The sequence below is a fragment of the Paenibacillus terrae genome (genome assembly GCF_000943545.1).
Classification (GTDB): domain Bacteria; phylum Bacillota; class Bacilli; order Paenibacillales; family Paenibacillaceae; genus Paenibacillus; species Paenibacillus terrae_A.
Map to the genome: position 1 here is coordinate 57,672 of NZ_JTHP01000014.1, position 40,809 is coordinate 98,480.

The 40,809-nt window shown below is 41.7% G+C and carries 31 protein-coding genes and 1 pseudogene (1 of these 32 cut by a window edge); 10 read left to right on the forward strand and 22 right to left on the reverse strand.

Annotated elements, in window-relative coordinates:
- From QD47_RS09495 to QD47_RS09505, 3 genes are all read right to left on the reverse strand, one after another.
- Positions 1-514: the 5' portion of a GNAT family N-acetyltransferase gene (locus QD47_RS09495; RefSeq protein WP_044645898.1), read on the reverse strand. Its footprint begins 35 nt before the window's first position; only the first 514 of its 549 coding nucleotides appear in the window; it begins with the start codon at positions 512-514; the stop codon falls past the left edge of the window.
- Positions 515-977: 463 nt separating this feature from the next.
- The gene (locus QD47_RS09500; protein ID WP_044645899.1) at positions 978-1,481 is read right to left on the reverse strand and encodes a ferritin; all 504 of its coding nucleotides are present in this window, start codon (positions 1,479-1,481) and stop codon (positions 978-980) included.
- A gap of 135 nt (positions 1,482-1,616) precedes the next feature.
- The gene (locus tag QD47_RS09505) at positions 1,617-4,565 is read right to left on the reverse strand and encodes a glycoside hydrolase family 48 protein (RefSeq protein WP_200893408.1); all 2,949 of its coding nucleotides are present in this window, start codon (positions 4,563-4,565) and stop codon (positions 1,617-1,619) included.
- 317 nt (positions 4,566-4,882) lie between these two features.
- Between QD47_RS09505 and QD47_RS09510 the strand changes: the two genes are divergently transcribed.
- A complete protein-coding gene (locus QD47_RS09510; protein ID WP_044645900.1) occupies positions 4,883-5,251 on the forward strand; it encodes a DUF423 domain-containing protein in 369 nt (122 codons plus the stop codon).
- Between the two features lie 79 nt (positions 5,252-5,330).
- On the opposite strand, the gene QD47_RS09515 is transcribed toward QD47_RS09510, so the two are convergent.
- Together QD47_RS09515 and QD47_RS09520 are read right to left on the reverse strand one after the other, a co-directional pair.
- Entirely contained in the window at positions 5,331-6,185 is an 855-nt protein-coding gene (locus QD47_RS09515) for a sugar phosphate isomerase/epimerase family protein (protein WP_044645901.1), read from the reverse strand.
- Between the two features lie 18 nt (positions 6,186-6,203).
- Positions 6,204-6,938 (reverse strand): thioesterase II family protein, encoded by a 735-nt coding sequence (locus QD47_RS09520; protein ID WP_044645902.1) that lies wholly within the window; start codon positions 6,936-6,938, stop codon positions 6,204-6,206.
- A 223-nt stretch (positions 6,939-7,161) separates the two neighbouring features.
- Here QD47_RS09520 and QD47_RS09525 point away from each other — a divergent pair, with 223 nt between their 5' ends.
- From QD47_RS09525 to QD47_RS09535, 3 genes are all read left to right on the forward strand, one after another.
- A complete protein-coding gene (locus QD47_RS09525) occupies positions 7,162-9,597 on the forward strand; it encodes a GH36-type glycosyl hydrolase domain-containing protein (protein ID WP_044645903.1) in 2,436 nt (811 codons plus the stop codon).
- 107 nt (positions 9,598-9,704) lie between these two features.
- Positions 9,705-10,823: a GGDEF domain-containing protein gene (locus QD47_RS09530; RefSeq protein WP_044645904.1), complete on the forward strand. Its 1,119-nt coding sequence runs from the start codon at positions 9,705-9,707 to the stop codon at positions 10,821-10,823.
- 287 nt (positions 10,824-11,110) lie between these two features.
- Entirely contained in the window at positions 11,111-11,629 is a 519-nt protein-coding gene (locus QD47_RS09535; RefSeq protein WP_044645905.1) for an NAD(P)H-dependent oxidoreductase, read from the forward strand.
- A 152-nt stretch (positions 11,630-11,781) separates the two neighbouring features.
- Here the strand turns inward: QD47_RS09535 and QD47_RS09540 are convergent, their stop codons facing one another.
- Positions 11,782-12,759: a helix-turn-helix transcriptional regulator gene (locus tag QD47_RS09540; RefSeq protein ID WP_044645906.1), complete on the reverse strand. Its 978-nt coding sequence runs from the start codon at positions 12,757-12,759 to the stop codon at positions 11,782-11,784.
- Positions 12,760-12,893: 134 nt separating this feature from the next.
- Positions 12,894-14,156 carry a diaminobutyrate--2-oxoglutarate transaminase gene (ectB, locus tag QD47_RS09545; RefSeq protein WP_044645907.1) on the reverse strand — a complete coding sequence of 421 codons (1,263 nt, stop codon included), beginning with the start codon at positions 14,154-14,156 and terminating at the stop codon, positions 12,894-12,896.
- Between the two features lie 596 nt (positions 14,157-14,752).
- Here ectB and QD47_RS09555 point away from each other — a divergent pair.
- Entirely contained in the window at positions 14,753-15,445 is a 693-nt protein-coding gene (locus tag QD47_RS09555) for a response regulator transcription factor (RefSeq protein WP_044645909.1), read from the forward strand.
- Between the two features lie 5 nt (positions 15,446-15,450).
- Here the strand turns inward: QD47_RS09555 and QD47_RS09560 are convergent, their stop codons facing one another.
- From QD47_RS09560 to QD47_RS09600, 8 genes and pseudogenes are all read right to left on the reverse strand, one after another.
- On the reverse strand, positions 15,451-18,048 hold the full coding sequence (locus QD47_RS09560; RefSeq protein ID WP_044645910.1) for a response regulator: 2,598 nt from the start codon (positions 18,046-18,048) through the stop codon (positions 15,451-15,453).
- 139 nt (positions 18,049-18,187) lie between these two features.
- Positions 18,188-20,188 carry a methyl-accepting chemotaxis protein gene (locus tag QD47_RS09565; protein ID WP_044645911.1) on the reverse strand — a complete coding sequence of 667 codons (2,001 nt, stop codon included), beginning with the start codon at positions 20,186-20,188 and terminating at the stop codon, positions 18,188-18,190.
- 407 nt (positions 20,189-20,595) lie between these two features.
- Positions 20,596-22,707 (reverse strand): annotated as a pseudogene (locus QD47_RS09570) (thioredoxin domain-containing protein).
- 1,265 nt (positions 22,708-23,972) lie between these two features.
- On the reverse strand, positions 23,973-25,058 hold the full coding sequence (locus QD47_RS09580; protein WP_044645914.1) for a hypothetical protein: 1,086 nt from the start codon (positions 25,056-25,058) through the stop codon (positions 23,973-23,975).
- A complete protein-coding gene (locus QD47_RS09585; RefSeq protein WP_044645915.1) occupies positions 25,034-25,489 on the reverse strand; it encodes a DEAD/DEAH box helicase family protein in 456 nt (151 codons plus the stop codon). Before QD47_RS09585 ends, QD47_RS09580 begins: the two co-directional genes overlap by 25 nt.
- 811 nt (positions 25,490-26,300) lie before the next feature.
- Entirely contained in the window at positions 26,301-26,651 is a 351-nt protein-coding gene (locus tag QD47_RS09590; RefSeq protein ID WP_052646743.1) for a hypothetical protein, read from the reverse strand.
- Positions 26,651-27,844, reverse strand: coding sequence for a WXG100 family type VII secretion target (locus QD47_RS09595; RefSeq protein WP_044645916.1), 1,194 nt, complete (start codon positions 27,842-27,844; stop codon positions 26,651-26,653). Before QD47_RS09595 ends, QD47_RS09590 begins: the two co-directional genes overlap by 1 nt.
- Before the next feature lie 484 nt (positions 27,845-28,328).
- Positions 28,329-29,702 carry a helix-turn-helix transcriptional regulator gene (locus tag QD47_RS09600; protein WP_082067147.1) on the reverse strand — a complete coding sequence of 458 codons (1,374 nt, stop codon included), beginning with the start codon at positions 29,700-29,702 and terminating at the stop codon, positions 28,329-28,331.
- 483 nt (positions 29,703-30,185) lie between these two features.
- Here QD47_RS09600 and QD47_RS09605 point away from each other — a divergent pair, with 483 nt between their 5' ends.
- From QD47_RS09605 to QD47_RS09625, 5 genes are all read left to right on the forward strand, one after another.
- Positions 30,186-30,659 carry a hypothetical protein gene (locus QD47_RS09605; protein ID WP_235332228.1) on the forward strand — a complete coding sequence of 158 codons (474 nt, stop codon included), beginning with the start codon at positions 30,186-30,188 and terminating at the stop codon, positions 30,657-30,659.
- Positions 30,660-31,533: 874 nt separating this feature from the next.
- A complete protein-coding gene (locus QD47_RS32490) occupies positions 31,534-32,238 on the forward strand; it encodes a hypothetical protein (protein WP_200893407.1) in 705 nt (234 codons plus the stop codon).
- Positions 32,239-32,247: 9 nt separating this feature from the next.
- Entirely contained in the window at positions 32,248-32,448 is a 201-nt protein-coding gene (locus QD47_RS09615; protein ID WP_044645917.1) for a hypothetical protein, read from the forward strand.
- A 904-nt stretch (positions 32,449-33,352) separates the two neighbouring features.
- On the forward strand, positions 33,353-33,883 hold the full coding sequence (locus tag QD47_RS09620; RefSeq protein WP_044645918.1) for a matrixin family metalloprotease: 531 nt from the start codon (positions 33,353-33,355) through the stop codon (positions 33,881-33,883).
- A gap of 18 nt (positions 33,884-33,901) precedes the next feature.
- Positions 33,902-34,579, forward strand: coding sequence for a hypothetical protein (locus tag QD47_RS09625; RefSeq protein WP_052646744.1), 678 nt, complete (start codon positions 33,902-33,904; stop codon positions 34,577-34,579).
- A 294-nt stretch (positions 34,580-34,873) separates the two neighbouring features.
- Here the strand turns inward: QD47_RS09625 and QD47_RS09630 are convergent, their stop codons facing one another.
- The 7 genes from QD47_RS09630 to QD47_RS09665 all read right to left on the reverse strand — a co-directional run.
- Positions 34,874-35,287: a hypothetical protein gene (locus QD47_RS09630; protein ID WP_044645919.1), complete on the reverse strand. Its 414-nt coding sequence runs from the start codon at positions 35,285-35,287 to the stop codon at positions 34,874-34,876.
- A 65-nt stretch (positions 35,288-35,352) separates the two neighbouring features.
- Complete coding sequence (locus QD47_RS09635; RefSeq protein WP_044645920.1) at positions 35,353-36,102, reverse strand: hypothetical protein; 750 nt, start codon at positions 36,100-36,102, stop codon at positions 35,353-35,355.
- Positions 36,103-36,538: 436 nt separating this feature from the next.
- A complete protein-coding gene (locus tag QD47_RS09640) occupies positions 36,539-37,393 on the reverse strand; it encodes a tyrosine-type recombinase/integrase (RefSeq protein WP_044645921.1) in 855 nt (284 codons plus the stop codon).
- Positions 37,394-38,283: 890 nt separating this feature from the next.
- On the reverse strand, positions 38,284-38,514 hold the full coding sequence (locus QD47_RS33065) for a hypothetical protein (RefSeq protein WP_235332229.1): 231 nt from the start codon (positions 38,512-38,514) through the stop codon (positions 38,284-38,286).
- 773 nt (positions 38,515-39,287) lie between these two features.
- The gene (locus tag QD47_RS09655) at positions 39,288-39,761 is read right to left on the reverse strand and encodes a restriction endonuclease subunit S domain-containing protein (RefSeq protein WP_044645924.1); all 474 of its coding nucleotides are present in this window, start codon (positions 39,759-39,761) and stop codon (positions 39,288-39,290) included.
- Between the two features lie 22 nt (positions 39,762-39,783).
- The gene (locus tag QD47_RS09660; RefSeq protein WP_044645925.1) at positions 39,784-40,302 is read right to left on the reverse strand and encodes a hypothetical protein; all 519 of its coding nucleotides are present in this window, start codon (positions 40,300-40,302) and stop codon (positions 39,784-39,786) included.
- 61 nt (positions 40,303-40,363) lie between these two features.
- On the reverse strand, positions 40,364-40,809 hold a 446-nt coding region (locus QD47_RS09665), incomplete at its 5' end, for a hypothetical protein (RefSeq protein WP_235332230.1).

Below are 40,809 nucleotides of genomic sequence, written 5' to 3' on the forward strand. Positions count from 1 at the left end.
CACGAATATACGTTTCAAATAATTCCAGATTCACAACTTTACGCAGCAAATGCATCGTTCCGTCTCCTGTACCATGGTCAAACGCATGAATACGCTCATATCCCCAACGCTCATACATAGACAGCAGATAGGGATGCTTTTCGGCTGTTGCCAGCGTAACGGCAGGAGCTCCCACCTGATCACGGATTATAGTCTGCTCTACCCAGTTCAGCAGCTTGCGACCGTAACCTTTGCCCTGAGCAGCCGGATTGACGGCAAACCACATGACAAAGGGTAGATCCGTTATAAAATTAAGAGCTCTATTTTTGAGATGACTAACTGTAGCCTGAATTACACCATCGACTTCCAGCACGTAGCAGTCATTATTTTTAATGTTTTCCTGAATGAGAGGAATATCTGCCTGAGCGGCAGGCCATTTAAGCTCCAACTGCCGAATCGTTTCGTACGCCTCATAAGTCACGTACTGCAATCTCTCCGCATCTTCCTGTTGTGCCAGACGATAGATTTCGCTCATGTTAACCCGCCTCTCCTATATAAAATTATTAATCCTATCTGCTTAATCAGGAATAAAAGATAAAACAACTGTAGCATGCTCACAATCCAGCGACAAATTAATTTTTTCTATAGGCATATTTAAAATAACGATAACCTAGCGAAAGTGATCACAAATTTATATAAACCGAACTCGAAAAATGTACATGAAAACGGAGCAGGTGGAATGGTGCTGTACCAGCGCTGCATTCAATCCGGCGGGTCTTCCGCCAATAATAGCACAATCGTAAATCAGATGCTTATCTCCTTTAAATAGATATTAAAGACTTGTTATATCTATAACATCCTCGAATTCGATAATGTGTCAAGCTGCGCCTGATCATAAAAAAACGCAAAAAAAGCCCGAAAACCGGGCTTTTCTAATTCCTCGTCTCATAACATGCCAAGCCATATCCTTAGCATTCAGACGAAATGTGCATGTTGCTTTATTCCGCAGGAGCTGTAAAACTACGTTTGGCAAACTCACTGTCCAGCATGTAAAAAGCGTTACTATCCCTTTCAATCCGTTTGAGCTTCTGAATTACATTGTCGAACAGAGCTTCCTCTTCGACTTGCTCATCAATAAACCATTTCAGGAAATGGATCGTCGCATGCTCACGTCCGTCCAGAGCCAAGTCAGCCAAATGATAAAATTTCTGCGTATTTTGCTGCTCATGCTTGTAGCCGTGCTCAAATACGTCCAACATGGAATCGTAGCTATTTTTAGGCTCCGGTAATGCTGCCAAAGTAGCTCGCCCTCTGCGGTCATTAATATATCTGTATAGCTTCATCGCATGAAAACGTTCCTCTTCAGCTTGTACCAGGAAAAAGTTTGCGAACCCATCCAGACTTTCGCCAGAGCAATAAGCAGCCATCGCCAGATATACGTGAGCGGAGTAAAACTCAAAATTCATTTGCTCATTTAGAGCCTGTGCCAAATTGTCTTTCATGTATCAGGTCACCTCGGTCATGTATATAATGATGTAGCGATCTTAGTGTACCACGAAACCAATCACAAAAACGAGCGCAATGTGAGTTTTAAACACCCTCGCATTGCGCCCGCATCATCCAAGATTATTTTACATTCAAGGCTCCAGCCCCCATACACGCTGGTCGTTCACATACAGAGGCGTTTTGCCCCAATCTGTATAAGACGTTTTGGTCGCATCATAGGAAAAATCATCACTTTCGTTATAATTGCTCCAATCTGTCTTGTTCAAGCGAACCTGAATATCCCCCGTGTTGGCTCCTGCTGCCAGACTTCCCGCACCAGCTCCAAAGGAGATTTCCAGATAGTAATCTGCGCCCGTAACCGCCTTATCCAGTTTCACAAAGCGTCCCTGAACGTTGCCGCTGCCGAGCTGTGCATAGTCACAATGGAATTCCTGCGGTTTATCGCCATCCACTGTAAAGTAATACCGCAGCTTGACAGTCTTCAGATCAACAGCCTCTTTCCCCTTGTTTACAACACGGAAAAGCGGACGAATCTGATTATCTCCCGGGTTCGTGTCGCCCACGCGGTATTGGGCAATTACATCTCCCGTTGCCGGAATCGGCGTTCCTGTCGGCTTGGCGCTGACCTCGGCAGAATCCGGGCTGGTTCCTAAAGAATTAGTTGCACTTGCTACATAATAATAAGTGGTTTCATTCACCACTCCTGTATCCTTGTAAGTGCTATCCGTTACCGTTGCTACCGTGGTATAAGGTCCTCCACTGGTTGTGGAGCGCTTGACGGTATAGCTGTCGGCCCCCGTCGCTTTGCTCCAGCTCAGTGTAACCTGAGCATCCCCGGCACTTGCTTTCACATTTGCCGGAGCTTTGGGAGCTGTCGGCTCGGTTGTTCCACTATTGTTGATGAGACGGTCATATTCGGCATAAGCTGTCGCCATATCGACTTGGGACCAAAAACGGTGATACGTAAATTCCGGAGCGCCTTTATCCCATTTTTTCGTTTGATTATTCCATGAAGTTGTATATTTGTCCTTGAGATAAGACCACTGAGGATCTTTGGTGATGTTAGGCCGGATATCGGTGTAGCTGGAATACGTACCATTACCACCCTTGGACGGATCAGATGCGGTAGCGGCTGCGCCAGGAATGGTGTTGCCTTGCCCCGTTTTACCACTCCATCCGTTCGGGATATACACTTCTTTCGTAAAATAACGATAATAATCCTCACGTGCTTCCTTCGTGGTAATGCCTACGCCGTCGTTGTAACCCCATGCAGCATCGAGCAAAGCTTTGGACAGATCCTTGGCTTCCTTGCCTAATGCGGTGTAATCTCCTTTTTCGGCCTTCGTTCCGGCAGCAAAAAAAGTAAGCGCTTTAACATAACTGCCCAGCACTCCCGCATCTTGCCCTGGATTCTTCGTTACTACATGCAGATTGGCATTTCCCTTATGATTGGCAAATCCGGTCCAGGTTTCTGGCTTCCCGCTCCATTCCAGATTGCCTGGCACCCAGAACTCGCCTTTAGCTGCTGTAGTGGCAACCTTCGGATTTTTACCACCCAGAATGCGCTTGCCTTGAGCGTCCAAATAGTACCCCTGCGCGTCTGTCACAGGACGTTCGTTGGCAAATGCATAGCTCTTGGACCATGCTACCCAGTTTTCCGTCACTTGCTTGGCCATTTTAAACTGCTCGGAAGAAGTATCACCCTTCTTGGCTAAAATGTAGTACAGCTCGGCAACCCGCTCGACAGGCCAAGCCTGCATTCCGAACCAATTGTTGGACGGTGGATCTTGGTATACAGGAGCACCTGTATAAGCCAATCCATAGAAGGTGCTTGTGCCAGACGGATACGCCTTGTAGGCACCATCCCAGCTATTCGTTGCTCCACCTGCAATGGCTCCCTCATCGGATTGCAGCCACGTATAAAATTCCAGTTGGCGCTTCAGCGAGGTAGCCCAATCCTGTCCCGCCGTTGGAGAATTTGGTATTAATCCGCCATCCTGATCGGATAACGCGTAAGCCGCAACGACATTTTGGTAGCCCTGATGCGCGTGGCTGGCGCCAATCCGCCAAGCCCAGTTGCCGCTTTGACCCAGTCCGCCACCCCATGACGTATACCATGCCATCAGATAATGGCTTGCATCCTTGCCGGTACCAGCTACCGGGGTTCCATTGGAAGCGCTTCCGGTTTTCTGGAAGTATTTATCGTACATGCCGTACCGCAAGAAGTCCCCCATCTTTTTTGCTTTATCCAAATAAACGGAGTTGTCATACCCCAGCTCTTTAGCCCAATACATGGCTTGAACCGCCCGTGCGTCCGCATCGGTAGCATTCGTGTAGCGCCATTGCTGTGCCGGAGCATTATTTTCCTTGGTGAACAGGCTCATAAAGCCCTCATTTGATTTGCCAAACTTTTGATTATCCTGCGATGGATGTGGTATGGCTTCCCAAACCGATTCCTGCTCCCCGCGTTGGAAGGTGTTCACGTAGGCTGCTGTATGCGCGGGATTCAGCAGATTGCCAAAACCGTACCAATTATCCACGTCCAGCAGCCAATGCATCAGATAGGTCTGATTATTGCCATAGGTTGCCTTCAACTCTGCATCCAGCGGGTCCTTGCCACCACTATACTGACCACTCAGACGGCTTGGATATTGATCTGGCTGCGGATACTCTGCTGCATAGGTGGCTGGGCTGTTGGGGTTGTAGTTACTCATTGTAGGCTGCTCTTCCTTGCCGTCACCCTCATTAACAGGAATGATGTATTTCTCCATGTTGTCCCAAGCGGATTCCAACTTTCCCCAATCCCCGGTATAATGGCCATACAGCACTTCCAGCCACATCCAGTAGCTATACGCTTCCGAGGTCGTTAAGTGTCCGTAGTCCGGAGCCTCGCTCATCAGGGTTTCAACCGAATGGTAAGGTATACCTTCCTTGGAAAAATATCCACTGGCCGGGTCCTTCAGTTGTTTGTACAATTGAAGAAAGCGTGTGGATTCCGGTGTTGCGGCTGAAGCACGGTCGGGTTCGGCTTGAAATATGCCCAAAGTTAGCGGAAGCACCAAAATGGCTGACATGACCATAGAGACAGATTTCCTGAACACGGATTTTCTGCTGATCACTTTTGCATCCATCCTCTCCAATATCAATTTTGGCTTTACACAAGATTTTATTTTGAAAAACAACAGCATAAAAAGACAGCACCATCACCTCACTTTCCCATAAAAAAGGTGGAGGACACGCTGTCCAATAGCTCCAAATGCTTCACATTGGCCCTGGAAAAAATATACCATACCCGCCGCGAAATGAGAGTCGAAAAAATCAATATGTTTAGGGTTTAATAATGAAAATTGACGAAATCGCATGAAATCGCTACGATTTCACAAGGAGGCGTTACAAAATGAAAATTTTACTGGTACTTGGTTGTACGATGATGTTTTTAGCCGTAGCCCTGGGAGCGTTCGGGGCACATGCTTTGAAAAAAAGACTTTCCGCAGACATGATGAGTATATTCCAGACGGGCATCCAATATCATATTGCCCACGGCTTGGGCTTGGTTCTGCTCGGAGCAGTTGCAGGAAATCTGGTCCATTCTTCTCTGGTCGTAACCGCAGGCTGGATTATGCTCATGGGTATTCTCCTGTTCTCCGGCAGTCTGTATGCTCTTAGCTTGTCCGGCGTGAAAAAGCTCGGAGCGATTACCCCGATTGGCGGGGTGGCTTTTTTGGTGAGCTGGGTGCTTGTGATTGTGGCGGTTGTACAAAATTAAACATAGCTAAAGAAAAGAGACTTGGAAAAGTAGACGCTTCCAAGTCTCCTGTGCAATTCCCGAATATGAAAGAATAATATTATTTCGTCTGTACTTCTTGCACCTTCTGAGCCGCTAACCGATGACCCTCGATGTAACGTTTGGATTCAGCCATCTGGTGTTCCTGCGCGGCTTCCATAATGATGTGAACCCCCGGCTTGTACTGTTCCAGCAGTTCCATGTATAGGCCGTAATTCATGTCACCAAAACCCGGCGGTACTGTCTCGATCTCACCTGTCGATGACAAACGCCGGTCTTTGGCATGCGCCGCGATAATTCGAGGTCCTAGTAATTGGAACGCTTCGCGGATAACCTCATCCTGCCGTTCCAGATTTTCCGTTTTCAGCAAATTGCCCGGATCAATCACTACACCGATCTGGGATGACGGTACTTCCTCCAGCAAGGTAGCCAGTTCTACTGCCGTTCCGACCAAATGATCGTTAGCGGCCTCCAATCCTACGAATACGCCCCATTTTCCCGCCTCATCGGCTAATTCACGCACGACTTCCTTTACAACCTTCCAGTCTCGTTCCGTATATGCGCTGCCATCTTCATTACGTCCGACTTCGGCAGCCACCATCGGTGCCCCTAACAGGCTCGCATATCGGATCAGCTCTTTAAAGCGTTCTACATTTTCACGCAGCAGCTCCTCATCCTGTTCAAAAAAATGCAAATAGCATCCAAGAACCGATATGGATACTCCGTGCTTGCGGAATTCCTCCGCGATAGACAGCGCCAATCCCGGGCTGAACTTGCCCGGTTTGTTAAAGTCCACATCACTGATCGCTCTCCACGGAGCCAGTTGAACATGAGTAAAGCCCGCTGCGCCTACCTTTGCAGCCAACTCGCGATAAGGCAACTTGCCAAACAAATGCGCCAATACACCTACTGTCACTGAAATCACCTCTTCTTTTTAATGTTGCGTCCTGCTTGCCACAGCACTGCTTTCCAAAGTCTCATTAATGATTTGCGTAATCCCTTCCACCTCATCATGAATAAAAAAGTGCCCCCCGTCAAAGGTGAAAATTTGAAAATTCTGATTCGTATGCTGCTCCCACGCTTCCGCATCCTGCAAGGTCATCGTGTTATCGGCCAGCCCTGTCAAGGCTGTGACCGAACAATTCAAAGGTACCGTTCGGGGCGTATACTTATACGTCTCAACGGCTTTGAAGTCCGCTCTTAGCACCGGGATAAAATAGTCGTACAATTCGCGATTGTCAAAAATGGCCTCCGAAAGCTGACCATATCGCTGCAAATGCGTTCTGAACCGCTCTGCGGGCAGATCATGGGCCCACGGGAAATCTCTCGGGACATGCGGTGCCCGTCCCCCAGATACGAACAGATGAGCTGGCTTGCCATAACCACCAGCCACCAGCTTGTAATACAGCTCGAATGCGATCATCGTTCCCATGCTGTGACCGTATATTGCATAAGGATCGCCGGGGGCTATCTCTTGACTGATCTTGAGCAGTAAATCCTCGCTCATTTCCTCGATGCTGTCTTTTAACGGCTCTCCGGAACGAATACCTCTGCCCGCCAGCTCCAGCGGGACAAGCTTAATCTGCGGAAGCAGCAGCTTTTTCCATTTGAAGCTGACCGATGCCGATCCACCTGCATATGGAATGAAAAACAATGTGATGGGTGCCATTCTTGCAACCTCCTGCCATGCTGAGTCCTAACTCTTTCATTTTAGCATAAGAAGGTATATTTACCCATTTCAAATATTTTGCAAATTCGAGAAACAAGGTCGGGGAAATCAAGCATCTTTTGCATCAGGCAGGAAACCGCTTCTTTTAGGAAGAACAGCTTTATGTTTGAATATAATAATGTGTTTGGTTTTATTTCTTTAAATTCGAGAGGAGTTCTGCGCCATGAAGTACGGTTTCTTCGATGATGCTAACCAAGAATATGTCATCCACACCCCTCAAACCCCATATCCCTGGATCAATTATTTAGGCAACGAACGATTTTTTGGACTGATCTCCAATACAGGCGGCGGCTATGCATTTTACCGGGATGCGCGCTTACGTCGCCTAACACGATACCGATACAACAATATTCCTGTCGATAATGGCGGCCGCTATTTTTATATCCATGATGACGGGGATTACTGGACACCGGGCTGGATGCCGGTCAAACGGGAGCTGGATCGGTATGAGTGCCGACATGGGCTTGGCTATACTTCAATTATGGGTGAACGTAACGGTATCCGGGCGACGCAGTTGGCTTTTGTACCGCTGTCCTTTGATGGCGAAGTACATCAGGTCAAGCTTCAGAATACTTCTGCTCAAACTAAAAAGATCAAGCTCTTTTCTTTCGTGGAATTTTGTCTGTGGAACGCCTATGACGATATGACCAATTTTCAACGCAACCTGAACACGGGCGAGGTCGAAATACAGGACTCTGTCATCTATCACAAAACGGAATATCGTGAGCGCCGCAACCACTATGCTTTCTTCTCTGTCAATCGCCCGCTGGCAGGATTCGATACAGACCGTGAAGCTTTTCTGGGACTATACAACGGGCTGGATCAGCCGCAAACCGTCACCGCCGGGCAAGCCTCGAACTCTGTGGCCAGCGGGTGGTCGCCTGTAGGGTCGCATTGCATTGAAGTAACCTTGGAGCCAGGTGAAGAAACGCGTCTTAACTTTGTACTCAGTTATGTGGAAAATCCGGAGGATGAAAAATGGGAATCTCCTGGTGTGATTAACAAAAAACAGGCTCATGCCATGATTGCTCAATTCGCGGATGAAGCCGATGTTGAACGAGCATTAAGTGAGCTGCGGGCCTATTGGAACAATCTGCTCTCCAAGTACACCATTCAGAGCCACGACGATAAGCTGAACCGGATGGTGAATATATGGAACCCGTATCAATGTATGGTTACGTTCAATATGTCGCGTTCCGCTTCGTATTTCGAATCTGGCATCGGGCGTGGAATGGGTTTCCGGGATTCGAATCAGGATCTGCTTGGTTTTGTCCACCAAATACCGGAGCGGGCGCGGGAACGGATTATCGACATCGCCTCCACTCAATTTGATAACGGTGGGGCTTATCATCAGTACCAGCCTTTAACCAAAAAAGGAAACCACGAGGTCGGTGGCGGTTTCAACGATGATCCGCTGTGGCTAATTGTCGGCACCGCTGCGTATATCAAAGAAACGGGAGACTTCGCCATATTGGACGAACAGGTGCCTTTCGACGGAAATGCAGAGCACACCGCTACCCTTTTTGAGCATTTGAAGCGATCCCTTTATCATGTGGTTAACAATCTGGGCCCGCACGGTCTTCCACTGATTGGCCGGGCAGATTGGAACGACTGTTTGAATCTGAACTGTTTTTCCGCCACACCAGATGAGTCCTATCAGACCACACAAAATTTGGAGGGGCGCACAGCGGAATCGGTATTCATCGCCGGACTCTTCGTATATACAGGACCGGATTTTATCGAGCTGTGCAAGCGCAGAGGATTAGATGAGGAAGCAGCTACGGCCCAAGCCCATGTGGATCGGATGCGGACAGCCACGCTAGAGCATGGCTTTGATGGTGAATGGTTTCTGCGTGCCTACGACCACTATGGGAATAAAGTCGGTAGCAAGGATTGTGAGGAAGGCCAAATTTTCATTGAACCGCAGGGTTTTTGCGTGATGGCCAGGATCGGAGTTGAGGAAGGTCAGGCTCAAAAAGCTCTCGACTCTACACGGGATCGGTTGGAGACCCCCTATGGCATTGTGCTACAAAATCCACCTTATTCCCGCTATTACATCAATCTGGGTGAAATATCCTCTTATCCTCCAGGGTACAAGGAAAATGCGGGCATCTTCTGTCACAATAACCCGTGGATTATGATGGCAGAGGCCGTAATTGGCCGTGGAGATCGTGCATTTGAACTGTATAGCAAAATTGCTCCAGCCTATCTGGAGGACATCAGCGACATCCACCGCACCGAGCCTTATGTATATGCGCAAATGATTGCGGGTAAGGATGCCGTTCGTGAAGGCGAAGCCAAAAATTCTTGGTTGACCGGCACAGCGGCGTGGAACTTTGTAGCCATTACCCAGTCTATTCTTGGTATTCAGCCGGAATGGGATGGTCTACGCATTGATCCGTGTATCCCTGCCGCTTGGGACGAATTTACAATCACTCGCGTCTTCCGTGGCGATACCTACGTAATCCAAATCACGAATCCACAACATATATCCAAGGGTGTAGCAACAGTCACACTAGATGGTACTATCCTCACGGACAATGTTCTGCCAGTTGCAGGAGATGGTGCTATCCATCAGGTTAAAGTGTTACTGGGCTGACAAGTACATTGGCACCTATATCGACCCCTAAAAAATTAGCTTCAACTTCGTCACATAGTATCTTATAATACGAGAATGGCTAAAGATACATTAAGTGTGGTGACATCATGAATAAGACAACACGACTTACTCAAACAACCGATTATAAATTAAAGGAAGCTCGCTGGATACGGAGGATGTTTTTATTATACTGGATGATTATAGCCGTACATTTTATTGCGCAGCTTGGTTGTTATTTATTTCTCGAATACCACGCTTCGTCTTATGAATTTTACGTTGGAGTTCTCATTGTTCCGACACTGATTATGTGTGGTTCCAATCTGCTTGCAGAGCTGGTTCATTATAAATACAACAGATATTCATTTGTGATCCTATTTATGGCAAGCACGGTCATTTGCTGGACCATCATTCGTTTAAACTACGATGTTCGGATTATCCCGGCGTTGTGCTTGTTGCCTATTTTCTCATCCATCCTGTTCTTCAATCGTCGCCTAATATGGTTTTCCTTTGTCTTGCAAGTTGGAGTCTTTTTACTTTTGCTGGCAGTGGATGGTTCGTTCCGTACCTACTTGTCGTTCTTTGATATTGTAGCGATTCTGATCTTTTTGATTATGTCCACTTTTATTGCCATTATTATTCAGGCAAGCGGCCGTGACCTGCTGTTGGATTTGTATAAAACACAGCGTGCTCACCAGGAATTAATGATTAGTAATGCGATTATTAGCAAAATGTCGATGACCGACGGGTTAACCAAGCTCTATAATCATTTGTCCTTTCAGAACTTCTATGAAAAAGCACTCGAATATGCTGAACAAGGCGCCATTATCCATCTCGCATTACTTGATATTGATAATTTCAAGAAAATTAACGACAATTACGGGCACCAGTTCGGAGATAAAATTTTGGAGAGCATTTCGCTAATCATTACAGAACAGATTACAGCTAATGATATTGCGGCCCGCTATGGTGGTGAGGAATTCGCCATCCTAATGTTCGAGCATACTTTCGAAGAAGCTTATCAAATCGCCGAAAACATCCGGCATGCAGTGGAAAAGATGATCTTTCATGAAAAAAAGCAAAACATTTCCGTGACCGTAAGCATTGGACTGAAAAGCTATACAGAAGAAATGAACAAAGATTCGTTCTTTCAGGAAGCGGACGACTATCTATATCAAGCCAAGCGTTCTGGCAAGAATAAGATAGTTTCGCTCAATCATATCGCTTAATTCGACAGAGAATACTTCGCAGGATGAATTCTCCGGCACTCGCTTGCCGGGGATTTCTTTTTTAAGAGACAATCCATTTGACAAGAATATGAGTTGAAACTATAATAGTTACAAGTGATAACGTAATTTACTTACATGAGCATTTTGCAACAATCCCAAGAGCAATTTCAAATCAGCAATATATAGATCAAAACGGTCTAGTTTGTCTATATATTGTACTTTTAAGCGCTGGGAATCGAATGATGCAAAATGCTGACATAAAATAAGTTAAAGGAGATGTTTTTCATATGTCAACACTTGTTATTGTAACCCACCCTAATCTTGCGGAGTCCCGCATTAATAAAAGATGGGTGCAAGAGCTAAAGAAGCAACCCGGCGTGACTATTCACAACCTGTATGAAGTATACCCGGATGAGAAAATCAATGTAGCTCAAGAGCAGGAACTGCTGGAGAAGCATGACCGTATTGTACTACAATTTCCTTTTTACTGGTATAGCACCCCTTCCCTGCTGAAAAAATGGCAAGATGTGGTTCTGACTTACGGCTGGGCTTTTGGAAGCGAAGGTGGCAAATTGGAGGGCAAAGAGTTACTGATTGCTCTGTCTGCCGCTAGTGTAGAGGAAAACTATCAACATGACGGACGGAACAGATACACAATCGAAGAACTGTTGAGACCTCTCGAAGCTACAAGCCACTTGATTGGTGTCAAATTGCTCCCTTATTTCGTACAATATGGTGCTGGGGTTCTGACCGACGAGCAGCTTGAGCAATCCGCACAAAAATACGCGCAAGCCGTTACTTCTTAATTGAATTGCAAGAATCCCCTTGGTTGGAGCTGCCACCTGCTGTGAAGCAGAGCGTGGCAGTCTACCGACTAAGGGGATTTTTTGATTTTGATTTTTCAAATCAGGAATGATAAAGAACTGCGTTCTTTTGCTGGTTTGCAGGAATGGGTTAATTAGCTGAATAAACGATTTCGGACGAGTGTACCCGGATTGCAGCCGTATTTTTTACGGAACGCCTCTGCAAAGTAGCTTGGATTGGAATAGCCCACCGCAAAAGAAACTTCCGTAACACTATTTCCTCCGACTTGCAGCAAATGAAGTGCCTGCTCCAGCCGTTGTTCACGCAGATCTCCAAAGACGGTTGTTCCGTACATTTCCTTGTAGCCCATTTTTAATTTGTAGTCGTTCATGCCGATCATACGTGAAAGCTGCAAGAGAGACGGCGGCTCCGCCATGTGCTCCAGCATAATTTGACGCGCCCTCTTAATTTTGGCGATTTCATCCCGGTTCAAGGAGATGGATGGATCATGCCCATTCTCGAAAAAGGTGCGTAAAGCCAGCATCCACAAATCCAATACGGCACATTCCATTTCTATATTGCGCATCAAGCCGGATTGAATTCCCTGCATTAGCTGAGTCCATTTGGAGACGGCAACTGGACTCATACGAGCCTGAAAAGCGCGAAATGAATGGGGTCCGAGTAAATCCGCAAAATCAACACTCCTTCTTCCGTCCGCCTCTTCCATAAAATAATGAAATGTCGATACCGGAATCCCGATGCCCAGCATCGTAAATTGCTCATTCGCCGTAAATTCAAAGCGAGCTTCGCCCGGCTTCAGGAGCTGTAACGAAAAATGCCCCGGCACAATTTCATGCCGTACTCCCGACGCCTGAACCTCCCGTCCGCCGCGGAAACAGCAGGTAAGCTCCACCATAGGCACAGAAGCCACAAAATCAATCGTTCGGCTTTGATGAAAGGTATAATCGGAAACCACAAGCTCCATATCCAGACGCGGGGAGCGACGGCAAATAGTACCCTTCCCCACGGTTTGCATAAGTTCCAACGGAGCCTTATCGCCTGTAACGTCAAAGTTCAGCTCCAGTTTTTCAAGAAACAGATTAAAATTATGATGAAAAGTAGCTTCCTGCACAGCGTTTCACTCCAGTATTGTTCATTGATAATTATTCTCATCATACCGGATTAATGGTGATTTGACAAAGAACCTCCTGCCGCTAGAAAATAGCAGCGATGGAGGTTCCCGTCAATCTGTTAAAATATGAAGATTTACAAAGTAACCAGTGTGCTGGACACCTGAACCATGCTTTCTTTAATGATGTTGCAGCCCTCACGCAGGTTTTCCATGCTGATCGTTAGCGCAGGCATAATTTTAATCACCGTATCGTTACGTCCGGCCCGCTCAATAATGAGGCCCCTGCTAAAGCAAAGAGCAGCTACTTCTTTGGCAAAGGCTTCTCCCAGAGGAGACACATCAATTCCCCAGATCAGTCCCAAGCCGCGAATGTCAATGAGAGGGTCAATCGTTTGAATATGTTCATACAAAAATTGCTGAACAAAAGCTTCTTTCTCTTTTACCTGTGCTTCCAGCCCTACCGTATCCCTGAACTCCAGCGCAGCCTTGGCGGCTACAAAAGCAAGCTGGTTCCCCCGGAAGGTACCATTGTGCTCGCCAGGGCTCCAAATATCCAGCTCCGGCTTGAGCAGTAGCAGTGACATCGGCAAACCATAGCCACTGATCGACTTGGACAAAACGACCATATCAGGAACGATACCCGCGCGCTCAAACGAGAAGAACGAACCGACCCGGCCGCAGCCGACCTGAATATCGTCAACAATCAGCAAAATATCATGATCATCGCACAGTTGCCGTAAATCACGCAGCCATTCAGTATCGGCAATGTTAATACCACCTTCAGCCTGTACCGTTTCCAGAATGATAGCCGCTGGCTTTTCCACCCCGGAATGGGTATCTGTTAAAAGCTGCTCCATATACAAAATGGTATCCAAGCCGTTAAACGTACTGTTAAAGGGGATGAAGGTAACGTTATTCAGGGATACACCGGCACTCTCTCTCATGGAGTTGTTACTGGTAACGGACAAACTTCCTAGAGACATGCCGTGAAATGCGCCCATAAAAGCAAAAATCCCATTTCTTTTTTTGACTTTGCGTGCAAGCTTCAGCGCTGCCTCTACCGCATTGGTTCCCGTTGGTCCGCAAAATTGCAGCTTATAATTCAAGCCCTTGGGCTGGAGAATACGCTCGGAGAAAGACTCAATAAACTCCTGTTTCGCCGTTGTGTACATATCCAGACCGTGCATGATCCGATCAGAGGTTAAGTAATCCAAAATCCGATTTTTCATAAAATCGTTGTTATGCCCGTAGTTCAAGGCCCCTGCTCCGGCAAAAAAGTCGATATATCCCTCTCCTGCCTCCGTGTACAGCACATCGTTTTTCGCTTTGTTGAAAACAACCGGAAAGTTTCTGCAATAGGATCTTACATTGGACTCCAGTGCTTCGAATGTGTTCATTGATTTCTCGTCCTCCCGCTGACCTGATTTGGAAAAAATACAAGCATGGAAAGCAAAAAAAGTGTAAATATGTAAGCTAAAATGAGAAGACAACCCGAATCTCAATGGGGTAGCCACACCAAAAAATCATGAGTACGATCACGGGAACGATTAGAGTACGGAAAAATAAATGCAAAATATTCTGTGGAGCGTAAATTAAATTCCAGAAGATTAAATGGTGGGGTTTTCTAAGGGGCCTATCAGTGGATGTCACTCCTATGTAATAAAATACCATAATTTTTTTTAAAGTCAATGCATACTTCTGATAGGTTTTGTTAAATTTTTGTAATTGAGTGTCGGGGGCTTGGTGCATTTTGTTATTTCTCCACGAAAAATGTCGGAATAGAGCTAAAAATCTTATAAATAGAGCATTTCCATATCAAAAAAGTATAAATTCGTTCTGCTTGGCTATTGGTTTGCCCGATCTCCCTGATCTTTTGACAGACTGTCCAAAGGGGGTTACTCTATCAAAAGAACTTGCCAAAAACTTTTGGAATGCATTGAACCTATCCTAACCATTTGGCTCGAATTTGATAGAAAGATAAGGAAATATCATCATGTCTAATGTTTTGATTATTGAAGATGACAATATGCTGGGAGATACCCTTTCCTTGTATTTGACTGGAGAAGGCTACAACGTTACCCGAGTGGAACAGGCGGCTGAGGGAATTGCCCGGCTGGGTATGGTGCAGCCTGATATTATTTTGCTAGATCTGCTGCTTCCAGATTTGGATGGTGTCAATCCCTGCCCACTGGTACGCAAGCATACGGATGTGCCAATCATCGTGATTTCTTCAGAAAACAATATCTCAGAGCGCATCCGTACACTTACGCTGGGAGCAGACGATTATATTTGCAAGCCTTTCAGTATGCAGGAGCTAAAGGCACGAATCGAGGCTCTTTTCCGTCGTATTGAAATCACACGGTTACAGGCAAGAGGCCTTGCGCCTGAAGCCGAGCCTGAAACAGACATTGTTTTGGATCTGGCGCGAAGAATGATTACCGTTGATGGGCAGATTGTGGAGACGACATTTTCGGAATTTGAGCTTATGAAGCTTTTTTATTTGAACCGGGGAATTGTATTCAGCCGATATGCCTTGATTCAAGCTCTTCGTGGCACAGATTCCTTTATTAATGAGAGGGCTGTAGATGTACATATCAACCATTTGCGCAGGAAAATCGAAAAAGACCCTAAAAAGCCGAAATTAATCAGGACCATCTGGGGAATTGGTTATAAATTTATGCAATAGCACGATCAGCTCCAGGGAACCGATGACTTGATTTGGTTAATCTCCTTTTGAACCAAGCTCAATTGCTCTCGCCAGTCTGGATACAGCTCCCCCGGTGAGATTTCATGGCTACGCTTCAATCCCTTTTCTAGCTCTATGACCTTTGCCAACAGCCCGGACGCAAACAGGTTTCCTGCCCCTCCCTTAAGCGAGTGGATTAATCGGAGAGCGGCAGATGACTGTCCGTTGTCCATTTTTCTCGTCAATCTTTTATCGAGATACTGGTATTCCTGAATCCATTTGTAAAGGGCAAATTGGAAAATATATACCTTTCCATCCATCCCGGCTATCGCCTGTTCCGCGTGAACACCATGTAATTCTTGCAGCCATGCTAAATGAATCCAGCTGTTTAATACTCTTACAGCATTCAGTTCATGGACAGGCTTGAGCAGCACAGCATTAATGCCTGAACGAAGGCAAACCTCCTGTTCATGCTGCGTAGCATCGGCCGTAAAGGCGATAATTGGAAGTCTGTTAAAAGCTTTCTTTCTGCGAATATGTCTGGCCGTCTCAAAGCCATCCATCTCCGGCATATGCAGATCAAGCATTACCATATCCCAGGAACGCAGCTCCAGTGACTCTAACAGTTCTCTTCCGTTTGCAACCATGGTTACTTCAAAACCGCGCTCTGCCAGGAACTCGGTAATTACCACCTGGTTAATCTCATTGTCCTCCGCTATGAGAATTTGATATTTCTGTGTTGAAATCTCTCCTTCATAACGAGGGCTCATCATCGTATATGTATCCAGAGTATTAACATCTACAGACACTGTCTTTTCCTTTTCCAGCCTCCAGCGGATAACCTCCAATACAGCGTTTCGAGTCACGGGCTTAGACAAAAAGGTATCCACCCTGCTATCCTCGTCCCCAGCCGCTACCCCTTCCATCTGGAACACTGTTGTAAGTCCAATGACCTGAGTCATCTGTCTATTTAGCAATTGAAGCCATTGTCTCCGTGTATCCCGCTCTCTAAAGCCATTCATCCCCATGTCGACCATAACCAAATCAAAATATTCGCCATTTTGAAAAGCTTCCACACATTCCTGAAAGGATGAAATGGTGTATGTTTCTAATCCTGTGCTTTGTAGTAATTCGTTCAGACTAAATCTCAACAGCTCATGCCGCACAACAATTAAGGCTTTGCCGTTTATTTGTTTTTCTATCTGTGTGCCTTCCGGATGTAGATCCCCGATATCCAGCTCGACATTAAAGTAAAACCGACTGTATTCCCCCAATCGGCTTTCAACCTCTACATTCCCGCCCATGGCTTCAGCCAAATGCTTGCTAATGGCCAAACCCAGTCCAGAGCCCCCATATCGGCGGCTGGTTGATGTATTCACTTGGGTAAAAGGGACAAACAGCTTGTTCACACCCACCTCGGAAATACCTATGCCTGTATCCTCCACCATAAAGGACAACGCTACCCGTCCGTTCTGCTGGCTTAGCATGTTCACCTCTAACAATACATGTCCCTGATCCGTAAATTTGACGGCATTAGTCAGAAGGTTTAAAAGCACCTGTTCCATCCGTAATGGATCACCTTTAACACTTTTGGGTAATTTGGGGTCCGTTATAAAAATGATCTCTATTTCTTTGTGTTCCAGCAAAGTACCCACCGTATCTGCAAGATGCCGAAGCATTTTTTCCGGCTCAAACTCCAGCCTTTCCAGTTCCAAACTGCCTGCTTCCATTTTGGAAAAGTCCAATACGTTATTGAGCATGGATGAGAGGGTTCGTGAGGAGGCGAGCAGCTTGTCAAGGTAGTCTTTTTGGACAGCAGTCAGTTCTGTCTTGTTCAACAGCTTGGACAGACCGATAATACCATTCAGCGGCGTGCGAATTTCGTGGCTCATATGAGCCAAAAAAACGCTTTTGGCATGGTTAGCCTCGTCTACCTCCTTTCTTTTCTGCTCGGAAGCTTTATACTCCGTAATATCCATTACGTGACCGATGACATGCTTGGTGATCCCGTTCTCCCTGACCGGATGTAAGGTAATTAAAGACGAGTATTCCCAAAACTCCAGCTCAAATACCGTCCGGTCACCGAACCATGCCTGTTTGTAATATTCACAAAGCTGCTCCAGCGTTTCAGAGGATAGCTCAAAAATGTCCCCGAGTCGCTCCACATGCTCCCTTCGATTATAGCTGACTTGCATATTCAGACCCATGCGCTCCAGCAAGCCTCCTTCGAGCAGCCTATAATAAAATTCGTCGCCGCTTTTCTCCAGCCTGAAGGTAAAGCCAGGTTGAACCCGAAGCACATTTAGGAGATCACGGTTTTGGTCCAGTAAACGTTGTTCATATGTATGTTTAATGATCCAAACGCGTACAAACAAAGCGATGAACATCAGACCAATCACTAGCTCCAGAACACAAGTCATCAGAGCTCTATCACTTATGCCAAAATATAAAAACAGAATTCCGGTCACTCCAAAAAAAACACGCGTGATCGTCTGCCGAATGAGCTGAGAAATCAGATTGGGGCGCCCAAATGTAATAGATGGCTGAAAAGTCAAAACAATTAATAATATCACGATAACATATAGCACCAAATCTTGAACCAAATGTTCTCCCTCCTGTAATTTCCCTACTTTGTAAGAATGAGAATATAAAAAAATCAGGACAGATTCCTTATGCCATAAGGCTTAAAGAGCTGTCCCGAGCATTCATTGTACTATAGATTCCATAGGGTTCAAGTACGTTTTAATATTTGAAACGACTGATCATCGACTTCAACTCAGCAGCCATTGTTGATAGCAGCTGAGCAGAGGCTGATATTTCCTCCATGGAAGCCAGCTGCTCTTGCGAGGAAGCGGCGACTTCCTCAGATGTAGCGGCATTACCGGTTGCAATTGTCGCCAGCTCGTTGGCTGTCGCTGCAATCTCTTGTACACTCGCTGATATCTGTTGTGCAATCGCAGCGACCTCCTCCACCTGAGGTGTGGTCTCCCGAATGCCTTCCATCGCGTCTCCCAGCTTGACAATGGTTTCTTTGGAAATCTGCAGCCCATTCTGAACCTCAGTCGTAACACGATTCATTGTCTGAACCGTGGTTTCCGTTTCATGCTGAATTTCGGCAATCAATGTGGCAATCTGTGTTGCAGATTCCTGCGATTGCTCTGCCAGCTTGCGCACCTCATCTGCAACGATGGCAAAGCCCTTGCCATGATCACCTGCTCTAGCCGCCTCAATCGCTGCATTCAAGGCCAGCAGGTTCGTCTGATTGGATATTTCTCCAATAACCTTGGTAATTTCACCGATTTCCAAAGAGCGGGCTTGCAAGGCTTGAATCATTCGGTTAGATTGCTCTACCGAATGGTGAATGGAATTCATTTGTTCGCCTGTTTGCTCAACGGATTTCCGTCCTTCCTCTGCTTGTAAAGAGGATCGTCTGGCCAAATCGGCTACCGAGATTGAGCGTTCCGCAATTTGTGTGACTCCCTGTGCAATTTCATCAAGGGCTACTGAGTTATTTTCCAGGCCTGTAGTCTGCTTCTCTGCTCCACTGGCAATTTCCTGAACAGCCTGTGATACCTGCTCACTTGCAGCACTGGTTTGTTCTGCGCTTACCGTTAGCTCGTTCGAGGATCTAGCGACATGATCTGCACTTTCCCCTACGTTCTGAATGACAGATCGCAAGTTATCCTGCATGTTTCGGAAAGCCAGTCCCAATTGTCCAATCTCATCTTCACTCTTCACTTGAATGTCCTGCGTCAGATCCCCTGCGCTCACATTAACCGCTTGTTCCTTCAATTTTAAAATAGGTTTGATGATGGAACGAATCAGGAAATAGACAATGATTATCCCCACCACAAGACACCCGACGACCGTAAGCAAAGTGCTGATCAAAATCGGCTGTGCTGCTTCATCCACTTCAGATAAATACAGCGTTCCGCCTATTTTCCAGCCTGTCAGCTTGTTGGTCGCATAGTTCATATATTTGGACTGGCCTTCATACCGATACTCGTATTCACCAGCGTCGCTCTCATACATGGGTGATTCAATATCTGCTATTTTGGTGCCTGGTGCCTTCGTCGGATGAACAATGTAAGTGCGCTTGCTGTCCAGCAATATGGCATAACCTTCACGACCTACTTTAATATTGTTCAGTGTCTCCTTAATACCGCTAATTTTCAGATCGATGCCAATAACACCCGAACCATCCGTCGTAGCCCTGGATACCGTAACCGTCATTTGCTTGGAGGATGCGGAGAGATAGGGCGCACTAATCGCTGTTTTTGCTTGTTCCTTTATGGACTGCTCATACCAGGATCTGACTCGGGGATCATAATTATCCGGTAATTCCTTCTGTGGATAGGTTGTAAATTTACCACCCTTCGTTCCATAATAAATGGATTCTGTTTCAGGATGGAGTGCAATATATTGCTTAAATAATTCTTCCAAATTCGCCGCTTGTTCCTCCGTCTCCACCAGGTTGCCTTTTAGCCTTTCAGCGAAATATTCTGCATCATGCACCTTGGGTGAAATGGCGCTATCAATAATAAAATTAGTGCGGGTGATGACCTGCTCGGCGCTATCTTCAATCTGGTTTAGAATCTCCTGTCTGGCGCTCACAAATGATAGAGCCCCAACAATCATAGATGGTATAATCAAAAAAGCAATAAAAGCGACCATCAGCTTCGTTTTAAAATTATTGCTGAGCATCCTTCCCACGTGCCATGGTTTTCCTGCAAACTTCTTCATTAGTCAACATCTCCAATTCATCATCTGGATTGCTTGCATATTGTGAACCACTTCGCTTTGCCAATGATTATTCACTCGACAAATTCACTTCCCCTTTTCCGTTCTTCATCATCTCCCTCTAAAACACTTCGACACAAAAAAGATATAAACACGACAACGAATAGGTATATGTACTTAGTTTTGAATGAAGCAAGGCTCCTTGGAACCGATTCCTTAATATAATATACCTAAAAACTATTAAAAAAAATGCACAGAACATGTTAAGGAAATGTTAGTTTTAACTCACTATACCTACCTCTAAACATGAGATAATCCCCTTGAGGTTGGCATACATAAGGTCATTTTTCGAAAATCACCATATGCTTGTTACCCCAAGGGGATCAAATTTGTTTTTTATTTTAGGTTAATCAATTCAGTAAAGCCTTAAGATCATCGAGACGGGTGACAGGTGCCTGGCAGGCGAAATGCTCGCACACATATACGGCTGGTTTGCCATCCACAAGAGCGTAATCACGGATAAAAGGAACCGTCTCTGTAATCTCCGGCTGTCCTTCATCCTTCAAAATAATCACTGTATGGGGTCTGAATCCTGCTCGAACCGCCTGAATGAACTGTACGGTCTGCGGATCATCCCTATGGCCCACAATAACAATCTCCTTCGTCGTTCCAGTTGCATACAACAACGAACTGAACAACGCCGAATAGCCTGACGGGTAATGAGCAACCATGCCGCCAAAAGCCTTAAACTGCTTGGCTGCATAGTCCTCCAATCGAGATTCACCCGTTAGCCGCGCAAGCCTCACAAAATTATGGGCCGCGATACTGTTACCCGACGGAATGGCTCCGTCATAAATTTCTTTAGGCTTGGCAATCAACTGCTCGCTATCTGACCCGTAAAAGAATAATCCGTCCCGTTCTTTATCCCAGAACAGGTCGATCATATCCTGATTAAGCGTCAGCGCCCGTTGCAGATATTGTATGTCAAAGGAGGCCTGGTACAGCTCAATCAAGCCCCACACATAAAAAGCATAGTCATCAACATAGCCGGGATAAGCTGCATCCCTGTCCCGATAACGCGCCAGCAGCCGTCCGTCGTCCCGTCTCAGATGGTTCCACAAGAACGTCTCTGCCCTCTGTGCCAGTTCGGTATATTTAGCCTCTCCAAAAGCCTGTCCCGCCTTCGCCAAAGCAGCGATCATCAACCCGTTCCACGAGGTCAAAATCTTGTCATCCTTGTGAGGGTGAACCCGTTGTTCCCTGGCAGCAAACAGCTTAGCTCGCAGCTCACTGGCCCTTTGCTCCAATTCCTGTTCGGTCAAGTCATGCTTGATCCCGTAGGCTTCCAGATTTATATCAATCAGGTTCGGAATGTTATGTCCTTCGAAATTGCCGTAAGGTGTAATCCCGTACAAATCGTTAAAAAAGGCGGCATCCTTATCGCCCAGTATAGCCCTTACCTCAGACTCGTCCCAAACATAGAATTTGCCCTCTTCTCCTTCGGAATCCGCATCCTCCGCCGAATAAAAACCCCCTCCTGCATCTGTCATGTCCCTTGCGATATATGTAAAGATTTGTTCCGTAATCCGCCGGTACAGCTCCTTGCCCGTCACCTGCCAAGCCTCTGTATACGCGATGGCCAGCAGAGCGTTGTCATACAGCATTTTTTCAAAATGCGGCACCAGCCACTTCTCATCCACTGAGTACCGTGAAAATCCCATACCTACATGGTCGTAGATTCCGCCCCGATACATCGCATCCAGCGTCTTCTCTGCCATTTCCAGTGCCTGTTGATTTCCCGTATGCTGTGCATATCGCAACAAAAAAGACAAGTTATGCGGAGAAGGAAACTTCGGAGCTTCCCCGAAGCCGCCATATTCCTTATCGAAGGTATGACTGTACTGATGGAAAGCTTTATTCAAGCTCTGTTCATCCAGTTCACCGCGATACCCCGCAAGCATGTCCTGTCGCTCATGCTCGGTTAGTACCTGCTCACTCAGCTCCACCAGCTCTTCGGGCTGCTCCTTCCACCGGGTTCCCACCTTCTCCAGCAGGTCCAATAGACCGACACGGCCAAACTTTTGCTCCTTGGGCAAATACGTACCCGCAAAAAAAGGCTTCTGATCCGGCGTCATCAGAATCGTCAGCGGCCAACCCCCATGCCCCGTCATCGTCTGGCAGATGGACATATAAATATGATCCACATCCGGACGTTCCTCCCGATCCACCTTAATGGATACATAGTCCCGGTTTAATATCTCCGCAACCTCTTCATCCTCGAAGGATTCTCTTTCCATTACATGACACCAATGACAAGTTCTTATATTATACCTATGTTAGCCCGAAGGCTAACTATAGCCTATACTTAAAAATACAGGTTTTCCCTCTCGTTTAGCCTTTGTAAAGGCTTCAGGACTCCATGAGAGCCAGTTTACAGGGTTATGAGCATGTTGTAAGAGGTACGGGCTTCTTTCGCTAATAAGGCTGTTTGTATGTTTGTGCTTAACGGTTTCGTCACGCATCATAAATCACTCCATTCATAAAAAATAGGGAGTCAATTAAGACTCCCTTATAGTTTACCCAATTTTACAAAATTGTTATATGTATGATTGATATTTTTTCTAGCTTGATCTGAAACTTTATTTAAAGCTCTTATGTATACTTTATCTCCATTGCTTAATGTTATTAGTTCAAATTCTGGGACATTGTTTCTTAACAATTGAAAATTGATTAATGTCAATATTGCTACTCCTTATTATAGTTTAATAATTACTTTCTATTTTCAATTCTATGCCTTCTTAACTTGCTACCCTATCCCTTTCAATCCTAACCGTAAACACATCTTAGGATCACTTCTAGTTTGTCTGAGCAGTAATAATTGTCTAGAAACGCCCTGACAACTTCATATGGATAATCTTCATCCATTATGACTGTCATAATAAACTGTTTCGGCTCTATATGTATTCCATCTGTACTGAGTTCTCCAGCTACGAGAGCATACTCGTTTATAAGGTCTTGCAGAGTTGTTTGTTTACTCAAATATATATACTCCAATTTTTTGTGTTTTTTGCGCTGTAAAATGCCAATTTTATAAACTATCCGTTGAAAACTAACCAGAGGAATCCATACATTAAAGCGATTAATCCTATAATACCGAACAAGCAAAAAAGTAAAAGCATAAGAACAAATTTTTTACCTTCCATAATAACCACCTCATTAAAGAATATAAAACAGGTAGAAGAAGTCGGCTACTTCATTTCATCTAATCTACAAACCGCCTCTATGGTAAGTCTATGCTGCTGCATGGGAAACGTAAAGATGAGTCCCCAAATTAATTTTAGCGCTATAATCCCTATAATTTATGTACAACAAAGCCAAGGAATCAGAATCAGCTTCCACATCTTTTTGCTGCTTATGTAACTGTAAACAATAAAGAGAATCCAATTTACAGACAGTCACTTGTGACTGGATGACGTAGCAATAGCGCAGCGCTTGCGGAGAGTCTTTTGGACTTGATCTTTAAAAGCTTTAAGTGCAAGGGAAACTCAGTGGCAATAAAACTATTCCGCTACGCTGCATAGTAGTATTACTTGTCACCGTTTCCCCTCTTGCCTACGGCAATTCACCCCTTTGCTCCTAATTTTGTTTTTTTCAATTTGATTATGGTATCCATGCTCTGGACGCACAAAAAGCAATATAAACAAAGGATTATTTATCAATTTTATGGATTGTGGGTATCTATATAGGCATTTTTCCACCGTTTGGACGCACTGTTTGGACGCAACATTTAGTCAAAAACTATATGTTTAGCCAATATCCAATACCTCTTGTTATAGTTTGGATTGGCATCACCATTATCTAATCGTCTTCTTCTATCCTTGTTAATTTTAGAATCATTGTTTATATTGTACGGTAGACTGTTCTTTTGAAAATAAATATTGAATTGCTCAACATCTTTTTGTTGTCTGCCTCTTCCATCACGCAAGTCTACTTTTTTAATTAGTTCTGTTTGTTCTTCTTTGTATAAACGTTTACCTATAATTGCCTCTAAGTAATCTGTAATATCAGCTTTTTCATATGTATCATCCAATATTGTATATACATCTTGTTGAAGCTTCGTTTTTATGTAGTTCATATATCCGTTTTTTTCACTGGCTACTTGTTCAAAAAACTGCTTGTCATAGATTTCTTTAAAGAACATCAAATCATTGATAGCTTTATCATATCCAACTTCATTATTTACTGGGCGATCATATATAATGCGATTAGATTGCTTCTTATACTTCTGTACATAACTTGATGCTCCATGTTCTTGTAGGTACAAAGCTGGCTCTATCTGTCTGTTACAGTCTCTAATTAATTTGTTTAACATTTTATTCGAGGTGTCCTTAATGATTACCGTGACTTTGTCCGATTGGTCGATGATTCTTTTTCGTCCTAGACACTGAATCAGAACATCTACATCCATAATATCTACAACAACATATTTGATCTGTTTATCTTTGAGATTGATGCCATTGTCTAAGGTTGAGGTGCTAAATATAAATTGTTCATCAAATTTTTCATCAATCAACATCTTACTAACCTTTTCTTTGTTCATATATTTTTTCTCTGAAGCAGTTCCAGAAGGTGAACACACAAACATCGAATCTTTAAATGTATCATGTAGTTTGAAAGCCTTAGCTGAACTTTTAGTGAAACAGATTACCTTGTGATTCTTGGGTATTTGACGTAGAAACTTTTCCAACACTTTGTCATTCTGATAGAAAATCAATTCCTTGATGTGACTGTAATCATGAGGAATAGAATAACTTTCGTGTTTTATATCTTTATACTTTAAGAATGCAATCATTGCATCAGCAGTTGCAGACATACTATTCTTATCTTACTTTTCTCATTGATCATCGCATAGAATGAATCTTCTGTGTTCTTGTTGTATCTTGACTCAGTTAGAAAGTAATGAAACTCGTCACACACTATGTATTTATAGTCCTCTTTCACAACAACACTATTTTTTAGTAGCTCCCATTCATACTTTTGATACAAGATGATTGTGATTACATCCGACTTGCCATCACGTTTGATTTCCTCCTGAAACTGTTCATTTAGCCTAGTTCGATTGAGGAAAAAAAGAATTCTAGACCTCTCCTTCTTCGCTATGGGATAGAGTTCATTTTTTATAAAGTGACTTTTGCCAACGCCTGTACCAGCTTCAATAGTAATGATATCTCCACGTTGCCATGTGTGGATATGTTCAGTTAGTACATCTGAAACAGTAATCCTTTTCTTAGTTGATTGTGTCAACTAGTATCTCCTTTCTGTTCAGCACAAAAAATACCTTTAATTAAGGATAAATAGACAATTTTCATGAATGACTGTTATCACCGCAGAAGTATAGACTACTCCCGTCTTTCTTATATCCAGTTTTCAAAGATCGCACAACAAATAAACTTAACGATCCATTTCAGATAGAACAAATAAAAAAATATTAAGTTGCCAATCCTAAAAATAATTTTATTCAGACTATCCAATCTAGTATTCATCTCATTTACTTACTGTGTTTTAAATCTACTTTGTTAATTGTATTCGTGGTAATGCAATATGTATTGTCAACTACTTAACTTTTATTTCCTTTGATCCCGTTTTACCTTCGTCTCACTTTGTTTCTCCTTTTCTTCGTAATTCCAACTGGAGCCTGTCACGCTCATTTGGTGTATTTATAATATAGCACTGTCCTACGATACTGTCAACAACATTTCTCAAATCATCTACAAACTGGATTCTATGTGTTTATCCGTATGTACTATAAAAAATGTATATAATGAAGAAAAAAATCAAGTCGTCTTATGTCAACCAGATTGATACTATCCCACAGTTTTCTCCAATCACAAATATGCAATGTCTTTCAGATGGACATTTTGACCATCTGCTTGACTGTCCTATCCAAGCACAACAATTTGTCACGGTGGATATTATTTGACGCACCTTCGTTTGAAGCAAGGTGTATGCAAATGCCATCCCCCTTTATTCAGGTGTGTTAACTATACAAACAAGCTCATCCCCTTTTAAGGAATAAGCTGAAATTTCTTGTATGGCATTGATATCGAAATGTAGCCTACTTATCTTCATCATTAAAAATGGCTTCAAACTCTTCATCTGTATAATCTCTATTGCTAGGTACATGATAACGCTGAGGTATTCCGTTATGATCTAATATGTGATCAACAACCCCTTCTCTATCCGAAACAACAAAAGTAATCTCATCATCACCTTCATAACTCTTTGGAGTGATATCAGCCAAGACTAACCAAGCAGCTCCCTCAATCTTGTAAAATTCCGAGTAAAACTTTACGGACTTTTCAATGTCATCATGTATTACTCCATATAACTTATATTTTTCTTGATAGTCCTGAGCTATTTTTTTAGCTTGTTTAGCTGTTAAATTTGTATTCACTTTTTCATCCATTATTCTTCATATCCTTTCCAACTAGCTAGAGGCCACTGTCCGTTTCTCAATTTGTAAATATATCTCTGTGCTTCGTATATTTCTGAGGAGTTAAATTTGTCCTTACTTTTCATGATTTCATTATAAACATATTCTTCTTTTTCTATAGTCGATAACTTCATATATCTTTCTCTTCCCAGTTCTCCAAAGTGTTTTGCATGATAAGATTCGTGAATCGCACTTAAGTAAGAAGCATCAGGTCGTAACACAATCTGTCCTGTACGGGGATTAAAGCCACCTACAGCTTTTTCGGGAAGTATAGCCCCCTTTTTATCAATCAAAACCTTTACATCAATATCATTCATTTCTTTTTTAAAACCTTTCATCTCACTGACATTCATAATTTTCAGTCCATCTGGCGTTATCCTTCTCTGACCACTTACAGGCATCTCTTCCCACGATTTTAAATCTAAATCGTGACCTTTGGGAAATGGTCTTACCTCACCGTTAAACTTGATTGTATTACCAATCCCAAGTTTAGGCTTGATTATTGAACTAACTCCACCCACCATTCCTGCTGTACCGATCATATTAGCCCAGTGTTCCTTTGACCAGGCATCATTGGGATTAAATGCCCCCTGAATCATACCCGTTACTCCAAATGTACCGAAATTGAGCATGTCATTCCACGAATCGTTTTGTTTAGCTGCCCGTTCCATGTACCCTTGGTACATTCCTTTTGGAATACCATATGACATATAATCTAAGAAGCTCCAAACCGAATCAAACTTTTTCTCATAACGTACTGAATTAGCGTCTACAAAATCCTGACCTAGTTCAGTTAAGCTATCTGCCGATTTCTGAAATGCGTTTCGTGTATCTGGAGCAGGAACAGCACATGAATTAGGTGGAGGTGGTAAACAACTCGCATCAATGCCACCTGCTTCCATCAGATCTGCTAATCTGAATTTATCTGCATGGTGACGTAACTCCCTAGCAATAGAATCCGTCAGGGTAACAAAGTCATACATATTCTTCTGAGAGTTCTGGAAGAAATAGTAAAAATGCTCTTTAGTCAGTCCTTCCCACAATTGCCCCATAGATGAAATTTGTTGTGCTAAATTGCTATTCATTTGAGTTACTAATAGTTGTGCCCGTTCGAATTGCTTGGATACAGTCATTAACTGCTCGGGCGTTACTCTAATGGTTGTCATAATATACCTCTGTTTGAGTTCGTTATGACATAATAACACGATTCAAATTTATGGAAAACCATCTTAATTCCTAATTGTTATGTGAAGAATTAACCTTTCTACCTATGTCTAAAGACTTAAAACATGCAATATCCTCTTGTGTTTTAACCAAACCAAAATTATTTTGGTTTGCCTCTTTTGAGGAATATTTTTTTCCTCTGTCTCCTCCATGTTCAATTCCATAAATCCTTTCTAGCTCAAGAATACATTTAGCAAGCTTTAGCCAAACATAAAAAAAGGCTAGACGGATAATCCCATCTAACCTTCTTGAGAATAGTTGATTTTCTAGGTTCTACTGTGATATTGATTCTTAGGACAATCTTTAATAGCTTACATTTCGCCGTGGTGAGTCGGTTGATAACCGAGCTCTTTATCATGAAATTGCAAGGGGACAGTTACTACTGCTACTAGCATAAAACTGGATACTAATAAGGTTAGAATTACTTTACGTTTCATCTTCATCCACCTCATTAATCAAATTTCTGTATGCCGCCTTCGTCTCAGATGATGCATACTCCTGATAGGAACCATACAGCTTTACACATTTAATTATATACGATTTATTATTGATTAATGTAGATTTTTCTAAACAACTTAACAAAAAAGTAAATCCATCTGCAAAATTACCTTTGTTAAAGTAGTAAACCGCTAATTCCTTTGAAAAATGTATAAAGCGTTCTGTTATAAAACGTTGAGTATAATAGCTTTCGACTTTTTGTTGCTCCAGATAAGATGAAATGTCCACTTCGAATTGGTTTAATATATGATCTACATCAAAATGATATCGATTAGCCGCCTCAAGGATATTATCAAGTGCAGGAAGAACCTCATCTTTTCTTGAAGCAATGTATGTTACATAATTGGTCAGCACACTCTCTTCGCCTGAAAGAAGTTTATTTACATACGTATTTACAACCGCCCAATCCTCATATTTATTTTTCCATTTCAAGGTTTCTTCATCCGTATCCGTTACCCAGCTTAAATCAGCATATTTTTTGATATGCTGGAATCCCTGTTCATAGTCTTTCCTCTCGTCACAGGCTTGCGCACGAAGTAAATGTGATAATGCCCAGTAAGCAAACAAAGGGAAGCTGGGCTGCCTTGAATTTTCTTTTTTCACACGATGTTGCTGTTTGCTCAATTTGTATTGAATCTCAGCCTTTTCTCCCAAAGCTTTAGCGAATAATTCAACTTTGTCCCATTTACGTAACGAACGATATGTATTCGCTAAATCCTTTAAACCATCTAGTTGGTCTAGTTCGTCCAAACGAACAACGTAGGTTCCAAACTGCACGGCTGCTTCATAGTTTTTTTCTTGGTCATCCCCTTGCCTGCTCTGAAACAGGCGGTACTGACATATAGCCAAGCGCTCTGAGTACTGCTTATTCTCAGTGAGCGCCACGTTTTCATAAAGTATAGCCGCCGCTTCATACAAACCGTCTTCAAAAAATTGTTCAGCCAGTTCAAATAATGGAGTAGCATAGCTTAACTTATCCAATAACATATTCACGACTTGCTGAATACAATCCAATTTATTCAACTTTGCACAACTTTCCAGATAAGGACTCATTCTACGCCAGTTGGGGCTAGTATCAGCCAAACATTCGGGGATATAACGCTCATAATAATAACCAACGGGAAGCCCCATCACCTCTGTTAGTCTATCCAATTGATAGACTGAAAACTTACGGTTTCCATTAACAAGGCCGCTAACAGTTCCGGTATTCATTTTTGATTTCCTAGATAGATCGCTAATGTTTAAATCATGTTCGTTCATGTACTTAATCAGTTCTGCGAGTATCGTGGTTGTATTGGACAAAATAAACCACCCCTTTAAAGGAAACTTATTAGGATATCAACTCATTAAAAAAAGACTATTGCAATCCAATGATAGAATAGAATTACCACAATGAATTATACCATCTTTTGGAACAAAATCATATACCTTTCAGTTTTTTACTTTAGATACCTTTTCGGATTGTTTACGATGATTTCTTGATTAAGGGTATCATCATTTTCAATTCAGATTTGGCAAAGTTGGACGGCTGTGTCCAATTGTTTAACGTAGTGTTAAACCCAATTACCTATAAATCAAGCTTTCTTCAACTTGCGGAAATCCAATTGAATACTTTATATGTAGTTACATAGTACTTTTTCTTAATCATTATGGGGTTAATCTTCATAATATCCTAATTATTTGAAACCATGTAGGCACATCGTCGTATACCCATATGCAACCTTAAACGCATGGGGATACATGCACACACAAATAACTTCGCATATGCGAAAAGGAGTTAATCAAATGACTATATTATTAAAGAAACTCACACACACCAATCCATCTCATGCAGCGCAACCAGATACATATAGTATAAGTCAAGCAACACATGAACGTAACATTGCACTGGAACAACTATTCGTCGAATTTGAAATCAAGCCTACAGCAGTTATCATCATTGACGATATGAAGTTTATGCTCAAAACTGTTGAGCGTGTGAACGAATTTGCTAATCGGATGCTGAGCGAAGATTCGCCTTTATCCTTGATCGTAAAGATGAGGAAAGAAGATATTGACGCTTACGGTTATAATGTCAAAGCTGACTTCGTTTATGACTATTATCGTAACAAGAAAGCCGCATTTGAAAAGTTGTTTCAAGAACCAGCACATGATTGGAAGATGGATAGATACGAAACTGATGATCCTGAACGTATCTATGACACATATTTTGCACAAGGTAAATACTCACATATGACGGAAGTGGCATTATTCGCTTAGTAAAAATAAAAAAAGCCCTCCAAAAGATTAATTTCTTAGGAGGGCAGGAGAGATTAGTCTTTATAAAATTATCATTTGATTACAATGCATTGTGAATGTACGCTACCCAATAAATGTACCCCTTAATCACGAAATCATTGTAAACTATCCCAAAAGGTATCGTGAGTACAAATATGAAAGGTCTATCATTTTGTTCCAAAAGATGGTATGATTACGAGCAATAAAATATAACCAACGATTTGCTACCCGTTACTATATCGACTTCAACCAAGCACGTGCTGAACTCCAGACCATGTCCACCACCACAGACTAATACCTCCACCTACAGGAAAGGTTATTTTCATTTACACAAACTTCTTGACGCTGCCGGATTTTTCCACTATAATATGGATAAATAAGTTAATAGATTACATAAATAGAAATCTACATCTTGCGCTTCGAATTTTGATCATAGGGAGGCAGAAATGCTTAGAGACAAATGGAAACTGATTTTTGTCGGAATGTTAACTGTAGTAAATGGACAAGAAGAATTTGTAAGGGAATTAGAGATTCAGGAAGATAAAAGCAGGTAGGAGCGTGAATGTTATTGAAATTTAAGAAGACTTGGTTAATTGCGGGTACATTTGCCCTAAGCTTCAGCTTAATGGGCAACGTGTCAGGAGACCAACTCAGGGCAGGAAAAGAAATCCAAATCCAGGCCTAGCAGCATTCAGTTCTATAATACACTCCCAGGTACGCCGGACAACGAGAAAGAAAAAGCCCTCATTGAACATGCAGATGCTATCGAACTGGTATCTAAGCAATTGCGTACAGACGGTATCAATCTTGAAGAGGAAATGTTATGACGAAATATTAAAAAATGGGAGGTTTTATTATGTTAAAGGCGAAAAAGGTCTTTTTGCCAGTATTAATGATTTTGTCTATTTTCTGTTTAAGTTTATCTCCGAATTTGAGTGTTAAAGCACAAGCAGATAACAGCCAAAATATTGTTATAGTTACAGGTAATGAAGCCAAGGAATTGATCGATGCAACGCTACATGGAGTAGAAGAAGGTGAAATTGAGAATATCGCCCCTGTGACTGCTTTTGATTTGGAAAAATCGAGTGTGTACACGGTTGGCGGTGGAGTTACGGTTGTTACAGTTCCTTTGCATGGGGATTATAGCCTTCCTAGTAACGTAACAGTATTCTTCAATGAGGATAATACCGTATTGCAGACAAATGAAATGTTGGTGACCAAGAATGAGGCAGGAAACTTCCGAGTTGAGACGTATTTGAATGGATCAGTTGTTAAATCCGTGGACACTGACAGACCTTATATCACAGATGAAAAAATGCTTGCAGAAGAGCCAGTTAACTCTGGAATTCAACCGCAGAGTGTAGGCAAAGTGGCAGGTTGTCTTGGAGCAGTGCTTGGCGTTGGTGGTACGGTGGCTTATATTATTGCGGTTGCGTGCGGTGGTTCGTGTGCAGCACCGACACCAGTGACTGCTCCGATATGTGCTGCATGTATTGGTGCATATGCAGTTCTTGGTGCTGGTGGTATCGCTGGAGTAGTAGCTTGTTTCAATTACCTGTGAGGTGATTTGATGAACAAGATTTTAGCGTTCTCGATTTTGGGAATGGGTATAACTGGTGCCGTTTTAATCATCTCAATTGCTCTGTTGTTTAACTCCCCAATAGGAAATGTGTTGAAGATGGTTACTGCTGCTTCAACATTATCTTTTATTATATTTGCTGTCTCGGCTTTGGTATTTCGTCGGCGATTAGATGATGAAAAAAGAGAGTAATATATTTATACTTCCTCAATTTAGGACGAATGATTCCCAGTAGCAATCCTAACAATGTTTCTACTCAAGAAAAAAAGCATCTCCTTCAGGAGATGCCTTTTTTTCTGCTTATCTTCAGAAAGTAATGAAATATATCTCCTCCAACATGGGGTAGTACCAGCGTTGCTGACACCACCCGCAAACGAGTGGATTAAATAGGGAATTTATTAATAACCTCGTTATATTCATTTTGTGCATCGGTAATCGCTGGCGTATGGCTTTCGGTTGCTATTGACTTACTCATGCGTGCCGTTTTCTTGCTGTTGCGTTTCAAACGAATATTTCGGAACCCCCCCCCCTTGGATCAAACAATCACGGTTCGTGATTCATGATTTAACTTGGGATTCCTCAAATTTAACATTTTTATCCAAACGTTTGCGGGTGGTGTCAGCTACGCTGGTACTACCCCTAGTATGTGGAATTTGTTTCTACGGTATATCGTCCATATAGGTGGTTATTCTATCTTTTTTTGGACTCTGTGAAAAAATAATGGATAAAAAAGTAACTATTTTCCTTTTTGGGCGTCTATATATGTGAGGGAAATCCTCAAAACTTGTTATAGAAGTGGTAAGCAATGAGTTGGATAATGAGTATGAGGAACTCAAAATCCTGTATGCCAAACCTCATACATCTTAATGGGGATCACATAGGGAGGTGTTCTTTTATAGAAAATTAGAGGAATGGAGTTTTACTAATTTGAAGGAAGCATTATATATCAGGCATAGAGGTCTAACTATAAACCTCAACATTATTAACAATATATAGTCCAAATTCAATCTTGAAACCGTCTTCATAAGAGAGGTAAATAGTGTATATTGTATTATTTTTACTCATATGTTATATCTCGATTTAGGGAGGATATGGAATGAAAAAAAAGGATATTTACAAGGTTACGACTAAAAAAATTGTTACAATTGCTGCACTTACTATTTTATCGTTACACAGTTCATTGCTTTTTCCTTTGCAAGCATCTGCTGCTACCACATCCTTATTGTCGTGGGATTTAGTTGATTCTACTAAGCACCTAGAATGGGGAGGAAATACAGCTTATCAAACTTCATTTAATAACGGGGTAAATACATGGGAAAATTATAAGTTTGGTATTATTAGACCGGACTATGCATCAACTATTGAAGATGTTACTTTGTCCGACTACTACGCTACAAATAATACTGCTGCTCTAACCTATCCATCAGGTAGGATTACATTCAATAGATATCAAATGGATCAGTATAGCTCTGCTGAGAAACAAAATGTTGCCACTCATGAGCTTGGTCATGCTCTTGGGTTGGATCATAATACACGTAATGATTTAATGTATGCGTATGTTACGTCCATAACAAAGCTCAGCGCTAATGATAAGGCTTCATACGATCTTGCTTATAAAAGATACTAATTTAAGGAGGTACAACCAATGAGAATTAGCATGAAGAAATCATTTATGTTCTTGTCTATTTTCACTACGATTGCAATACTGGCTTCCGGCTGTTCAAATCCTGAGATAGAAAAGAATATGACGAAGTCTGGCGAAATTCCAACTAGCTATATACATGCATCATTTGTTATAGATATAAATAACCCCAAAGAGGTTGTAGGTTATGCTGACTATGCGTTTGTAGGCCTCGTAGAAGAAATGACGGGAACGGATTATAAATTCCCTGTAACGAAAGAAACGGAGGATGGTTCCGAAGTATTGACGATGCCCTATACGAATTATTCCGTTAAAGTGCTTGATAATATAAAGGGTAATCTAAGGAAGGATGTTTCCATTCCAATTCAAAAATTCGGGGGTCTGAATGATGATAAGAGCACATATTTCTTATTTGAAGATGATTCCCTACCACAAAAAGGAAAGGTATATGTGTTCACTGCGACCGCAGAGCAGGATGGTTCTTTACTAATATCAGGGCCTAATTCTAACATAGAGGTAAAAACAGATTTCTTTTCGAAAAACAGTATCCAAGCACTTAGTGAAGAGAGCATTGCTAATGAACTAACCAAAACAGAGGAGCATAAAACGTATCAAGATGCCTATAAAAACGAGATTGTTAAAGATCGAGAAAGGTCTACTTCCAAGTATGAGGCTTCTTAATACGAGCATCTTTCATAAATTTCCGGTGCAACCCCAATCGGATGAGGCGAAACTCTGAATACCAATTTCTGATATAGATTTTGTAAAGCAGTCTAAACCTCAAATAGGCTCTTCGCTCTATTGGATGGGTAAAGCCAGCTAGAGTAGAAACATAGGTTGGACTATTTTAATAGACTTCTAACCCCTTGGTATAAGTGGTATTCAGGTTCAGGGCTGGCATATCGGAAGTTGGTCATAGCACACAACAAAAAAAGGGGAATTCTCATTATCATCTGAGAATTCCCCTTTAGTTTTTTATTTTGTTACAGGTGTGGCAGCTACCGATGTATCCAATAATCGAATACCTTTATGGACTAGAATTTCGATCAACTTCAATTCTTTCTCAGTTGGTGTAACTTTCAGCCTACTCAACAATCCATCAACTGTTTCAACGGCTACCTTCTCCTTTTGTTCAAATGTCAAAGTATCATTGGAATAGTTATGTACATATTCAATTACTTCACTTGCCACATCTAAAACAAAATTAGCTTTGCCTTTATGCTGTTCAGCAATTGGAAGAACCTCTAAAATCAATTTGCCTACATCGACACTCCCAAGAATGCCATCCGTATCACTCAGATTGACACCTCTCTTTTTAAACCAAGTAATAACCAATACGCCTAATAGCACAAACAACACTGTCCCACCAATAATATAGATATCATTCACTTTACATTTCTCCTTGTTATAAGAATAAAAAGAGAGGAACATTTGTCCCTCTCTGTCTAAAACTATTATTTATAATCCATGACATACTGTTCAGTATCATAAGCTAGTGATCTAGCTGCTGATACATTCTCTGTACGAAGTGTTCTTTTCTTGCTCCATGTAGTTCCTTCTTTTGGATTGTTGAGAGGGGCTACCTTCTTTGTTTTTAACGTTTCTATTTTACCGGGATCGTACCACATATTTTTTATTTTCATTAGAAGCTCTTCACTTTTATTAGCCCATTCATTGCCTAGTATTAAAAGGCCCAGTTGCTCAACGGTTGGCTTGCTAATTCCTCTGACTTCGAAATACTTATGCAATTTTTTTATAAATTTATTGTAATCTATTGCTTCAGGCATAGTGGGGAATATTATCGAACCGACCATTGACTGAATTTCATGCTTTAAGGAATGTTCATCGGCTTTATTTTGTAGTAATGCAATGCCAGAAGATACATCGACTGCTCCTTTAAGAACATTGAATCTAATAATACATCTCGAACCAACATGTAGTGTTCTTCCAGTTATCCTATTATGTAGTACAAAGTTGTGTTTTAAATTGGAGGTGTGACATAATTGACATCTATTACTGAAGTTATCCGAAGTTGAATCTATAACATCGGTAATGTCGAACTCTTTCTTTGCCTCATCAAAATTGTTAACAGAGCATCCTTCTAGCATATTTCTCACAATTAGCGGACTGGGGACCGAATTCTCCATTTTAGGATCGTATTTAATTACTATACGGTTCCTAGTAGTAAAATTCTTCAGATTCAATCACTCTCCATACTATATTTAGAGATCATGTAACGTTTAATCTCCACATATAGTATATCCTAAATATTTCCGACTGTAAACGACAAAATAAGATATTTTATGTCGATTAATGTCGAAATGTGAATCATTTAAAGAATCCTTTGCGGTATAACACAGTAATTAACCGATAAAAGTCATAACTACCGCCAGAAGTCGTATCAACCGCTCCAGCGTTTTTGGCTGCCACACAAGCTTCCGCAATTTGCGTATGGTATCGAGTCAAAAAATAACCTGAGTGTCGGAGTGGATGTGCTAGGGGCATTTCTGGAAATTAAAGTGTTGTTTTGGATGTAAAATACCCCCCATCGTATATTCTGTGTCTATTGGTATTGATCAGCAGACGCAATGAAAACCTAGACATGATTATCTAGGCTTGTAACAGTGTACACATATGAATTTAGAGTCTGTTCATCTTCTCTATCATCTTTTGTTTTGTTGGGTTAGCGTATAAGAGTGTAGTATGAATATTGCTATGCCCTGCTTGGTTCGCCACTTCATGGACTGACATATCATTTTCTAATGCATAAGAGCAGAAGAAATGTCTCAGATCGTGAGGAGTTATTTCCTTTCCTACAATCGCTGAGTATTTATTGAAGAGTTTATTGATTACCGTTCTGTCTAACTTACCTCCTCTGTTACTTGGGAACAGATAATCACTTGTAATGCCCTTGTCTGAGCGATCTTTAATCCAACTCTGGATAGCTGTTCTCGCCTTGTCTCCCATAAACACAGTTCTAGTCTTCTTTCCTTTGCCTTCAGATACAATTAATTCTCTTGAAGTCAAATTAAAATCAGTCACACGGATATTTAGAGCTTCACTAATCCGTAGTCCACAGTAGGCCAGTAATGACACGATAGCATAGTTCCGTTTTGACTCATGTTCCAGTACCAATTGTCTGAACTTCTCAACGTCAGCAAGTCCAACAGTAGCCAGTGAAGCATATTGACGTTGAATCTTTAACATATCCTTTTTATTAATCGCAACTTCTGACTGCACTCCTGATTCAATCAGGTAGTCGTTAAACTTGATAAGTGCGCTGATTTTAGCATTGATAGAAACAGGAGCAAGCTTCTTCACAGTTTTGAGATAACTAATGTAATCCTTCACATTCTCTCTATGCAGCTTATTGAACTCCATTCCTTTGCTTTCATCAAACCATTTCATAAATCCACTTACATTAAGTATGTAACTTTTAATCGTATTCAAACTTTTTTCATCCTGCCGTAAGTATTCCTCAAAAGCGTGGATCATCTTCACCACTCCCATACAATTATGTTGCATTCGATTTAAGTGGATTTCATATAAATTATGTTGCATTATATAGTCTAATTATACTGTCATCCTATTCATTTTGCAACATAATTAATATTATGTGGCATTACTAGAATTGATGAAAATTATTGACTATACAACGTTCTGCCCGAACAATGGAGAATAAGAAATAACCATCTTGAAATCAAGATAGTAGTAACCAAGCTGGTTAGCACTCATATATCTTTATAGTTGGCGACGTTGCCAGTTTAGAGAAGAAAAGTTGGACGCTGCGTACAATCCAATGTACAGCTTAGAAAATATCGAAGTCGTGTGATTTGTATGTGTACGTTAACCAGTCAATGTTGACGCTGTGTCAACCATTATGGGGTATCGCCAACTTTGGCGAGACACTATAGAGATAACCTGTATCGACACCCTTATCGAAGCTCAATCGTAAAATTTGTCTATATATTCATAAATTGCACATTCTATATAGCTTTCTGAGTCATTATGGTTCAAAATTGTGCCTGAATATACTTACATCGTGCCGTATTGAAAAAATAGCTAAAAGGTAGATAAACAAAGGGATTTGGGAAGAATTTCTTTGCATCGTGGTTTCAATCGTACGTTCGGAGAAAAATGTTCAGAAAAGCTTGATGCATCAAGGGATTATTGTATTTTTATAAATTAAATTGTATAAAACTAAAATTTGCAAAATCCATTATTTATCTATACTTTCACGCACAGCAAACACGTATCGTGAATCGCAACAAGAATCGCGGAGTGGAAGTGTTATAATTGTCATTTTGATATTATCAATAACAATAATTACACACTCTATCACGCTTACTTACTTGAACCCTAATACAATTTGTCTCAAGCTCGAATCATATACGCAATTCCTTCACAGTCATTTCCTTTACCGTCTTCTGCTCACCAGTCGAAGGGACAGTATGTTCCTGATCAACAAATTCCAGACGATCAATGGATTCAGGTAGGGAGAGCATCTCGAATATTTTACCTACTGCCAAACCGTCCGATGTCGGATGGTTTCCGAATTGTTCGAATGCTTGAATCATACGAGTTGCTGTATGAGGAGCAATATCAATTGTCTTCAACCCACCGTTTAAACTCACCCTGCACCAAGTTATTATCTCTAACATGCTTCAGTCGTTTTCCTATTTCGAATAATGATTGTCCAATTATTTGTTTGCAAATCTGTTTAACCGATTTGCTCCCATACCAAATTGGTACTCAACGCTGATTTACCTGTAAGCCCTCTAAGCTTAACTTAGTAGCCTAATACTGAAATGAATTCAGTACTAATAATGGAAGCAATCAATATGGTAAGAGGATAGAAAATAATTGCCTATCCAATGACAACGAGGCAAACCAAAATAATTATGGTTTGGTTGATATTGAAAATGAAATTGGTGAGCAAAATTATTTTGGTCAGCACTAAGTTAGACTTAGGACTAAACTTTGGTGATATGTATATGGGACGAAATTTCGTCCTGAATGATCTAGTCATGAATCAATTTCTGTATATAAATCGGTAAACCGATTTTTATCTCTATATATTCTTACGGCGCAGCTTTGCATAGTCAGATTTGTCACCCTTGAAATTTCAATGACAGGTAATCGTGTCACTTGGTGACATTAGGTGACACGCCAAAGTTGGCGGTTGGACGCCGTGTCCAATAGTTTTACGCACCGTACAACCGTTTAACTCTACGTTAAACCCAGTCATATCAAGAGATTTGACAATTCGGATTGTCACAAGCCTGTAGCCGATTTCTTATTGTATATAAGGGTTTCTTCAACTTGAGGAAAGCCGAATCTTTTTGATCCATTACATGTAGTGGTTTATTTCAAAATGAAAGAAGCCAATTCATCTCTCAACATAATACCTATTGGTCATATACCACGCTTTCCCTTTCACTGTATCAACCATTCCCTTCTTACTATCCAGAAACACAATATCACCGCATTCTTTACAGCCCCATTTACTCCTCTTGTACGCTGATTCCTCTATATAGGAAGCTCCACATTTACATTCCACTTGAATCAATGTCTTATGCTGACTATATGCGTCTGCTAACTGTTCATTGGCCTTGCTTGCTGCTATTGGCTGCTGTATTGCTGCAACATGTTCCCTTTGCTCACTAAATTCATTATGTACTTTAAAGTCTGCTACAAGCTCAGGATTTAAACCAAAATGTTCCTTTCCTACTGTAGTCACATATTTACTGCCTACACGATATGATTCTATCCAGTCTTGTATTTGCTTACTAGATAGAATGACTGTTCCTTTGATTCCACTATTTAATGTGTAGGTCATTGTGTAATGCTGGTTTGGATTCATTTTTAGATCATCATCTCCAATACTATGAATTGATTGTCTTTGAATAAATCTTCTTATTGAGTATGTCTTCTTGTTTCTTTAATATCTTAAATCCATCCCTAGAATAAATGTCTGGTTTATCAGACAATAAAATATAACCCTCATCAGTAGTTTTTAATAAGTAAAGCTCAATATCTGTGCCGTTTATATTATCTGTGAAATAGTATACTCTTCCTATCCTCTTTGCTACAAAATATAAAGTCACATAAATAATTAAGCATAATAAAAAGCTAAGAATTGAAGCTCCTAATATTATCCCCTTGATGTCTTTTATAGTTTTGATATCACCTGTAAAGAAACCCATGATGACAATTAGTATAGCAGTAGAAGCAACAGTTAGAGCAATTGACAGTGGTGTTACCATATATTTTTTGTTGCTCTTGTACAATAGCTTTTCAAGAGGAGTTGAGTTAATTAACGCAATAGCTTTGAAAATTAGTATGGCTAGTGCGACTACAGATCCAGCTCCGACTAAAGGCAAATATTTAGCTATAATTTCCACACTTAATCCTCCACTATCTAGATTTCTTCATACCCCTTATAAAATCATAGTTTTAGTTGAATCAAATTTTTCTGACCAACCTTCCATTTTCAATAAATCCATTTGAATTGTAAAAATGGGTCAATACTTCCCTTGTAATTTCCCCTTCTGGATATATTATTCCGTAAATTTCTGTAATTGAATGACCATAACTGTAGCTCCTTTCAAATTGTTCCCATGGAAGGTTCTTGTTACGATTCAATTCTATAAATAACTCATTATTCAGAGAATCTATTTTTCTATTCAGCAAGGGAACTAAACTTATTAATGATTGTAGCATCAATGAACCATGTCCAATTCTCTTTTTTACTGAAAAGAAATCAATAATTTCAAGTTTACCGCTATTTAAATATTTAAGATACATTCTTGAATGTGTCTCTTTTACCCGACCGTATGACAGAAAAAGAGTAGGCGTATAATTAATATCAAAGGAATTCATATCAAATGTTATACAAATAGTCGTCGTGT

Coding starts and splice junctions, on each gene's coding strand:
- QD47_RS09500 (WP_044645899.1), bottom strand. CDS start 1,481: ATGAAAGACAATTTGGCACAGGCTCTAAATGAGCAAATGAATTTTGAG.
- QD47_RS09505 (WP_200893408.1), bottom strand. CDS start 4,565: ATGGTCATGTCAGCCATTTTGGTGCTTCCGCTAACTTTGGGCATATTT.
- QD47_RS09510 (WP_044645900.1), top strand. CDS start 4,883: ATGAAAATTTTACTGGTACTTGGTTGTACGATGATGTTTTTAGCCGTA.
- QD47_RS09520 (WP_044645902.1), bottom strand. CDS start 6,938: ATGGCACCCATCACATTGTTTTTCATTCCATATGCAGGTGGATCGGCA.
- QD47_RS09525 (WP_044645903.1), top strand. CDS start 7,162: ATGAAGTACGGTTTCTTCGATGATGCTAACCAAGAATATGTCATCCAC.
- QD47_RS09530 (WP_044645904.1), top strand. CDS start 9,705: ATGAATAAGACAACACGACTTACTCAAACAACCGATTATAAATTAAAG.
- QD47_RS09535 (WP_044645905.1), top strand. CDS start 11,111: ATGTCAACACTTGTTATTGTAACCCACCCTAATCTTGCGGAGTCCCGC.
- ectB (WP_044645907.1), bottom strand. CDS start 14,156: ATGAACACATTCGAAGCACTGGAGTCCAATGTAAGATCCTATTGCAGA.
- QD47_RS09555 (WP_044645909.1), top strand. CDS start 14,753: ATGTCTAATGTTTTGATTATTGAAGATGACAATATGCTGGGAGATACC.
- QD47_RS09565 (WP_044645911.1), bottom strand. CDS start 20,188: ATGAAGAAGTTTGCAGGAAAACCATGGCACGTGGGAAGGATGCTCAGC.
- QD47_RS09580 (WP_044645914.1), bottom strand. CDS start 25,058: ATGTCTGCAACTGCTGATGCAATGATTGCATTCTTAAAGTATAAAGAT.
- QD47_RS09590 (WP_052646743.1), bottom strand. CDS start 26,651: ATGGATGAAAAAGTGAATACAAATTTAACAGCTAAACAAGCTAAAAAA.
- QD47_RS09595 (WP_044645916.1), bottom strand. CDS start 27,844: ATGACAACCATTAGAGTAACGCCCGAGCAGTTAATGACTGTATCCAAG.
- QD47_RS09605 (WP_235332228.1), top strand. CDS start 30,186: ATGACTATATTATTAAAGAAACTCACACACACCAATCCATCTCATGCA.
- QD47_RS32490 (WP_200893407.1), top strand. CDS start 31,534: ATGTTAAAGGCGAAAAAGGTCTTTTTGCCAGTATTAATGATTTTGTCT.
- QD47_RS09615 (WP_044645917.1), top strand. CDS start 32,248: ATGAACAAGATTTTAGCGTTCTCGATTTTGGGAATGGGTATAACTGGT.
- QD47_RS09620 (WP_044645918.1), top strand. CDS start 33,353: ATGAAAAAAAAGGATATTTACAAGGTTACGACTAAAAAAATTGTTACA.
- QD47_RS09625 (WP_052646744.1), top strand. CDS start 33,902: ATGAGAATTAGCATGAAGAAATCATTTATGTTCTTGTCTATTTTCACT.
- QD47_RS09640 (WP_044645921.1), bottom strand. CDS start 37,393: ATGATCCACGCTTTTGAGGAATACTTACGGCAGGATGAAAAAAGTTTG.
- QD47_RS09655 (WP_044645924.1), bottom strand. CDS start 39,761: ATGAATCCAAACCAGCATTACACAATGACCTACACATTAAATAGTGGA.